Below are 57,450 nucleotides of genomic sequence, written 5' to 3'. Positions count from 1 at the left end.
CCAAGGGCGTGGGCGCACTGTATGTGCGCCGCGCAGTGCAGCGGGAAGTGGCGCCCATCATTCATGGTGGCGGTCACGAGCGCGGCCTGCGCTCCGGGACGCTGCCCACCCACCAGATCGTCGGCATGGGCGAGGCAGCAAAGCTGGCCGCGGAGAACCGCCTGGAGGAGTCCAGCCGAATAGCCGGGCTGCGCGACGCGCTCTGGGCCGGCATTGGAGATCTGCCGGGCGTCATTCGCAATGGCAGCGCGGACCGGGTGAGCCCGAATCATCTGAACGTGTGCTTTTCGGGAATCGACGGCGAGACGCTGTTGCTGTCCTTGCGGGACATAGCCGTTTCCACCGGCTCCGCCTGCACCTCGGCGAGCATGGAGCCCTCTTATGTGCTGAAAGCCATGGGGGTGAAGGCCGAGGACGCACTCAGCTCCCTGCGCATTTCCCTGGGGCGGTTCACCACCCGGGACGATGTTGAACGGGCTATCCAGTCCATCCGCACCACCGTATTTCAATTGAAAGCTGCTTGAATGAGTGAGCAGCTGAGGAAGTTTGCAGCAGTATGACTGAACAACTGGACAAGGCACTCAAGCGCGAATACGAGGCGGGCTTCATTTCCAACGTCGAGTCGGAAACCTTCGCACCCGGACTCGACGAGGATGTGATTCGCCGCATTTCCGCCATTAAGCAGGAACCGGAATGGATGCTGGAGTGGCGACTCAAGGCTTTCCGCATCTGGCAGCAGATGGAAGAGCCCAAGTGGGCCCACGTGGATTACCCGCCCATCGACTTTCAGGCGATCTCCTACCACTCCGCCCCCAAGTCCATGAAGGACAAGCCCAAATCCCTCGACGAGGTGGACCCGGAACTGCTGCGGACCTACGAAAAGCTCGGCATTCCTCTGGCGGAGCAGCAGATGCTCGCCGGGGTTGCGGTCGACGCCGTGTTTGACTCCGTCTCCGTGGTGACCACGTTTCGGGAGAAGCTGGCGGAAGCAGGGGTGATTTTCTGTCCCATTTCCGAAGCGATTCAGAAGTATCCCGACTTGGTACAGAAGTACCTCGGCAGCGTGGTTCCCCAGCGGGACAATTTTTACGCGGCTTTGAACAGCGCCGTTTTTACGGACGGTTCCTTCGTGTACATCCCCAAGGGCACCCGCTGCCCCATGGAGCTGTCCACCTACTTCCGCATCAACGAGCAGAACACCGGCCAGTTCGAGCGCACCCTTATCATCGCCGACGAAGGCAGCCACGTGAGCTACCTGGAAGGCTGCACGGCGCCCCAGCGCGACGAGAACCAGTTGCACGCCGCCGTGGTGGAGTTGGTGGCCCTGGATGATGCCGAGATCAAGTACTCCACCGTACAGAACTGGTATCCCGGCGACGAAGAAGGCCGCGGCGGCATTTATAACTTTGTGACCAAGCGGGGCGAGTGCCACCGCAACGCAAAGATTTCCTGGACCCAGGTGGAGACCGGTTCCGCCATTACCTGGAAATATCCCAGTTGCATCCTGCGCGGCGACAACAGCATCGGTGAGTTCTATTCCGTTGCGTTGACCCGCGGCAAGCAGCAGGCGGACACGGGCACGAAGATGATTCACATCGGCAAGAACACCCGCTCCACCATCATCTCCAAGGGTATCTCCGCCGGCCGCAGCAACAATGCCTACCGCGGACTGGTGCGCATGAATCCGGGTGCGTCCGGCGCGCGCAATTATACCCAGTGCGATTCGCTGCTGATCGGCGATCAGTGCGGCGCCCACACCTTCCCCTATGTGGAGAGCCGCAATCCCAGCGCCGTGGTGGAGCACGAAGCCACCACGTCCAAGGTCAGCGATGACCAGCTCTTCCTCTGTCGCCAGCGCGGCATCGACACGGAAAAAGCCGTGTCCATGATCGTCAACGGCTTCTGCAAGCAGGTGTTCAAGGAGCTGCCCATGGAGTTTGCGGTGGAAGCCGGCAAACTGCTCGAAATCAGTCTCGAAGGTTCAGTGGGCTAAGGCCTGCCGAATCTTCCCCGGAATCAATTGAAATAAGGTTTCCTATGTTGTCCATTGAAAATCTGGTCGCCGGCGTCGAAGGTAATACCATTCTCAAGGGCCTGAATCTTCAGGTGAAGCCCGGCGAGGTTCACGCCATCATGGGGCCCAACGGCTCCGGCAAAAGCACCATGGGCTACGTGCTGTCCGGTCGCGACGGCTACGCGGTGGAAAGTGGTTCGGTGACCCTCGATGGCAAGAACCTGTTGGACATGGAGCCCGAAGAGCGGGCTCATGCCGGGTTGTTTCTGGCCTTCCAGTATCCGGTGGAGATTCCCGGAGTCAGCAACCTGGAGTTTCTCAAGGCAGCGGTGGACGCGAAGCACAATGCCACCGGGCAGGAGCCCCTGACCTCCGCGGAGTTTCTGAAGATGGCGCGGGAGGCCTGTAAGAAGGTCAATCTGCCGGTGGAGTTTCTGAAACGCGGCGTTAATGAAGGCTTTTCCGGCGGTGAGAAGAAGCGCAACGAGATTCTGCAGATGCTGCTTCTCAAACCGGCCCTGTGCATTCTCGACGAGACGGACTCGGGCCTGGACATCGATGCGCTGAAAATCGTGGCGGACGGAGTAAACAGCCAGCGTTCTCCTGAGCGCAGTTTCATCGTGGTGACCCACTACCAGCGCCTGCTGGACTTTATCAAGCCGGACTATGTGCACGTGCTCTCGGAAGGGCAGATCGTCCGCAGTGGCGACGCCTCCCTGGCGCACGAACTGGAAGCCCAGGGCTACGCCTGGCTCGCGGAACGCAAGACGCCCGAAGACGAGGCCGAGGAGCACCGCGCATGAGTCAGTGGCTGGATACGGCACTCGCCCGCGCCGAGCAGGTGCAGGACTGGCTGAGCCCTCTGCGCCAGGAGTCCCTTGCCTTGCTGCGGCAGACCCAATGGCCTTCGCGAAAAACCGAGGCCTGGCGCTATACGCCATTGGCGGCTTTGGAGCGCGCGGAGCTGTCTTCCGAGGCGGCGACAACGGCGGTTTCGGTGGAGGCCGTGCCGGACCTGGACAGCATCGATCTGATCTTTGCCGACGGTCGCCTGGTGGCGGACACCAGCAGCGACTTGCCCGAGGGGCTTCGGGTCGTGGACCTGCAGGAGCTTAACGGGGCCGCCCAGGACGAAGCGCGCCAGCTCTTTGGCCGGATCAAACCCAGGCATCACATCTTCGGATTGGTGAACGACGTTCTGGCCCGTGACGGTTTGCTGATCGAAGTGGCTGCCGGGGCGAAGATCGAAAAACCCTTGCGCATTGTTCACCAGCTCAGCGAGGGGGCGGATGCCCACCTGCGCATCCTGGTGCGGCTGGGCGAGGGTTCCTCGGCGACCGTGGTGGAGCAGCTTGCGGGCAATGCGCAGAGCTTCAATACCAGCGTGGCGGAATACCTGCTCGAAGCGGGCGCAAAGCTGGAACACTATCGCTTCGCCCTCCAGACCGGCAGCGCCATGAGTGTGGGCGGCAGCCACTTCAGTCTGCAGGAACGCAGCGAATTGAATAGCACTGTGGTGGGTTTTGGCAGCAGTCTTTCCCGCCTGGACACGGACATCAATCACGCGGGTGAACATGCTTTTGCCAAATTAAACGCGATTTACCTGCTCGATGGCGATGAGCTGTTCGATCTTCACAGCACGGTGGAGCATTCGGTGCCCCACGGAACCACGGAAGAAAAGGTCCGCGGCATTGTTGGCGACCGGGCCCGCGCGGTATTCAACGGCCGGATTCACATTCATCGCTACGCGCAGAAGACGGTCGCCGAGCTGAACAACCGCAACCTGCTGCTCTCGGACAAGGCGACGGTCAACACCAAGCCGGAGCTGGAAATTTATGCGGACGACGTGCGCTGTGCTCACGGGGCCACGGTGGCGGAAATCGACAAGCGGGCTTTGTACTACATGCAGAGCCGCGGCATTGAGCGCAAGCAGGCCCAGGTCATGCTCAACTTCGGCTTTATCAACGAACTGGTTGAAGAGATGCCGAACCGGGCGCTGGCTGAATGGCTGCGTCCGCAATTGCGCGAGCGTTTTGCAAAGATGAAGGTGGAATAGAGCACTGTGAAGGCTGAGACAAACATCAAGCCAGCATTCGATGTGCAGGCAATCCGCGCCGAGTTTCCGATTCTGTCCCGGGAAATCGACGGCAAGCCGCTGGTTTATCTGGACAACGCGGCCACCACTCAGAAGCCGCGCTGTGTTGTGGAGGCCATCAGCGACTTCTATTACACCTGTAATTCCAATGTGCACCGCGGCGCGCACCGGCTCGCGGACGAGGCAACCCAGCGTTACGAAGCGGCGCGGGATACGGTGGCCACGTTCATCAATGCCAATACCCGACGGGAGGTGGTCTGGACCAGTGGCACCACGGAGTCCATCAATATCGTGGCTCACGGTGCGGCGGAGTTGCTGGAGCCGGGCGACGAGGTGCTGGTCACGGAGATGGAGCACCACGCGAATCTGGTGACCTGGCAGCAGGCCTGCAAACGCTCCGGGGCCATGCTGGTGGTTGCGCCGATCAACGAGCTGGGCGAACTTGAACTTCACGCCTGGGAGACTTTGCTGAGCGAGCGCACCCGCATCGTGGCGCTGCCCCATGTGTCGAACGCATTGGGGACGATCAATCCGATTCAGGACCTGTGCCGCAAGGCGCGGGCGGTTGACGCTCTGGTGCTGATCGACGGTGCCCAGGGTATCGCTCACGAGCGTGTGGATGTTCAGGCGCTGGACTGCGATTTTTATGCGTTCTCGGGCCACAAGTTGTTTGGTCCCACGGGTGTGGGTGTGCTCTGGGGGCGGGAAGAGGTTTTGGCCCGCTGGCCGATCTGGCAAACGGGCGGGGAGATGATTGCGTCGGTCAGTTATCAGGAGTCCACTTGGGCGGAGTTGCCGGGGCGTTTTGAGGCCGGTACGCCGAATATTGCTGATGCCATTGGTATGGGCAGGGCGATTGAGTGGTTCAGTGCGCTGGATCTGGATGCTGTGTTCGCTCATGAGCGGGCGTTGATTCGCAGTGCGACGGAGCAGGCGGAGGCGCTGGATGGCTTGCGCATTGTGGGGAACGCCCGGGAGAAGATTGCGGTTTTGAGTTTTGTGATGGCGGAGGGGCACCCGGCGGATGTTGGGTTTCTGCTCGATCGCCAGGGTATTGCGATTCGCACGGGGCATCATTGCGCCGAGCCGCTGATGGGCCGCCTGGCAGTGCCGGGGACGGCGCGGGCTTCGTTTGCTTTGTATAACACCTTGGAAGAGGTGGATGCGTTGTTTGCGGGGTTGCGGAAAGTGAAGACTTTGCTGGCTTAGGTTCTGTTGGCTTAGGTGTTTGCGGTGTTGGTTCGGCGTTCTGGTTGGGTGCTGGTGTTGGTTGGGTGCCAGGCAGGATTCCGGTCCTTGCGGCCGGGACACGCATGAACCCATCCATGGGGCTCTTCACGGACATCCTGTCCGTCAAGGTCCCGGCCACAAGGACCGGAACCCTGCAGAGAGCGTGATGCCACTTGTAAGGCGAAGTTGGTTTCGAGGCGACTGGCTAGAGTATCGCACGATGCGAGTTTGAGAGTGGGGCTGGCTGTTTCGAAACCCTGGCGTCAGGGATGACGCGAGGGAGCTACATGGATGTATTCACTGCGTTTTCGAAACAGCCAGCGCCGCTCTCGAACGGATTAAGAACGCTCACTCCCGGGCGTCCCTGTTCGTCAAGGTCCCGGCCACAAGGACCGGAATCCTGCGGCGAGCACAGTGCCGGCTGTAAGGCGGCAAAACACATTAACTTGGTCGTGAATTGTTTACGACGAGGAGGAAGGATGACAGTAGCGACATTTGATCCAGGCGCGGCCGCTGTGTCCATCAGCGAGGCGGCGTTGCGTCATTTCGAGAGCAAGTTGGCTGCGGATGGCCGCTATAAACTGCTGCGTTTGAGTACGGCGCCGAGCGGGTGTTCGGGGTATTCCTATGTGCTGGATATGGTGGATGCGCCTGCTGAGGGCGATGAGTTGGTTGAGGCCAGCGAGCAGGTGAAGCTTGCCATTGATCCCAAGGCCGTCGATATCTTGCGCGGTACGGAGATCGATCTGGTGGTGGAAGGGGTGAATCGGGTGGTGAAGTTCAAGAACCCGAATGTAGTCGCGGAGTGCGGCTGTGGTGAGAGCTTCAGCGTCGTTTGAGCCCTGCAAGCCAGCCCGGTGAACCAAAGTAGGTTGGGTTAGCGAAGCGTAACCCAACAGGCGGTCGGCAGGCCGACATTTACGAGATTGTTTATGCAGCAGAGTATGGTGGTCACACAGCGGGAGTGTCCCGCGCGCCGGGTGCCTTCGGGTGAGCCTGTGGTGATTCCGGCGGGGCAGTTTATTCGGGTGAATCAGGCCCTGGGTGGCAATTATACGGTGACGTGGCAGGGCAATATGTTGCGTATCGACGGTACGGACGCGGATGCCATTGGCCAGGAGCCGGAACGGTTGGAGTTTGCCGACAGCGGGGAGGGCCGGATCGAGGAGGATCAGGTCTGGCAGGCGCTGGATACGATTTACGATCCGGAGATTCCCATCAGTATTGTTTCGCTGGGTCTGGTCTATGAGGTGAAGGTGGATCAGGATCGGCGCGAGGTGCAGGTGACGATGACGCTCACGGCTCCGGGCTGCGGCATGGGGCCGGTGTTGGTGGGGGATGTGGAATACCGGGTGGGCAAGGTGCCCAATGTGGATGCGGTGAAGGTTGAGCTGGTGTTCGACCCGCCCTGGTCCCGTGAGATGATGAGCGAAGAAGCTCAACTGGAAGCAGGTTTGTTTTTTTAATGAGTTTACCGAGCCCCGAAGACATTGTTGAAGATCTGTCCTTTTTTGATGATTGGGAGGATCGCTACAAGTACATCATTGATCTGGGCAGGGCCCTGCCGGCGATGGATGAGTCGCTGCATACCCCCGAGCGGCTGGTGAAGGGCTGTCAGAGCAATGTGTGGATCGAGGTGGAGAAGGCCGGGGACGGGCGCCTGCACTTTGAGGTGGATAGCGATGCGGTGATTGTGCAGGGGTTGCTGGCGGTGGTGATGGCGGCATATCAGGATCGCAGCCCCGCCGAGATTCTCGACTTCGATATCGAAAGCTATTTTCGCCAACTGGACCTGGAGCGGCACCTCAGCCCCACCCGGGGCAATGGTCTGCGGGCCATGGTTGCCCGGGTGCAGGACATTGCCCGCGCGGCCCATCAATAAGCCGGCGGCGACGAGCAGGACGCAAGTCTCTGTAAAGTCAGACATTTTGGCTCTGCTGGCGCTGGATCCGAAGTTGCCCCTGACCGCCCAAGTCTATAGAATCGGCGGGCTTTATCTGGCCGACGCTGCAAATCCGGAATCGGTTTGCAATTTCCACTGGCGACGGCTCAAAATCCCTTTTGTATCAACCGCTTGGCCGCGACGGCCGGGGCAGTTGTCAATTCCCTGTAATTCGGAGTCTCTCAATGGCGAAAGAACGCACGCTCTCCATCATTAAACCCGATGCTGTTGCCAAGAATGTTATCGGCAAGATCTACACTCGTTTTGAGGATGCCGGCTTGACCATCGTCGCGGCCAAAATGCAGCAGCTGAGCCAGGAACAGGCTGAAGGGTTCTACGCCGAGCACAAGGAGCGCCCCTTCTTCAAGGATCTGGTGTCATTCATGACTTCCGGTCCCGTGGTTGTCCAGGTGCTGGAAGGCGAGAACGCCATCGCCCTCAACCGCGAGCTGATGGGCGCCACCAACCCTCAGGAAGCGGCCCCCGGCACTATTCGCGCGGATTTCGCCTCCTCCATCGATGCGAACGCAGTTCACGGCTCTGACAGCGCGGCTTCCGCCGAGCGAGAGATTGCCTACTTTTTCCAGGCCAACGAGATCTGCTCACGCTAAGATAGGTGCAGGCCACCACTTATAAAGTTGTAACACCATGACGACAGCACCCGAAATTACGGCAGACCTGATCGCCCGCGAAGCGCCGGTCGGGGAACGTGCCAACCTGCTGGGCATGTCGCAGCGCCAGCTCGAAGAGTTTTTCCTCGGCATCGGGGAGAAGCGTTTTCGCGCGGCGCAGGTGTTGAAGTGGATCCATCAGGCAGGTGTGATCGATTTTGCCGCTATGACCAATATCAGCAAGTCCCTGCGGGACAAGCTGAGCGAGGTGGCGGAGATCACTCTGCCTGAAGTCCAGCGCGAGTGGGATTCGGAGGATGGTACGCGCAAGTTCCTGTTGCGGGTCACCGGCGGCAGCGCCGTGGAAAGCGTATTCATTCCGGATGGGGAGCGCGGCACCTTGTGCGTTTCCTCCCAGGTGGGCTGCTCCCTGGACTGCAGTTTTTGCGCGACGGGCAAGCAGGGTTTCCAGCGGGATCTGACCGCGGCTGAAATCATTGCCCAGGTCTGGCTGGCTGCCCGCTCGCTGGGCCAGTTCGACGGTGAGCGCAAGCGCCGCGTCACCAATGTGGTATTGATGGGCATGGGCGAGCCCCTGCTCAACTTCGATAATGTCGTCACTGCCATGAACGTCATGATGGACGACAATGCCTATGGTATTTCCAAGCGCCGGGTGACCTTGAGCACCTCCGGCGTGGTGCCGCAATTGGACCGGCTCAATGAATTCACGGATGCGTGCCTGGCCATCTCCCTGCACGCGCCGAACGACGAGCTCCGTAACAAGCTCGTGCCGATCAATAAAAAGTACCCGATTGCCCGGTTGCTGGCCTCAGCCAAGCGCTACATCGAGAATGTGCCGGACAATCACCGCAAGATTACCATCGAGTACACTCTGATCGACGGGGTGAACGACCGTCCCGAGCACGCCCGCGAGCTGGCCGCGCTGCTGCGGGACATTCCGGTGAAGATCAACCTGATTCCGTTCAATCCCTTCTCTCTGTCGGATTACAAACGAGTCAAACCGGCGGCCCTGAAGCAGTTTCAGGATATCCTGATCAAGCAGGGTTATACCGCCACGGTGCGAACCACCCGGGGTGACGACATTGCCGCCGCGTGTGGCCAGTTGGCCGGCGAGGTGAACGACAGAACCCGCCGCAGTCAGCGCTACCTGCAAAAGCGCAGCGCCACTGAAGCCGGACAGAAACAAAGCATGGAAGCTGGCGTCCAAATTAGCGGCCCGGAGGAGAACGGGAACCCCGGACCAATACTCGCCCGCTCGAGAGGCTGATTGCCCCGAGCTCCGGCGACGGAGTCAGAACAAAATGTCAGCTCTAGCAAGCCAGTTCACCACCATGAAAAAACTGATCGTCCTGTTGTTCATTTTCAGCCTCAGCGGTTGCGTAACCACCATGGAAGGCTCCGCCCAGGCGGATCTGGACAGCGCCCTGGAAACCTACGTACAACTGGGTATGGGCTACCTGCGGGCCGGCAATCGGGATTCAGCGCGCCTGAATTTCAACAAGGCACTGGACATCGACAGTGGCTCCCCAGGCGCTCACGATGGCATGGCTCTGCTGTATCAGCTCGAGGCAATGGATGACTTGGCGGAGAAGCACTTTCGGAAGGCGATCCGTTCGGACCGGAATTTTTCCCGCGCGCGCAACAATTACGGCTCCTTCCTCTACGAGAAGGGGCGATATGAGGATGCCTATGAGCAGTTCGAACGGGCTGCAAGTAACCTCAGTTACAACCGCCGCCCCATTGCGCTCGTAAATCAGGGCCGCACAGCGCTCAAGCTGGGTGAGGTGGAGCGCGCTGAGTCCGTGTTTCTCCACGCGCTGGCGCTGGACCCGAAGCGAACCAGCGCCATGGTCGAGCTTGCGGACATCTACTTCAAGCAGGAAAACTATCCCGAAGCGAAGAAGTACATCGACATGTACGGGCAGAACACGCGGCATTCCCCGCGCACCCTGTGGCTGGGCATTCGCTTGGAGCGCATCTTCGGCAACAAGGACCAGGAAGCCAGTTACGCCCTGGCCCTGAAAAACCTCCATCCGTACTCGCAGGAATACCTGCAGTACAAACAGTCACTTTCCCGCTAACCTCGATGGCAGTGTGATCGACGTGGTGAATGAACCCAACTCTCAAGACAACCCGATGAATGAGTCGACCGCTGATCAGCAGGGCGCCGCAGACGTGACGGCGCCCCTGGCCAGCCCGGGGCGGCTGCTCAAGGAGGCCCGTGAGAAGGCCGGTACGCCGATCGCGGATCTGGCCCGCGAGCTGAATATGGCGCAAGCCAAGCTCAGGGCGCTTGAGAACGACGAATACGACACGCTCCCCTCAGACGTGTTCATCCAGGGCTACCTGCGCCGCTACGCCAAGCTTCTGAATCTGGACGAGGAGCCGGTGGTCGCGCTCTTCTATCAGCGGCGCCAGCAACAAACAGCCAGCAGCGCTGAGACCGAGCAGCGGGAAAGCCGGCCGATGCCCGTACCCCGCTGGCTGATTCCCGCCGCGCTTGTTGCTTTGGTTGTGCTGGTGTTGGTGCTGATTTTTGCGAACATGGGGGGCGAAGACGATAGCGGCCCCGTGACCGAGGCACCGAACCAGCCAGAGTTGGAACAGTCGACGGAGTTGGAACAGTCAGAGTCGGCGCCTGAGCCAGCAACGCGATCGAAATCGCCGGCGGAAGATCTGTCAGCGGGTGAGCCCGAAATTCCCGTTGCGGAACCCGCTGAGCCGCCCAGCCGGTCCACTGCCGAGGCGACCCCGGACTTTGAGCAACCCACCGGGAGCGCTCCCAGCCCCGCTCCGGCACCCGAAACAGTCGAGCCGCAGGAGTCTTCCGAACCCGAAGCACCGGTTGCAGCGGCCAGTGAGGGAACACTTTCGTTTGTTTTCTCCGACGATTGCTGGGTGGAGGTTCGCGATGCGAACGGCAGCGTCCTGCACGCGGACCTGGCGGAGGCCGGCGAATCCCTGGATTTGGAAGGGCAGGCTCCATTTTCCGTTATGCTGGGTAATTCCCGGGCCGCAAGCTTGCTCTACAACGGCGAGCCCTTCCCGGTACCCGTGCGCAGCGGCGCCCGTACTTCCCGGTTTCAGGTCGGCGAATAGCCTGGTTCATCAAAAACTGTTTGGTTCAGCGATAACCGTTTGGAAAATCTTGTATGCATGATCAACAGCCCATAACGCGCCGCCAGTCCCGCCAGATCATGGTGGGAAATGTGGCCGTGGGTGGCGGCGCGCCCATCAGCGTGCAGAGCATGACCAACACGGAGACCACGGATGTAGCGGCCACCGTGGCCCAGATCAAGCGGATCCAGGATGCGGGTGCTGACATCGTGCGCGTCTCGGTGCCCAGCATGGAGGCGGCGGAAGCGTTCGGTGAAATTCGCGGCCAGTGCGACATCCCGCTGGTGGCGGACATCCATTTTGATCACAAGATCGCGCTGCGGGTGGCGGACCTGGGGGTGGATTGCCTGCGTATCAACCCCGGCAATATCGGCAAGGAAGAAAAGATTCGCGCCGTGATCGACAAGGCCCGGGACAAGAACATCCCGTTGCGCATCGGCGTCAATGCGGGCTCTCTCGAACGGGATCTGCAGCGCAAGTACGGCGAACCCACGCCGGAGGCCCTGGTGGAATCGGCGCTGCGCCACGTGGATATTCTCGACCGGCTCGATTTTCAGGACTTCAAGGTCAGCGTGAAGGCCTCCGACATTTTCATGGCCGTGGCCGCCTATCGACAACTGGCCCGGGAAATCGAGCAACCCCTGCATCTGGGAATTACGGAAGCGGGTGGACTGCGCTCGGGCACGGTGAAATCGGCTATCGGTCTCGGCGCGCTGCTGATGGAAGGCATTGGGGATACGGTTCGAATCAGCCTGGCGGCGGACCCGGTCGAAGAGGTCAAGGTCGCCTGGGACATGCTCAAGAGCCTGAAGCTGCGCAGCAAGGGCATCAACTTCATTGCCTGCCCCAGTTGTTCCCGTCAGAACTTCGACGTGATCAAGACCATGAACGAACTGGAAAACCGCCTGGACGACATCACCACACCCATGGATGTGGCCGTCATCGGCTGCATCGTAAACGGACCGGGCGAGGCCAAGGTGGCGGACATCGGACTCACCGGCGGAACCCCCAACAGCATGATTTTTGTGGACGGCGAGACCAACAAGCGCATTGCCAGCACGGAGGTCCTCGAGGAGTTCGAAGCGGCGATTCGGGAAAAAGCCCGGGTGAAACAGCAGGAGCTGGATCGCCTCATCGCCAAGAGCGAATAACACGCGCCGCCTCACGATAATTCGATTAACAGACCAGGAAGATTCTTTTGAGCAAGATCCAGTCCCTGCGGGGGATGAATGATTGTCTACCCGAGGAAACCCCCGTCTGGCAGTACCTGGAAGTGACGGCTGCGGGTGTATTCCAGCGCTACGGCTATCGCGAGATCCGTTTTCCCCTGCTGGAGAGCACCGAACTGTTCAAGCGCTCCATCGGTGAAGTGACCGACATCGTCGAGAAGGAGATGTACACCTTCACGGATTTGAGCGAGGAGAAAAAAAGCATCACTCTGCGCCCCGAAGGCACGGCCAGTTGCGTGCGCGCCTGCGAGCAGAACGGCCTGCTGTACAATCAGGTTCAGAAGCTCTGGTACGGCGGCCCCATGTTCCGCTACGAAAAGCCCCAGAAGGGTCGCTTGCGGCAGTTTCATCAGATGGGGCTGGAAGCCTTCGGGATGGCGGGCCCGGACATCGACGCGGAGCTGATTCTGCTCACGGCCAGACTGTGGCGGGAACTGGGTATCGACGACGTGGTGACCCTGCAGATCAACTCGCTCGGCACACCAGAGTCCCGGGCCGCCTACCGCGAGAACCTGGTGCGCTTTCTGGAAGGGGCGATGGATGACCTGGACGCGGACAGCCAGCGCCGGGTGCACAGCAATCCCCTGCGGGTGCTGGACAGCAAGGTGCCCGCCACCCAGGCACTGTTGGCGGACGCACCGAACATTCTCGATTCCCTTGATGAAGAGTCGCGCCAGCATTTCGAAGACCTGAAGCAACTTCTGGACAGTGCGGGCATTCCCTATGAGGTGAATCCGCGGCTGGTCCGGGGGCTGGATTACTACAACCGGACCGTGTTCGAATGGGTCACCACAGCCCTGGGTGCCCAGGGCACCGTCTGTGCCGGCGGTCGTTACGATGGCCTGGTGGAGCAACTGGGCGGCAAACCGACCCCCGCCGTGGGTTTTGCCATGGGTCTGGAGCGGCTCGTACTTCTGTTGCAGGAGCGCCAACAGGTGCCCGTGTCGACCGCGCAGCAGGTGGACGTATACGTAGTCGCGGATCAGAGTCTGGCGGCCGCGGCGCTCAACCTGGCGGAGCAATTGCGCAGCGGCCTGCCGCGCCTGCGCGTGCAGGCCCACTGCGGCGGCGGCTCGTTCAAGAGCCAGATGAAAAAGGCGGACAAGAGCGGGGCAGCAGTGGCCTGCCTGCTCGGAGAAGATGAAGTGAAGTCCTCGACAGTGAGTCTCAAATACCTGCGGGAAGACCGTCCCCAGCAGACTCTCGGGCTCGAGGAACTGATGGCGCAACTGCGGAGCGACTTTCCCGCCCGTGCGGCCAAAACCCAATAACAGCGATATCGACTAGGAGTGAGACACGGTGGCTCAACATCTGACTGAAGAAGAACAAATAGAGACCCTCAAACGCTGGTGGGCTGACAACGGCCGATCCATTGTGATCGGCGTCGTGGTGGCGCTGGTGGGCTATTTCGGTTGGCAGGGCTGGCAATCCCAGCAGCAGCAGGCTCGTGAGTCCGCGTCCATGCTCTACGAAGATCTGACCCAGGTGGTCGCCGGCCAGCCGGGCGCGAACCTCGGCGAGCAGGACCGCGAACGGGCAGAAAGTATTGCCGAGGAACTGAAAGCCGACTACAGCGGCCTGCTTTACGCCAGCAACGGGGCCATGCTGATGGCGCGGGTTGCGGTGGAGGCCGGCGATCTGGATGGGGCCGAACAACACCTGAGCTGGGTGGTTGAGCAGAACCACAGCGAGGAGATCGCCTTGCTGGGCCGTTTGCGCCTGGCCCAGGTTCTCTACGGCAAGGGCGATTACGAGCAGGCCCTGGCGACTCTGGACATTCAACAGCCCGGCGCCTTCGCTTCGGCCTATGCGGAATTGCGCGGCGACGTGCTGGTGGCACAGGAGCAGCCCGCAGAGGCCGTGACCGCCTATCAGCAGGCGCTGGAGGAGCTTCTGCCTGCCCAGTCGAACCGCCGTGAAACGATTCAAATGAAAATGGACGACCTGCAGGTTGCGGGTGGTACGCCGGCGGCCGAAAACAACACCGGAGCCGAAAGCTCATGACTTTCCCACGTGTAATCGCCGGCGGGACGCTCGTGCTTGCCGCGCTTTTTCTGGGCGCCTGCAGCTCGACACCCGAGGAGCTGGAGCCGATGGAGCTCCAGAGCTTTGAGGCCCAGGCCAGTCTGAAGGAAATCTGGTCTGCTCGTGTGGGCAAAGGACAGGACGAGCGTTACACCCTCCTGACGCCAGCAGTGGAAGGGGAGCGGATTTTCGCCTCGGACATCCGTGGCGATGTTCAGGCCTTTGATCGCCTGACGGGCGAGCGCCTCTGGCGCACCCGGCTGGACGAACCGGTGTCCGGCGGTGTGGGCGTGAGTTCAGATCTGGTGCTGGTCGGCACCTACAACGCCGAAGTGATTGCCCTGGACGCGGAAGACGGCAGCGAACGCTGGCGCAGCGAAGTGGCCAGTGAGGTCCTCAGCCAGCCCCAGGGGAACGGACGCATTGTCGTGGCGCAAAGCTTTAACGGCCGGGTGACAGCGCTGGATCAGGCGACGGGCGAGGAGTTGTGGGTCTACGAATCCACCATGCCCCTGTTGACGATTCGCGGCAACGCAACGCCACTGGTAGTGGCCAATACGGTCTACGCCGGGTTTGCGAACGGCAAAGTGGTTGCCTTGCAGGCGGATGACGGGCTGCTGATCTGGGAGCAGCGGGTGGCCATTCCCCAGGGCCGCAGTGAGCTGGAGCGAATGGTGGACGTGGATGCATCTCCTCTGCTGGTGGGCAACATCCTCTTTGTGGCCAGCTACCAGGGCGAATTGCTGGCCCTGAGCCGCGCTACCGGACGCCCTTTGTGGACCCAGCCGGCGTCCACCTTCAACGACCTGAGCTCCGGCGGCGGCAACGTATACCTGGTCACGGCAAACAGCCGTATCGAAGCCTATGACGTCCGCAACGGCCAGCAAGCCTGGACCAACGAAGAACTGCTGCGCCGGAAAGTTACCGCTCCCATGGCCGTCAGCGGCTATGTGGCAGTGGGGGACGAAGAAGGCGGCTACCTGCACCTGCTGGATCAGAATGGGGGCGGAATCGTCGCCCGCCGGCGGATCGACAGCGCCGGCCTGCGCTCCCCCATGTTCGCAGTGGGCGACGTGCTGTATGTTTACAGCAATGGTGGCGACCTGGTGGCCCTTCAAGCCGAGGCCCGGTGAACGAAGCAGTCCGTGCTCCAGAGCCCGTTTTTGCAGTTCCCTTCCCTGGCCGCTCCCTGCAAACGCCTCGCGCGTTGTGCGGGGACGGTCGCTACCCGCGCCGATATCGGTGCGGCATTTCCAAGTCTGGCAGCATCCGCTGCCCTGAAGGTATGAACCTATGTTGCCCGTGATCGCTCTGGTGGGGCGCCCCAATGTGGGCAAATCCACGCTGTTCAATCGGCTCACCCGCAGCCGGGACGCCATCGTGGCGGATTTTGCCGGGCTCACCCGCGACCGCAAGTACGGCGAAGGCGAGGCCGAGGGCCGCCGCTTCATCGTGGTGGATACCGGCGGTATCAGCGGGGACGAGGAGGGCATCGACGAGTTGATGGCAGGTCAGTCTCTGCTGGCGATCGAAGAAGCCGATGCGGTGTTATTCCTGGTCGATTCCCGCGATGGTCTGACCGCCGCCGACCAGGCCATTGCCAGTCACCTGCGCAGCACCAATCGCAACACCTTCCTGGTGGCCAACAAGATCGACGGTCTCAACCACGACGTGGCCATCGCCCCCTTCTTTGAACTGGGCCTTGGGGAAGTGCATCCGATTACCGCCAGCCACGGGCGTGGCGTAAGGGCCCTGATGAGCCGCGTGGTCGAAGGGTTGCCGGAAGCGGTAGAGGAGCCGGCCTCCGAGGACGGTGCCCGGGGCATCAAGATCGCCGTGGTGGGTCGCCCGAATGTGGGCAAATCCACCCTGGTCAACCGCATGCTGGGCGAGGAGCGGGTGGTGGTGTTCGATATGCCGGGCACCACGCGGGACAGCATCTACATCGACTACGAGCGACACGGCAAGCCCTACACTCTGATCGATACCGCGGGCGTGCGCCGGCGCAAAAACATCAAACTCACGGTGGAAAAGTTTTCCATCGTGAAAACCCTGCAGGCGATCCAGGATGCCAACGTGGTGATTCTGCTCATCGACGCCAGCGAGGGCCTGGTCGACCAGGACCTGCACCTGATGGGCAACGTGGTGGATGCCGGCCGCGCCCTGGTAGTAGCCGTCAACAAATGGGACGGCCTGGATGAGGATCAGAAAAACGCGGTTCGGCGGGAACTGGATCGCCGCCTGCGCTTCGTGCAGTTTGCGGACGTGCACTTCATTTCCGCCTTGCACGGCACCGGTGTCGGCCACCTCTACAAATCCGTGGAGAAGGCCTACCAGTCCGCCACCAACAAGTTCAGCACCAACTTTCTCACCCGCATCCTTGAAGGCGCTGTCGCCGATCACGCGCCACCGATGGTGCGCGGTCGCCGGATCAAACTGCGCTACGCGCACACGGGCGGACACAATCCGCCAATCGTGGTGATCCATGGCAACCAGACTGAAGAAGTGCCGGCCCATTACGTGCGCTACCTGGAGAAAACGTTCCGAACCGCGCTTCAGTTGCACGGAACTCCGCTCAAGATTCAGTTCAAGAGCTCCGACAACCCATATGCTGGTCGCAAGAACAAGCTCACAGAGCGACAGCAGGCCCGGAAGCGTCGCCTCATGTCTCACGTCAAAAAAATGGAAAAGAAAAAGAAGCGCCGCTAGCTGATGTAAAACTCTTTTATCAAAGGGCCATCAGCAGAAGGTGTTCGGTCGTGGCCGGCGTGCATTGTTGTGTCTCCTCACAATGTAGCTTGTGCCAGTCTTTATAAAAGATACAAGGGCCGCCAAACGGGCCCTCGAAAGGCATGCTTTGCCCCTGTGCCGAGCGCATCGACCGCGCTGTCGCCAATCGGCTCACTCCCGGTGAGCAACCACTCAGAACGGGCTGAGATGGAGCTTTGGCCTGGCCTTTGCTCTTCCCCCCGACGCCCGCATTTTGCACGGCTGCGCAATCAGGAGCGGGTATCGCCTGGCGGCCGGATCCACGCAACTAACGGGACCAACAGGAGGAGAATGCCAACCATGCGCACCCATTCAGCGCGTAAGAACCCGCAAAGACGAACCGTCAAGCTGTTCCAGTATGGCCAGATCGAGTATCGATCCGGCGCCGGCCGGGTGAGTGGAAGTTTTGAAATGACCGCCTTCCCGCCCCCTGTGGGGTCCGAGCGGGCGATTCCCTTCGAGCGCGTTGTCGCTCCGCACCCGAACGCTCCCGCAGCAAAAACAAGCTCCCGCTGAGTCTCAATCCCCGCTGTTTCGCATTTCATTACGACTCCAGTCTGGCCCAGGGACGGGGCCGACGGAGTCAGTCCCGTCTCGAGTCTTCGAACAGCCTGCCAGGTGTTTTGCATCGGCACTCGGGCGGATTCGCTCGGTCGTTTGCGACCCAGATTTGTTTTGAACTGCTCGTGTTCCCGCCCGGATTCACTTGCTCCTGGTACAGATTCTGCTCGTCGCTGCTAGGTCATCCGTTTTGCCGCGGGGCTGTCTTCCGTTCTCACGAAACGAACCGAACCGAATGCACGCAGCGAATCTGTTTAAACCGGGCCACAATTGCTGGCGGCGTAGTCACGCGGAGTACGCGTCGGTTCTGGTGGATTGCGAGAACTTCTACCGGGCGATTCACAACGCGATCAGCAAGGCTCGCCACAGCATCTTTATCGCTGGCTGGGACATCGATAGTCGGATCCGATTGTTGCGGGGCGAGGAAGAACTTCGTTCTCCCTGGCCCTCGGTGATCAGTGAACTGCTGGCGAAGAAGGCTGAAGACAACCCCGATCTCAATGTCTACCTGCTCCGCTGGGACTCCTCGCTTGCCTTCTTCAGCAAGCGCGAGCTGATGCTCAAACAGGTATGGGATCAGAAAACCCCCGACAACGTGCACTGTTGGCTGGACGACAGCATCCCCATGGGCGGCTGCCAGCACCAGAAGATCATTGTGGTTGATGACGAGGTCGCGTTCAGCGGCGGAATGGATATCGCCGTGCAGCGCTGGGATACCCGGCACCATCGGGTGCTGGAAACGGAGCGCGAGGACGAGAACGGAATCTACACGCCCCTGCATGATGTACAGTCCGTGGTGGCCGGTCCCGTGGTGGAACACTTTGCGGAACTGGTTCGCTGGCGGTGGAACCGGGTTGCGGACATCCCGGCGGTGCCGATTCGCGAACTGAAGCGGGACGACCTTGCTGCGCCGCCTCCCACCTGGCCAAAAGCCTTTCCTCCCCTATTCAGGAAGATCCCCTGTGCGATCGCCCGGACCATCCCGTTCATGGACGACGCGGAACCCTCCCAGGAAGTGCGCCACATGCTCCTGGATCTGATCGCGCGGGCTGAAAGATTCATTTATCTCGAGAATCAGTTTGCCAGCCGCCAGGAAATTGCCGAAGCCCTGAACGCACGGTTGCGGGCCTGCAAGGGGCTGCGCGTGCTGGTGGTGAGCAGTTACCGTCCCAAGGGCACAGTGGAGTGCGAAGCCTACTGGGCAAGCCGCATCGACTTTAAAAATATACTGGAGCAGGGCGTCGAGAAGCACCGGGTGCAAATGCTCTACTCCAGTGCGCACGACCAGGAAGGAAACTTCGGGCACAAGCGAATCCACTCGAAGGTGACCGTCGTCGATGACCAGTACCTCATTGTGGGGTCCGCAAACCTGAGCAACCGTTCCATGACCCTGGATACCGAGTGCGATCTGGTGTTCGCCGCGGGCAATGAGATTCAGCAACGACAGATCGCGCACGTGCGCAATGACCTGATTGGTGAGCATTGCGGCCGTTCTGACCAGGCGGTGGAAAGAATTCTGCGCGGGCGCAAGGGACTGATCAAGCTCACCAAGCCCGCAGGCAAGTACGCCTATCGACTCAAGGAAGTTGAGGATGAGCTTTTTACCGACCAGTCCTGGCAGATGGTCATGCAACCGTTTTCCGATCCGGAAGAGCCCATGGTGCCTCCCCTGCCACTTCTGAACGGAAGGCACGTGTCGGTGGGAAATCCCCGACGCAAGACGGTGATGATTGGCACGGTTGTGGCGATCAGCGCGGTAATCCTGGGCCTGGTGTACCTGATCAATGAGCTCTTTCCGGGAATGGACGCAGACAGCGTCCACGCATTCCTGGAGAAGAGTCGCGGAACCTGGTGGGGGCTGCCGGCCGTGTGCCTGGTCTACGTGATCGGCGGCATCACCTTTTTCCCCGTGACGGTTCTGTCACTGGCGGTGGCCGCGATCTTCGGCCCTGTTTGGGGCCCCCTGTACGGAATTTGCGGTGCACTCTTGAGCGCTGCTCTGTTGTTCGGGGTGGGCCACATGTTGGGAGTGAGAGGGCTGCGCAGATTCGGCGGCGGCAAGGTACAGGTGATCGACGAAAAATTCCGGCGCAGCGGCATCATTGGGGTTGCCGCCCTGCGGCTGTTGCCGATTGCGCCCTACAGCCTGGTGAACCTGGTGGCCGGCATCTCGTCGATCGGGCTTTTGCAATTCATGGGCGGGACCTTTCTTGGCATGTTTCCCACCATGATTGCGAAAGGCCTGGTGGGCGATTCGCTGGTGCAGGTTTTCATCAATCCGACGCCCTTGAGTATTACTTACCTGGTCGCAGGCATCTCTGTGTGGGTGGGCGTCGCGGTTATTTCCCAGAAACTTGTAAACCGTTATCAGCGCCGAAGATCGGGATGAGCCTGCGTATCGTCAGTTACAACATTCACAGTGGTGTGGGTGTGGATGGCCGCCACTGTTACGAGCGGATCGGACGCTTCCTGATGGAACGCAAGGTGGACCTCGCATTACTCCAGGAGATGGACACGCGACCACACGGGAGGGACGCGAAGGAATACATTGCCGCCCTATGTGGAAGCCACTTTCGCGAGTTGATTCCTTCACCCGCCGTGTATGAGGGACACGGCTGGTATGGCAACGCCGTTCTCACCCGCTTCCCTGTCATGTTCAGCCAGACCATCGACGTCAGCCACTTCGGTCGACAGCCCCGTAACATCCAGGAGGTCATACTGCAGACCGGACGCGGGCTGCTGCACGTTCTGAACACCCACAAGGGGCTCAAGCGCATTGAGCGTCGGGAGCAGTTCGGCAAGCTTGGCGCACATTTGCAGCAGCCGAGCGCGATTCCCACGGTTGTCGGGGGCGACTTCAATGAGTGGCAACTGTTTTCTGCCCGGCTGCGCAAACTGGACCAATTGCTCGAGCCGCAATCCATGGGCGCCACTTTTCCAACCCGCTGGCCGGTGTTCCGGCTGGATCGGTTCTGGACGCGTCCAGCGGGAATGGTGAAGTCCGCGCGCGTTTTGAAAACACCCGAAACCCGGATTTATTCCGATCATTACCCCATCGAAATGACCCTCGAACTGCCGCAGAGCACTGAAGTTGCGGGTTGAGAATGGCCGGAAAAATGTACAAGGCGCTTAAAACTCTTACAGAACAGGGCGACCTGGTTGCGGCTGAATGTTGGGCTGGACGCGGAGATCCGCTGCTTGTCAAGGGATTGAGCGTCAGGCGCATTGACTTGGCGCACTTTTTGAAAGGAAAACGGCACGAGGGGTTCGCAAGCATACAGTCCGATGTCGTGTTGTGGATGTGGAAACCCAAAACTGATCCGAATACCGAGATCAGGAGATGGCTGTCAGGTAACGGATTACCGGTGCCCAGAGGAATACAAATGAACATTTTTGAACTGATCCGCGTCGACCACCGCTATCTGCGTGAGCTGCTGGATGGAATTAGCGCAACGAAGGGTGACTCGGTCGATCGACGAAAGTTGTTCGCGCAATTGCTGGACGCGATGAAGACCCACACTCTCGCGGAGGAGCAGTCCCTGTACTCTGCGCTGATGGGTTGGCCGGAACTCACTGAGCAATGTCGACAGTTTGTGATCGAGCATGCAGAGGCGGATGAACTGCTGCAGGATCTCGAGTATGAGGACATGGGCCACCCGGCCTGGAAGATCAAGTTTTACCGCCTTCGCCACCTGATGGAAAAGCACATGGAAGAAGAGGAGCAACTCATGCTGCCCCGGGCGGAAAACCTGGTGAGCCGCTCCCAGGCGGATTACCTGAGCGGGATTTATTCGTCGCGCAAACGCGGCTATGAGCAGGTTGCCTGATTCGGCGCTCGCAGCTGTTTAACGATAGCGATACACCTTCGACCAAACACTCTCCCATGCACGGGGGCAGAAGCGGGCCCCCGGTTCTGTTATCCTTCCTGACCTTCCAAGGCCACCATTCTGCAAGCCATCTTGACTATACTGCGCGAACTCTTCGGTTGGGCCCAGCATAACGAACATATCATTGCCTGGCTGGCTGGCTCTTCAGCCCTGGTGATGGTTGTGTCGCTGATGTTGATTCCCTGGGCGGTACTGCGCATCCCATCGGATTATTTTTTACGCACCGGGCGACGCTCGTGGTTTGCCGGCAATCCCGTGCTGGTTGCGGTTGTCGGAGTTTTCCGCAACGTGCTGGGTGTGCTGCTGATGCTCACGGGGGTTGCGCTACTGGTGCTGCCGGGGCAGGGTTTGCTTACGATCTTTCTGGGTATTGTGATTGCGGATTTTCCCGGCAAGCACCGTCTGATGAACTGGCTGGTTGCCCATCCCGGTATTCACCGCCCGATGAACTGGTGGCGCGGTCGCGCGGGGCGCGAAGCGATCCAATTGCCGCCGCGGTCGCAAGCGGATTGAGGAATGTTGGCTCGTGGATGCGGGGTTACGGCTGCGCCTAACCCAACCCACGGTCAATTGCCGGGCCTGTTGTGGTGCCAGAAGGGTTGGCCGATTGTGGGGGTGCTGGGGCTGGCGGTCTGGCGCTTGACCATCAGACCTGCTTCGAAGGCCTTGCGCCCCGAGTCAATGGCCGCTGCGAAGGCTTCCGCCATCAGCGGCGGGTTCTGGGCCCTGGCCACGGCGGTGTTGAGCAGGACTCCATCAAAACCCATTTCCATGGCTTCGCAGGCTTGTGATGGTGCACCGATGCCCGCGTCCACAATCAATGGCACGTCCGGAAGGCGCTTGCGCAAGGTGTTGAGGTTGAGTTTGTTGACCAGCCCCTGGCCGGTGCCGATGGGGGCTCCCCAAGGCATCAGAACTTCACAGCCCACGTCCAGCAAGCGCTGGCAGAGGATCAAATCATCGGTGCAGTAGGGCAGCACTTTGAAGCCTCGTTTGATCAACTCCTCCGCCGCCTGGAGCAGACCGAATGGGTCCGGCTGCAGGTTGTAATCGTCCCCGATCACTTCGAGCTTTACCCAGGGGGTTTCGAACAGCTCCCGGGACATTTCCGCCGTCGTAACGGCCTCGTTGACGGAGCGGCATCCCGCGGTGTTCGGCAACAGTTTGCAGCCCGTGTCCCGAATCGCCTGCCAGAAACTGTCGCCGCCTTTTTCACCGGGCGATTGTCTGCGCAGGCCCAGAGTGACGATTTCGCATTGGGAGGCGGCGATGGCGTCCAGCATGGACTGGACCGAAGGGTAGAGGGCAGTGCCCAGCAGAAAGCGCGAACTGAAGGTTTCGCCGTAGAGAGTAAAGTCAGTGCTCATCAGCCACCTCCCACGGGGGCGACAACATCCACCCGGTCGCCATCGTTGAGGGTGACCGCTTCATAGTTGGATCGGGGGACAAACTCGCCATTCACGGCCACTGCGCATTTGTTGCAGTCGTAGTTCCAATGCGCCATCGCGGCGGCAAGTCGCGGTTCGGGTACGTCCACCCATTCATCGTTCAAACTGATCTTAAGCATTTATTTCCCCTCGGAACGGCTGTCGCTCTCCCGCCAGGTCTGCCCAGAACGGTCCCTGTTCGCCGGCCTCGATATACCGGGTGGTGTGCTCCACAATCGTGGGTGCGAGCAGGTATCCATGTCGATACAGGCCATTGATGCTGAGACATTTGCCAGTGGCCCGGATACGGGGCAGGTTGTCCCGGTAGGCGGGTCGCAGATTGGTGTCGGTTTCGATAACGCGCGCTTCGGCTAGCATCGGGTTGATGGTATAGAGCGCGCTGGCGAGTTCCAGAGTCGATTGCAGACTGATCGCGGAGCGATCCTCACTTTCGATTTCCGTCGCGCCAATGATAAAACGGTGATCCGGTTTCGGCACTACGTAGAGCTTGTAGCGCGGATGCATCAGGCGCACGGCGTGGTTCAGGCTGAACTCCCGGGTCTGCACCCACATCACTTCGCCCCTCACACCACGAAGTTCCGGTTCCGCCTCTTTGCGGCCCATGCCCCGACAGTCGATGATCCAGTCGAAGGTGTCGCTGTTGTATCCAGCGGCGATCAGCTCGCCGTTTTCCAGGTGAGCCGGACAGTGCTGCTCGCACCGGGCACCCAGTTTGCGGATTTCGCGCAGCAGTTCCTGCAGCAATCGGCGATTGTCCAGGTGTGCCTCCTGGGGCAGGTAAAGACCTTCCGGGAAATGAGCGAGCTGTGGCTCGCGGCTGCGCAATTCCGCGGAGGAGAGCCACTGGCTCGTATCCCCGGCAGTCAATTTGTAGTGGAGGTCCTGCCGGAATTGCTGCAGCTCCGCAGCGTCCTGGGGATGGGCGACCACAATGCTGCCGGTGGCCGAGTATTGGATGGGCGATGCCGCCGAACGGTTGAGGGTCTCCAGCCAGCGGGGCCACAGTTGCAGCGACTCCAGACCCATGTGGTAGATCAACGGTTCGGCGCTGACCACTTCGCTGAGGGGCGAAATCATGGCCGCCGCTGTATGGGCAGCGGCCCGGGGGTGGTCCAGATCCCCTGCCTCCAACAGGGTGATCCGGTGGCCCTGGCGCAGCAATCGCCAGCTTAGCAGCCGCCCCAGCAAGCCGGCGCCCACAACGGCAATGGCAAGCTGGCCCCTGGGTGATTCAGAATCGGGAGAAACCATGGAGTTCACGCCAGACCCGAAACGGAAGGGGAGTGCTGGCGATGGGCGACAGAGTGGGGAGTTACGGGTACAGCATTCATCTTGTTTCCTACGCAGGTCTCAACCTGATCAGGTTCGACGGGTTCAGCAGGTGCTGATCTCAGCCTGGGAAGCTGCCTGCAAGCAGTTCCCCGCCGGGACGCTCCTTTTTTTGCGTGGGAAAGCATCGCGTGTGCAAGCATCGCGTGTGAAAGAAGCCTCCGGGCCTGGCACCCCGACAAGAGTTCAAGCAGTCTACTGGCTGCATTGGGCGCCCGCAAGCGGGAGGGTCGGCTCACTTTTTCCGGAAGGTGGCATCCAGATTATCGTAGTCGCGATTGACCGCTTCAACCCGGGACAGCACTTCGCCTTTTGCCAGTTTGAGAGTGAAGGATGTGCCCACCTGAACCTGGCTGCTGCCGCGGAGAATGCGACCCTCTTCATCGAGCGCCAGGCTGTAGCCGCGACCGATGGTCTTGAGCGGGCTCATGGTCTCCAGCAACTCAACCGCTTGCGCCAGACGCCGCGTGCGGGCGTCCAGTTGCTGTTGAACCGAGTAGGACAGGTAGCGCTGGAACTGCTCCAGGCGCCGACTGTAATCGGCGATCTTTTCCATGGGGATGCAGCGCTTGTGGCGAACGGCCAAATGCTCGAATTGAGTTCGCTTGGCGAGCAGTTGGTGGCGCATGGTGCCCCATAGTCGCATTTCCAGGTTGTCCAGTTGCTGGGCCCGGTTCTGCAGTCGATCACCCGGATGGCGGAGCCGGGCTGCGGAGGCTTTCAGGCTGGCGCGGGCCTGCTCGATCTTGCGCAGCATGGCTTGTTGCAGCAGCACCTCGTAGCGCGCAAAGCCGCGCAGCCACTCACCTGCGTCGGGGCTCAGGAGTTCCGCCGCGGCGGAGGGCGTCGGAGCCCGCGCGTCGGCCACAAAGTCCGCAATGGTGAAGTCCACCTCGTGCCCCACACCGCACACCACCGGCACCGCACTGGCGTGAATGGCGCGGGCCACGATCTCTTCATTGAAAGGCCAGAGATCCTCCAGCGAGCCGCCGCCGCGGGCGAGAAGAATCACGTCGAATTCCCCCAGTTCGTTGGCGAGCCGCAGCGCCCGTTCGATCTGCCGTGCCGCTCCTTCGCCCTGAACGGCCACCGGCAGGAGAGTGACGGGAATGCCGGGAAAGCGGCGCTTGAGGACCGTGAGAATGTCGTGAATGGCGGCCCCGGTGGGGGAGGTGATGACAGCAATGTGGCGCGGCAGGCGGGGCGGGGTCTTCTTGTGTTCCGGGTCGAAGAGCCCTTCGTTACCCAGTTTGTTCTTGAGTGCCTCGAAGGCCCGCTGCAGGACTCCGAATCCGGCTTCTTCCATGTGTTCGACGATGAGCTGGTAGTCGCCCCGGCCTTCGTACAGGCTCACGCGCCCCCGGACCACAACGTGCTTACCCAGAGCGGGCTTGAAGCTTACCTGGTTGTTGCGGCTGCGGAACATGGCGCAGCGGACCTGGGCGTCCTTGTCCTTGAGCGTGAAATACCAGTGCCCCGAGGAAGGAGCGGCGAAGTTGGATATCTCCCCTTCCACCCAGAGCAGAGACAGGTGGGTTTCCAGCAGCTGCCGCGCTTTGCGGTTCAGCTGGCTGATGGTGAGAATTTCGCGCTTGGGGGTCTGGGTGAACAGGTCGTCAGTCATCGCGCCATTTTAGGCGAAGCACCCGGTGGATCACAGGGCTGACGAGAGTCAGGTCGGAAAATGGTTGGAGGCGCTCCGAACATCCGTGTTCGGTAGCGAATCACCGCGACCAGCGGGCGTCAGTGGTCGTGTGCCAGCCGCTCGGCCGCCTGCAGCTCTTCCGCCAGGCGCTTGCTTTCTTCGGCGCGCGCTGAAGAGAACCGGGCGATCAGCAGGTACAGTGAGGGGGTCAGATACAGGGTAAACAGGGCCGCCATACCCAGGCCACCGAAGATCACCCAGCCGATGGCCTCGCGTGCTTCCGCACCGGCGCCATCGCTCAGAATCAGGGGCAGGCCGCCGAGGATGGTGGAAATCATCGTCATGGCAACCGGGCGCAGACGAACGCTGGCGCCGGTCTTGATGGCTTCCAGCACCTCATAGCCCCGGTCGCGAAGCTGGTCCGCGAATTCCACCAGCAGGATTCCGTTCTTCGCCATCAGGCCGATCAACATCACCAGACCAATCTGGGAGTAGATGTTGACGGAGGTCCCGCTCAGGAACAGGGCGAATACCGCCGCCGCAATCCCGAATGGAATGATGAGGGTTACCACCAGAGCACTGGTGAAGCCTTCAAATTGCGCGCACAGCACCAGGAAGACCACCAACAGGGCGATGCCGTAGGTAATGGCCACTTCGCTGGAGGTTTCCTGCAGAGTGGCCGCCTCCCCCAGAAGCAGCATGGAGACGTTGCCCGGGAGGGTTTCCGCGGCGATCCGACGCAGATCGTCCACCGCCGATTGCAGGGGGTATCCCGGCCGGACTTCCACATCCACTTCGATGGCGCGGCGCTGGGCTTCCCGGTCCAACTGTGCCGCCACACCTTCTTCGGTCACCGTAACCACGCTGGACAGGGGCACGAGATTGCCATTGTCCGCAGTGACGTAAAGGTTCACCAGGTCCGTGGGATCGTTGATCTTGCCCGTGGTGGATTCGAGCAGGATGGGCACTGCTTCGTCGTTTACATTCAGGTCCACAATCTCGTCGCCGGCGATCATCGCCCGCAGTGTCGCGGAGATGGTATCCAGATCCACGCCCAGGTCCGCCGCCCGCCGCCGATCGATCTCCACGGAAAGTTGCGGCTGGGTCGGGTTGTAGGAGATGTCGGGGCGGGACAGCGCGCCGCCTTCCTCTTCGATGGCACGGGTAAACACCTTGGCCGCCTCGAAGATCTCGTTGTACTCATTCCCTAACAGTGCCACCTGAACACTGCCGGTGCCGCCGCCGCGCAGGTTGAGGCTGTTGCCACTGCCTACGTTGACCCTGGCCCCGGGAATCTGCTCGAGGGGTTCGCGCAGCGCCATCATGATGTCCTGCTGACTGCGATTGCGATCGCCCCAGTCCGCCAGCGGCGCGACGATGCGGGCCTGATTCGGGTCATAGGTGCCGACGATGGTGAACATGGAGGCGATCTCGCCGCTCTCCACCAGGGGCTGAAGAATCCGCTCCATTTTGTCCGCCTGGCGCTCCATATAGCCCAGACCAACCCCGTCCGGGCCGCCGGCGTTCACGTAGATGATCCCGCGGTCTTCCGGTGGCAACAGTTCCTGGGTGAGCATCTGGAAAGCCGAGGCCGCTCCCAGGGCGATCAGAAGGCCCGCGCCAAGAGTGAGGAGCGGATGGCGCAGGGTCGCCCCCACGGAGCGTTCATAAAAGAGGCGCAGGCTGGATCCCAGGCGGACCAGGCCGCGATTCAGCCGATTGCCTTCGGCCTGATCGGGCAGGCGGGAGGCCATGGCCGGAACCAGGGACAGGGCCACGAAACTGGAGATGCCCACGGCCACCGCCAGGACGAAACCGAATTCCCGGAACAGTCGCCCAGCGGTGCTGGGCAGGAAGGCAATGGGCACGAACACAGAGATCAGCACCACACTGGTGGTCACCACCGCGAAAAACACCTGGCGGGTGCCGAGCACGGCGCCGGCCCGGGGCCCGAGCCCCTGGCCGCGGCGGCGCTGGATGTTTTCCAGTACCACAATGGCGTCGTCCACCACCAGCCCGGTGGCCAGAACCAGCGCCAGCAAGGTGAGGATGTTGACCGAGAACCCGAACAGCCAGATGGCCGCGAGGGTGCCGATGAGCGCCACGGGAATGGCCACACTGGGTACCAGAGTGGCTCGCAGGGAGCCCATGAACAGCCAGATGGTGCCGATCACGATGCCTACGGTCAGCAGCAGGCTGACCACCACCTCCTCAACGGAGCGGCGGATGAAGTCTGCATCGTCGTTGGTGACGCGCAGTTCGATGTTGCCGAAGCGCTCGTTCAGGCGGTCCACGGCGGCGCGCACGTCGTCGGAGATCTGAATGGTGTTGGAACGGGCCTGGCGGACAACCCCAAGCCCAATGACCTGACGACCGTCCAGGCGGGTGTAGTTGTAGGCGTCTTCCGGCCCGAAGAAGACGTTGGCAACGTCTCCGACCCTGAGGGTGCCGCGAACGATGATGTTGGCGACCTGGTCGGCGGTCACCGTGGATGCGTCAGCGCGGACGATCAGCTCCTGGTCTTCCGACCGGAAGCTGCCGGCGGGCACGTCAAAAGCCGCCTGGCGCAATGCGGCCGCCACTTCGCTGACGGAGATCCCGTAGCTGGTCAGCCGCAGTGGGTCCACGACCACTCGCAACTGGCGCGCACGGGCGCCATAGATGTTGACGTCCGCCACCCCTTCAACGGAGATCAGTTCGGGGATGATGTCCTTCTCGGCGAGTTGGGACATCTCCTCGGCCAGCAACTCGTCGCTCATCATCGCGATGTTCACGATGGGAGAGGAATCGGCGTCTGCCTTGAGAATGATGACCTCTTCCACACGATCCGGCAGGCGGCGTTCCACCCGACTCACCGCTTCTCGCACGTCGGAGGCCGCAGTGTCCAGATCCATTCCAGGCTGGAACTCGATGCGAACCCGGGCGCTGTTTTCCTCCGAGGAGGTGCTGATGTCCTTGACGCCGGAGACCCGCGCCACGGCGCCTTCCAGAATGCCGGCGACTTCCGAATCCATGGTTTCGGGAGAGGCCCCCGGGTATTCAGCGCGCACCATCACGATGGGGCGGTCCACGTCCGGGAGTTCGCGCACCTCCACGGCGAGCAGAGCCGCGATACCGGCCAGGGCGATCAAGAGGTTAACCACCAGGACCAGAACCGGGCGTCGGATACTGAGGCTGGGAAGGTCGGAGGCGAGTTCGCCTTCCTGCTCGTCGCCGCCGCTGTTGAGGATTTCCGCTTCGGTGACCAGTTTCTCGTCGCCGCTGCCGTGTTTCTTGTCCTCAGTCATCAGCCGGGACCCTTCTGCATGTTACGGGACAGGGTCGCCCCCACATCACCGCCCGGGGGAGCCAGTTCCGGCTTTACTTCAATGCCGGGGCGCATGCGCTGGATGCCTTCGACCACGATAAGGTCGCCGCGGGCCAGCGGCCCGTCCAGCAGGACGACACCCTGTTGGCGCTGAATGACATTGACCGGTACGCGGCGGCCCTCTTTTCCGACCACGGACCATACATAGGCACCATCGGCGCCCCACTGGACCGAAATTTCCGGCACGACAAGATAGTTGTCTCCCAGAACCTCCAGGGCCACCCGGAAGCTCTGCCCCGGTCGCAGCCGGTCGCCCTCGTTGTCCACCCGGGCGCGGGCGACAAAGGTGCGGCTGGTGGGGTCCACACGGCTGTCAATGTCCACAATGCTGCCGTAGGCGCTGGGCTGGCGGCTGTTCCAGGTGGAAATGGCCACCTGGTCGCCGCTGCGCAGGGTGCCCACCAGCATTTCCGGAAGTTCGAAGCTGACCAATAGGGCGCTGCGGTTGTCCAGGGTGGTGATTGCGGTGGACGGCTGAATACGGTCGCCCGGGTCTACGTCAGTGATACCCACGTAGCCGTCAAACGGAGCCTCGATGGAGCGGTCGTCCAGGGCGATGCGGGCCTGGTCCAGCTCAATGCGGGCTTCTTCCAGGGCGGTGTGGGCGGCATCCAGCGTAGTGGGAAGTGTGGCACCGCTCTGGGCGGAACGCTTGTATCGCTCATACAGGCGCTCGGCATCTGCGACCCGGACTTCCGCCAGTTGGACGGCCAGGCGCTCGTTGCGTTCGTCCATCTCCACCAGGACATCACCCTTACTGACGGCCTGACCGGGTTCGAAGTTGACCGCGACCACTTCGCCGGAGGTGACCGGATACAGAGTGACAGACTGGACGGCGCGGGACGTACCCACGGCCTCCACGCGCGTGCGTTGTGGGGTTTCCTCCACTGCGGCGACAATCACACGCAACGGCCCCTGGCTTCCGCCATTTGTCTGCTGGGTTTTACCGTCGTCCGAACACGCTGCAAGCAATGTTGCGGTTGCAACAAGCAGGGCGGTGGGAATTAAAAACCGGGGTCTTTTCATCAGAGACGAATCTTCTTCTTTATATGGAGGTAAAATTCACTGCCTGGAACAACCGTGCCGGGTTCCGGGAACAGCTTGACCGCGCCATGTTCTTTGTTCACGTGTGACCAATGTGCCATGCAGTGGCGCAAGCCTATCTGGAATCGCCGGGTTCATCCAATCAAGAAAAGTCAACAGGATGCCCGCGACGCCTTCCACCAATGGAGCGCCAGGCGATGCGTGTTGGACCTGCGCTACAAGGGTAGTTCATGGGTTACGTACCTGCATATGTTAATAAATGTTTAGCCCGGCGTCCCGCCGCTTGATGGATACCGGCGTCCCGCCGCTTGATGGATAATAGGGACTGCGGGTCCCGAGCAGAGCACCGGCACTGATTACAGACACCCTAAAATTCAGATGGAGGAGATCGGTATGCGAAATTCAGTTCCACAAATTTGCCGTTGGGTATTCCTGTTGATTGCAACAGCGATGTTGAGCGGAGTCGCACACGCCACGGAGGATCGCAACGAGCTGCAATCGGAGTTTCTGATGGATTTTGTCATCGATACCACCGAGCCCCAGCAGGTCGGCAGTCGCCGCGTCGTGCCCATTACGGGGGGTTACTTCGAGGGTCCGGGGCTGAAAGGAACGGTATTGAATGTGGGGGCCGACTGGATCAAGGCGCGCCCCGATGGCACCAGTGAACTGGACGTGCGGGTAACTCTGGAAACGGAAGACGGGGCCCTGATCTACATGTCCTATGCAGGAATTCTCAGCCGCACTGACGAGAGTCTTTACTGGCGAGTGCTGCCCCGTTTCGAGACTGCCTCCGAGAAGTATGCCTACCTCAATAACCTGCTGGCTGTGGGCATTGGCAAACGCGTTGACGGAAAAACCGGCTACAGCATCTATCGTATTCTGTAGCCGGTTCTTCGCCCTGCGGAATCAGTCCCCGCGGGGCAGTGTATCGCCCTGGCCCTCGTTGTGCGGGCAGGCTGCTGAGGGGCTTCTTCAACGGTCTGCCAGTTCCTGCTGCTCACGGGCCAGTTGCGTGAAATACTTTCTCGCTGCCGCGTTGACCCGCGGAGCCAGTACGAGCGTTGAGGTCATGGTCGGTATGGCCATGACCGCATACAGGCCCACGATAAGCCCATTCACCGTGTTCATGGACGCCATGGATCCGAGCACAATCAATATAAGATAAGCCGGGGTGTACCAGTGCTGCCGCTCGGCGCCCAGCAGAAAGCCGAGGCAGGTGGCGCCGTAATACCAGAAGCTGACAATGGTGCTGAAGCTCAGCAAAGCGACCATGACCAACAGGATGTATATACCACTGCCGGGCAGAACCTGAGCCATGGCCCGGGCGGTCAGGGATACGCCCTCCGCATCGCCGCCGTTGTCCCACACTCCGGTGAGCAGGATGATCAGGGCCGTGCAGGTACAGACGACCAGTGTGTCGACGATGGGGCCGACCATGGCCACAACCCCTTCCCGAATGGGCTCGTCTGTGCGCGCCGTACCGTGGGCCATGGACTCTGTGCCGATGCCCGCTTCGTTGGAGAAAGCCCCCCGGCGCACGCCCACCATGATCACCGAACCCACCGCTCCGCCGGCCACCGCGTTGCCGGTAAAAGCGTCCTCCACAATCAGGGCCAGCGCCGCCGGTATGTCGCTCGCGTAGCGAATCAGCACATAAGCGGTGACCGCCAGATACAACAGGACCATGGCAGGCACCAGTCGTACCGTAATCTTGCCGATCCGCTGTATCTGGCCCGCGATGACCAGTCCCGTCAGGGCCGCGACGGCAGCGCTGGTGAGAAGATCCGACCAGAGGTGCTCTTCGGCAGTGGCCCAGCCGTTGGGGATGACCACCACGTTCCGCAGCAACTCCACCAGTTGATTGGCCTGGAAGAGGGGCAGGGTGCCCACCATGCCGGCCACGGCAAACAGCCAGGCCAGGGGGTACCAGCGCGGGCCCAGTGCTTCGCGGATCACGTACATGGGGCCACCTCGGATGACACCCGCCGAGTCCGTGCCCCGATACATGACGGCGAGCGAAGCCGTGTAGAACTTGGTGGCCACACCGATCACTGCGGTGACCCACATCCAGAACACGGCGCCTGGCCCCCCGGCACTGATCGCAATGGCTACCCCGGCGATGTTGCCGAGCCCGAGGGTTCCGGACAAAGCGGTGGACAGCGCCTGAGAGTGGGGGACCTGACCCGGGTCATTGGGGTCGTTGTACTTGCCCCGCAGCAAGTCGAAGGCGTGGGGCAGGTGACGGTAGGGTCGCGCCCCGGAATAGACAAGCAGATACAAACCGCCGCCCACGATGAGCACGACCAGCGGCGTGCTCCACATGAAGTCGGCGAAGGCGTTGAGGGCGGCTTCCAGATTATTGAGAAATGGCATCGTTATTCTTAAGTTGAGTGAAGGGTGGTGAGGCTGAGGTGGAGCACAGCCGCATCAGTCTACGGCTTTTGTTTTCCGCGTCAAACGGGCCCGGGGTGGCTGCTGTCGATTGACCCTGTCTTCGCCTTTGCCCTAGAATGAGCCTGCGCCGATTTGAGTCAGCTTGCGGGCGCGTTAAAAATGCCGCTAAAGAGATGATGGCCTTCCGGAAACCTACTTTAGCGGCACGATGTTCAGAGCCGAGAGAGTGGGTTTTTTTACGCCCTTCCTCCGCCTCCCGGTTACTTCAGTCGTCTTCTACTGCAAGGAAAACAAGGCATGCCCATTCGCTTACCCGGAAATCTACCCGCCGCCGATGTGCTCCAGCGGGAGAATGTTTTCGTGATGTCCGACCAGCAGGCCCAGCATCAGGACATTCGTCCCCTGAAGATTCTGCTGCTCAATCTCATGCCCAAGAAGATCGAGACGGAGATCCATCTGATTCGCATGCTCTCGAACACACCCCTGCAGGTGGACCTCGAGCTCATGCGCATTCACGACAAGCCCTCGAAGAACACATCCATCGAGCACATGGAAACCTTTTATAAGGAATTTGAGGGAGTCAAAGACCGCAAATTCGACGGCCTGATCATTACCGGCGCGCCTCTTGGCGCAATCCCGTTTGAAGAGGTGATCTTCTGGGAAGAGTTGAAAACGGTCATGGACTGGAGCCGCACCCACGTGACCTCCACCCTGTTCCTGTGCTGGGCGGTGCAGGCGGCCATGTACCACCACTACGGCATCATGAAACGGGTTCTGGACAAGAAGGTGTCCGGGGTCTTCGCTCATCATCTGGTGAAGCCCCACTCGCCCATCGTGCGCGGCTTTGATGATGTGTTCGATGCGCCTCATTCGCGCTATGCGGAGATCAGCATGGAAGCCATCGCGTCCCGCCCCGAACTGGAAGTGGTGGCCGCCTCGGAGGAGGTGGGCGCCTTTCTGGTCGCGCGCAAGGACGGACGCCAGGTGTTCGTGATCGGTCACTCGGAATACGAGCCGAACTGCCTCAAGGACGAATATGAGCGGGATATGAAGGCGGGGTTGAATCCCTCGATTCCGGAAAACTATTTCCCGAACGACGATCCGACCCAGCAGCCCACCGTTACCTGGAAGAGCCACGGCAACCTGCTGTTCAACAACTGGCTGAACTACTACGTTTACCAGCTCACGCCCTTCGACATGGAAAAGATTGGCGGGGAATGGTAACCGGTGGCTGGCAGTGCTCGCTCTGTCAGCCCGGTGAACCACCGCTTGCGCGCAGCAGGTTGAGAAATTCCCGGCGGGTTTTAGGTCCGTAGGTCTTGTAATGGGGTCTGGGATCATTCAGGTAATTCTGTCGTTCCAGGGCCACCCGGTCGTTGCCGGCCCGTTGCAGAACTTCCTCCATAGTGATGTTGTAAGGCTTCATTGCGTTGAGCCCAAAGACCTTGGCCCGCAGTTCTGGTGTTATCTCCGGGTAACCGAACTGTTCACGCAGTTGCTCGCCGATCTGAAAAGTCCGGAAGGCCTGAATCTGATCCTGGGGTGAGCCATACCAGATGGAATCGGTTCCCCAGAGCACATTATCCTCGCCGATATACTTGAACAGCTTGCCCAGACCATGGGCCGCGGAGTCCGGGTCGCGCAGCAGATAGCGCCAGGTGCTCCCGAGCTCCGCGTAGACATTGCTGTTGGTGCCCAGTTCGTTGTCCACCACCGTCTTGATCAGCGAGTCGATACCCTCGTTTCGCTCGGGCCGGAACTCCCGTTCCGGCTGGCCCGGCACAAAGCCCGAGTGATACACAAGGAAGTTCACGTCCGGGAAGCGCTTGGCCACTACGCCGATATCATCGCACAGGGAGTGCTCGTAGGATTCCTGCCCGAACGGCAGGCCCTTGTGGATGCAGATATTCCTGATGCCGAGGCTGCGGGCCTTTTCAATAAAGGCGATGCCCACGTCGTCATGTAAAAAGAAGCCTTTGCCGTCGGGGCCCCATTGGGTGTAAGTCTTCCAGGCGGAGATCCGGTAGCGCTCGGCCAGTTCGTCCATGCCTTCCAGGTCGCCGTCCTGGTTTGGATTCACGCGCCCGTGCACCATCAGACGGTGGGTGCCGTCCATCCGTTCCACGATGGCCTGGGTCTCCGCAGCCTCCTCGATGGTCAGGGGTTCGGCATCCCGGCGGGACGGCACGAAAGACAGCACGATCATGTCCGTATCGCTGTCGAGGAACACATCCTTGATGAATTCCTGGCTGCCCAGGCATTGCAGATAGCTCCGGTCCCCCGGCTCGTCGCCCAGCGCGCAGCCCGCCTTGGGCATTTGCCGCAATGGCCGCGCGGAGGCGGGCAGGTTTTTCAGCCAGGCACCCTGAGGATTTACGAAGTGGCCCTGGACGTCGAAAATGAATTCGCGACCGCCGAGTTGCTCCGCAGCCAGTTGCGGGTCCACCGCGGCATCATCAGCCAGTTCGAACCGACCGCCGATGGCACCGGCCTGGGCCTGCACACGATTGAAGGTCAGTAGGGTACTGGCGGCCGCGCAGGCCGAAACCAGAAACTTCCGTCGATCCATGCCCGCGCGCCTGGCGTCCCGTCCAATGGCTTCCCTGGCCAGGCTGTTGGCCTGCCGGTTCAGCGGTGACAGAGGGATGGGGGCAAACTCCCCGTTGGAGGTACTGTCCACCTTGATCGGCAGACGATGCTCGAACTCGCTCATGGTCGACTCCTCGGAAGCACGTCCTCCAGACGCTACAACCGGCTTCGGGAGGGGTCAAGGAGGGAGCCGCGCTCCCCGCGCCAATATGTTGCGAGGTCCGTTCGGTTCATGGCTCGACCCCCAAATTGCGGACATAAAAAAGCCCGGCCGGGGCCGGGCTTTTTTTCGATCGGACGAGAGGATCAGTCTCCGAACGCGCGTATCAGCGTATTCAGGGTTTCCTTCGCGTCACCGAAGATCATGCGCGTGTTCTCCTTGAAGAACAGCGGATTGTCCACGCCGGCGAAGCCGGAAGCCATGGAGCGCTTGAGCACGAACACGGTACGCGCCTTGTCCACGTTGATCACCGGCATGCCGTAAATGGGGCTGCCTTCCATCTCGCGTGCGGCCGGGTTTACCACGTCGTTGGCACCGATCACGATGGCCACGTCGTAGGTTTCCATGCGCGGGTTGACCTGGTCCATTTCCAGCAGCAGGTCGTAGGACACGTCCGCTTCGGCCAGCAGCACGTTCATGTGCCCGGGCATGCGGCCGGCGACCGGATGGATGCCGTAGTGAACCTCGGCTCCGTTGTCCTCGAGCAGCTCCTGCAGTTCCTTCACCGCGTGCTGGGCCTGGGCCACAGCCATGCCGTAGCCGGGTACGACCAGAACGCTGGTGGCGGCTTCCAGCACGTAGTACGCGTCATCCGCGGACAGGGGTTTGACCTCGCCTTCGATTTTCTCGGCAGACTTGCTGACCTTGCCGAAGCCGGAGAAGAGCACGTTGGTCAGGGAGCGGTTCATGGCCTTGCACATGATCTGCGTGAGGATGATACCGCTCGCGCCCACCAGTGACCCGGCTACGATGAGAATGTTGTTCTCGATGGCAAAGCCCGCAGCCGCCGCGGCAACACCGGAGTAGCTGTTCAGCAGGGAGATGACCACCGGCATGTCCGCGCCACCAATGGGCAGAACGGCCAGAATACCCAGGGCCGCAGCCAGGCCAATGGCCAGGTAGAGCCAGGTGGGATCGGCCGGTTCCATCACAAACAGCACACCGCACACCAGGATGGCGATCAGGATGGCGGCATTGACGAAGCGCTGGCCCACGAACTGCACCGGGCGGCCGGTGACTTTCTCACTCAGTTTGCCCCAGGCGAGAATGGAACCGGTAAAGGTCACGCCGCCGATGAGGATGGACAGGAAGATGGTGATCAGCACGAAGTTGCTGAGGCCTGTTTCCACCGCGGCCCAGCCCACCAGCAAACTGGCGAGACCACCGAAGCCGTTGAACAGGGCCACCATTTCCGGCATGGCCGTCATGGCCACCAGACGTGCAGCCAGGGCACCAATCACGGCCCCCACCAGGAAGCCGACAATGATCCAGGAGAAGTCCACGATGCCACCGGCGAGCAGGGTAACCACCACGGCCACCAGCATGCCCAGGGAGGACAGCATGTTGCCCTTGCGAGCGGTTCCGGGATGTCCCAGCAGCTTGAGGCCGAAGATAAAAAGAACCGTGGCGACGACGTATGAAGAGTTAACGAGAATATCCATTACTTACCACCACTTTCTTTTTTCTTGAACATGGCCAGCATGCGGTCGGTCACCATATAGCCGCCCACCACGTTGATGGTGGCGAAGGCAACCGCTGCGGTTCCCAGGTACTTGGCGAGGGTGGGCTCGACGTTGCCGCCGGCGGCAACCAGAGCACCCACCAGAGTGATCCCGGAAATGGCGTTGGCCCCGGACATGAGGGGAGTGTGCAGAGTAGCCGGCACTTTGCGGATCAGCTCGAAACCCACGAAGATGGCCAGCACAAGGACGAAGACCTGATAGACGATTTCCATTGTTACGCTCCTTGGTAATGCTTGCTGATCACTTCGTTGACGATCTTGCCGTCGTGGGTGATGACCGCACCCTGCAGAATGTCGTCTTCAAAGTTGAGGGTGAACGCCTTCTTCTCCTCGTCCCAGTAATCGGCGATGAGGTTGAAGAGGTTGCTCGCGTACATTTCGGTGGCGTCGGTAGAAACCTGGCTGGGCCAGTTGCCGCTGCCGATCACAGTCACGCCGTCGATCTCAACGTCTTCTCCGGGCACGGAGCCCTCCACGTTGCCGCCGGTTTCCGCAGCCATGTCCACGATCACACTGCCAGGCTTCATGCCCGCGATCATGTCCTTGCTGACCAGCACCGGAGGCTTGCGCCCGAAAACCTGGGCGGTAGTGATGACGATGTCGGACTGGGCGATCTCGTCCTTCTGTCCCTGCTTCTGCTTCTCGATCTGTTCCGGGGTGAGCTGGGTGGCGTAGCCGTCTTTGGTCTGGCCGGTTTCACCCAGGTCGATGTGCAGGAATTTACCGCCCAGCGATTCCACCTGTTCGGCAACGACGGTGCGCGTATCAAAGGCGGTGACCTTCGCGCCCAGGCGCTTGGCGGTCGCGACGGCCTGCAGGCCCGCCACCCCGGCGCCGATGATGAAGACCCGCGCGGGCTTCAGTGTGCCGGCCGGGGTCATCATCATGGGAAGAATTCGGTTCAGACGCTCGGCCGCCAGGATCACCATGACGTAGCCCGCCAGGTTGGCCTGGGAGCTCAGCGCGTCCATTTTCTGGGAACGAGTGGTGCGGGGAATCATCTCCATGCTCAGGGCAGTGATGTTCTTCTCCCGGAATGCGTCCACCAGCGACTGCTCGTTGAAGGGGTCGAGGAAACTGATGTGAATGGAGCCGGACTTGAGCGCAGCGACTTCTTCGATGGCCGGCTTCTGGATGCGCAGCACAATGTCGCCATTGCCGAGCAGGGCCGTGCGGTCGGCAACGATCTCGCCGCCTGCGTCAACAAAGTCCTGGTCGGCGTAGCCGCAGTTCATGCCTACGCCGGCTTCCAATTGCACGGTAGCGCCGAGGCGTACCAGTTTCTTCACAACAGCTGGCGAGAGCGGTGCCCGCTTTTCACCCGCACGTTGTTCCTTGGGTATTGCAATCACTGTCATAGTCAGTCACACAGGTTTTATGAGCCTTGGCTATCCTGAAGTGTGTAGGGCGTCCAGCTTGCAAACCGGGGCTTGCAAAGTTATTGCGGGAAAACGGGAAAAACACAGGCGATGTGCCTACTACCTGTTTACAGATGCAAGGTGCTTCGCTGACTTGACGGGTTGTTGAGCAATCCCGCCAGCCAAAAGCCGCAGCCTTGCAGTGACTCCCTCGAAGCGGTGTCTGGACGTCTGAACCTCAGGGTTGAATCTCGATGCTTTCCGCTCAGCTCTGAACACCTGTCTCCCATCTCGGATGGGGGTGGTTTCCAGAGTGCTGCAGGGCCATCTCGATGTCTAGCGTCTGGTCTCCGATCAGATTCAAGCATGCCCGCGGGCACACTTATTTTTGGTGATACCCGGCCTCGAGGACCAGGCTTGTGCTCTCCAAGCATGGTTCACAACTGCCACGCAAACAAAGATTTCCTCTTGCAAAACAAAGGGATACGCTTGTTCTGCGGGTGTGAACCAGTGCGCTATCTTAAAAAATACCCATGAGCTAGGCAAATAACCTATAGCTATGGTCGCTATCGCAAGTCCTTATGACTCGCGGGAAAACAATAACCGGGGGCTATGACGAAGGGTTTTCCGAGGCCGCGTCCCCAACGCCAGCCGGCGCAGCGATGCATTCTCCGCGAGAGTCAGAACGTTGCAGCGCAGTGAAAAAGAAGGGAGCCCCTACATGGAAATCACCCGCAAATGGTGACATGATTATCGGCTAAGCAGAATCGTTCCGAGTGATAGGTGATTATGGCTAGCTCCTTCTGGTCCCGATATAAAGAAGCTCTCAATGTAAAAAAAGACCTGCGGGATGTGTTCATTCGTCCCCACGACCGCTACGCCACTCTGGATGGCGTGCGGGCCATTACGGTGTTGCTCATGGTGCTGTTCCACGTGCTTTTTGGCGTCGTGGTGCTGCTCAAGGACAACTTCGATTACATCGATCGCTTCATCGCCGAGTTTCCCCGATACCTGGGGTGGATGTGGCAGTCCCAGGGTTCGGATCCGCTCTTTGTTCTGTGCGGCCTGCTGGTGAGTTACACCCTGTTCCGGGAATACGAGAAGACCTCGGGCATTCAGTTCATGCGCTTCTACAAACGACGCCTGATGCGCATCATGCCGGTGTTCATTGTCGCCCTGCTTCTTTATCTGCCCACGGACAAGGACAACATTGGCCACCTCTGGTCGAATCTGATCTTCATGAGCAACTACATCCCCGGCGAGCGCCACGTCATTCCCGTGGGTTGGTCGCTGGATGTGCAGCTTCACTTCTACTTTCTGCTGCCCTTTCTGATTCTGGTGATGTACAGCATCCCCTGGCGCATCACCTTCCTCACCACGCTGGTGCTGGCCAGCTTCGCTTGGCGTTACTATATTGTGGCGCGCAATCCGGAGATCTACGAAAGCCCGTTCTATCAGATCATTTATGACAGCGAGTACGGCTCCCTGCTGGCCAACCAGCTCTATTACGATCTGGACGTGCGGATCGGTGCCTTCTTCCTGGGTATGCTGGTGGCCTACCTGCACCACTACCATGGCAAGCAGATCAAGGAATTCCTCAGCCGGCACATGGTGCTGAACACCGTGCTGGTCCTCGCGGGACTGGGGATGATTGTCGCGTCTATATCCCTGCCGATCGAGAACCGCTTCGCGGACTTCTACGACACCTTTGACCCCCAGTTCAATCTGCTCTTCCTGGCCTTTGATCGCTACGTGTATTCGGTGGGGCTTTCCATCGTGGTATTGCTGGCCCTGTGCCCGGTGGGCATCAGCCGCTGGGTGGACTGGGTCCTGTCCTGGAAGATCTGGCATCCCGTGGCGCAGCTGATCTTTCCCATCTACCTGTTCCACTTCATCTTTATTGTGATTGGCGCGGTGATCGCGCTGTGGACCACGGATCGCGAATCGATTACCGCAGTGACGACCTACCAGGTGTTCCTGATTTTTGCCATCACGGTCGTGCTTACCATGGCGTTTTCGGCGCTGGTGCATGTCTACGTGGAGAAGCCCTTCCTGACCATGCGGGAGCGGGACGGCGTGCGGGATCACTCCGCCATACCCAACACCATCCCCACCAACCACGGTGGAGCACCCGCCGTTGAAAAAGCTCGGGTCTGAGCAGGAGGCGAGGGGTGGACGAAAGCGAGCTGGCCAAATTCCGCGAGTACTTCATCTCGCGCCTTAACGCCGCTCGCGAGAACCACGTGGCTGCCCTGGGGCTCAAATGCAGTTTCATTGAACCCGGCCGGGCGGGCATGTACATGGACTGGCAGGAAGAACTGGCCGTGAGCGGGACCAGCGGCATTGTGGCCGGGGGGGCGATGACGGCCCTGCTGGACAGTTGCTGTGCTTTGGCGGCGGCCACATCGGGCGAGGAAATCGCCTTTTCTCCCACCCTCGATCTGCGCATGGACCACATGGGGCTGCCAGACCCCCGCAAGCGTCTGAACGCCGAAGCGGAGGCGTATCGGGTCACCTCCTCGGTTATCTTCACGAGCGGCATCATCTTCCACGATGACCCCGAACGTCCCATCGTCCGGGGGCTGTTCAATTTCACGCCCATCAGTCAGAGAGTGGCGGACACCGGCACGGCTCCTTCCGGGGAGGGCCAGTCATGAGCGGCTCACCGGATTTTCAGGAGGTGTTCCGCCGGGCCCGGGAACAAAACCAGGCCCAGCTGTTGGTGGATGCCATCCCCTATGCCGGCTTCCTGGGCATACGGGCCCTGGAGGAGGACGGCGAACTGATCTTCCACCTGCCGCCGCGCCAGTTGAACGTGGGCAATCCGGTCCTGCCTGCTCTGCACGGCGGCGCGGTGGCGGGGTTTCTGGAGATGTCCGCGGTGGTCTGCCTGCTCATGTCCATCGATCCCGACAAGCTCCAGGGCCCTGTGCGCATACCGAAGCTGGTGGATTTCTCCGTGGATTATGTGCGTGCCTGCCGCCTGACCGACAGCTATGCGGCCTGCGAGGTGGTGCGGCAGGGGCGAAAGCTGGCCAACGTGGCAGTCCGCATCTGGCAGGATGATCGCAGTGTTACCACGGCAACCGCGCGCTCCCACTACCTGCTGGTCTGAATCTTCCCTCAGTAACCTTCGCCTGCCGGGTTGAATTCCCCGGTTGCGTCCCCATTTCTGACACTCTCTTTTTCAGCCCGCCCACGGAGCCTCCGTCGGACGGGGACGTTATACAGACTGCCAGATACCAGTTTCAGGAGCGCAACCATGTCCGCAGAAGCACTGAAGGAAACCCGGGGTTTCGAAACGGAAGCCAAGCAACTGCTGCATTTGATGATTCACTCCCTGTACTCAAACCGGGAGATTTTCCTCCGCGAGCTCATTTCCAACGCCTCCGATGCGGCGGACAAGCTGCGCTTTGAAGCCTTGTCCAAAAACGAGCTGTTCGAGGACGATCCGGAGCTGCGCATCCGGGTGGATTTCGACAAGGACGCCAAAACCATCACCGTCAGTGACAACGGCATCGGCATGTCCCGGGACGACGTCATCAAACACCTGGGCACCATCGCCAAATCCGGCACCGCCGAATTCCTGCAAAACCTTACCGGGGATCAGAAGAAGGATTCCAGGCTGATTGGCCAGTTTGGTGTAGGGTTTTATTCCGCATTCATCGTGGCCGACAAGGTGGAAGTGTTCAGCCGCCGCGCGGGCCTCGCACATTCCGAAGGGGTGCGCTGGGAAAGCCTGGGCGAAGCAGAGTTTACTGTCGAGAACATCGAGCGCCCGGAACGGGGCACCACCGTAGTCCTGCATTTGAAGCAAGACGCCCTGGAGTTTGCCGACCGCTGGCGTTTGCGCACCATCATCAAGAAGTATTCCGATCACATCTCTCTGCCCATCGAAATGCGCAAGGAGGCAGAGCCCGAAAGCGCCGAATCCGAAGACAAGGAAAAGCAGGAGGAGCAAGCGCGCCCCGAGTGGGAGACCGTCAACACCGCCACCGCCCTCTGGACTCGCGCGCGCAGCGACATCAAGGACGAGGAGTATCAGGAGTTCTACAAGCACATTTCCCACGATTTCAGCGAGCCGCTCACCTGGAGCCACAACCGGGTGGAGGGCAAGCTCGATTACACCAGCCTGCTCTACATCCCCCAGCGTGCGCCGTTCGATCTCTACAACCGCGATGGCGCCCGCGGCCTGAAGCTTTACGTGCAGCGCACCTTCATCATGGACGATGCCGAGCAGTTCCTGCCGCTCTATCTGCGGTTTGTAAAAGGTGTGGTGGATTCCAATGATCTGTCCCTGAACGTTTCGCGGGAGATTCTGCAAAAGGACCCGAACATCGAGGCCATGCGCAGCGCCCTGACCAAGCGGGTTCTGGACATGCTGGAAAAGCTCGCCAAGAAGGATTCGGAAAAGTACGCCACCTTCTGGAAGGAGTTTGGCCAGGTCCTCAAGGAAGGCCCGGCGGAAGACTTCTCCAACAAGGAAAAGGTCGCCAAGCTGCTGCGCTTCTCCACAACCCACACGGACAAGGCGGAGCAGGATCAGTCCCTGGACGACTACGTCGGCCGCATGAAAGACGGACAGAACAAGATCTACTACGTGGTGGCGGAAAACTTCGCCACCGCGAAAAACAGCCCCCACCTGGAAGTCTTCCGCAAGAAGGGCATCGAAGTGCTGCTCATGTACGATCGCGTGGATGAGTGGCTGGTCAACAGCCTCATGGAGTACGACGGGAAGTCCTTCCAGGACGTGGCCAAGGGTGCGCTCGATCTGGGCGATCTGGACTCCGAGGAAGAAAAGAAAAAGCAGGAAGAGGTCAGCAAAGAACTGGAGGGCCTGTTGGAGCGCACCAAAAAGGTTCTGGAAGACCAGGTGGAAGAGGTTCGCCTTACCCACCGGCTCACCGATTCGCCGGCCTGTCTGGTGGTCGGAGAATACGACATGGGCGCCCAGATGCGTCGCATCATGGAAGCTGCGGGGCAGACTGTGCCATCCAGCAAGCCCAGCCTTGAACTGAACCCGGAGCACCCGCTGGTGAAGAAGCTCGATCAGGAGCCTGATGAGGACCGGTTCGCGGACCTCACCCGCATTCTGTTCGATCAGGCCCACCTGGCGGAAGGCGGAGCCCTCGAAGACCCGGGCAGTTATGTGCAGCGCCTGAACAAGCTGTTGCTGGAACTCTCCCACTAGCCCGTCGCTGCTTCGCCGTCCGGACATGGATGTCCGGCGCGTGTCCGCGAATCGGCGGCGGGGCTCGACGGTTCAGTGTGTTCAAACCCCCGGCGCAGGTGTATCGAGGATCAGCTCAACTTGTAATTGCGCCTTAAGCTCACATAGACTCTCTTTTCTTGGGGCTATAGCGGCTCTTTTCCGTAACAGACTTATGCAGTAGGGCGCTTGCGCCGAGAGGAAAGTTATGGCGTCTGGGGACAGAATCACCGTTTTGGGCGGCGGCAGTTTCGGCACCGCCGTTGCCAACATCATCGCCACCAACGGCCATCCCGCTTTTTTGTGGATGCGCAACGGGGAGCGGGCCGCGCGTTGCCAACGCGAGCGCCAAAATGCCGACTACCTGCCGGGATATACCTTCAGTCCCAACCTCACTGTCACCTCCGATTTTGACGAAGCGCTGCGCGCAAGCAATATCGTGTTCATCAGTGTGCCCAGTGGAGCCTTTCGGGAGGTGGCCCGTCGTGCCGCCCCCCTGTTGCAGGAAGGCGCCATGGTGATCAGTACCACCAAGGGCATCGAAGCCCAGGGCTTCACCCTGATGAGTCAGATTCTGCAGCAGGAGCTTCCAGGTGTACCCATCGGAGTACTCAGCGGCCCCAACTTCGCCAAGGAGATTGTGCAGCGCCAGTTGACGGGCACGGTGATCGCCAGTGAAGAGCCGGCTGTTCTTGCCAAGATTCCCGCCATTCTCAGTTCCGACACCTTCCGGGTTTACACCAACGAGGACCTCTACGGGGTGGAGCTCGGGGGCGCTCTCAAAAACATGTACGCCATCATGGCCGGTATGGCCGCGGCCCTCGGGGTGGGACACAACAGCACCGCCATGTTGCTGACCCGCAGCCTGGCGGAGATGGGCCGCTTTGCCACCCGCCTGGGGGCCGACCCCATGACCTTCCTCGGCCTCTCTGGCGTGGGTGATTTGATTCTGACCTGTACCTCCGACCTCAGCCGCAACTATCGCCTCGGCTATGCCGTCGGCAAGGGGGAGAGCGTGGAAGCGGCCATGGCCGAGATCGGCCAGGCCGTGGAAGGGGTGAATACCGTCAAACTGGTCAAGCAGAAGGCCGAGGAATTATCGGTCTACATGCCTTTGGTGTGCGGGCTCTACGCCGTGCTCTTCGAGGGCAAGGCCATCGCCGATGTCATGCGACAGCTGATGCTTGGAGAGCAGAACAAGGACGTGGAGTACACCAGGGCCGCTGCGCGCGTCTGATCCCAACCTGATTCCTACAAAGAATAAATCGAATTATGAAACTGTTTGTACTTAGGCACGGACAGGCGGAAACCTTCGCCCCCAGTGATGCCGCCCGGGAATTGACCGAGGCGGGACGGCGCGAAGTGCGTCAGGTTTTAAGCAAGAGCTCGGAGGAACTGGCCGGCGTGAGCCAGATGTGGGTCAGCCCATTGGTGCGGGCCCAACAGACCGCCGACCTGGTGGGCGAGGTGACTGGAGCCGTTGCCCGGGAGACCAGCGAGGTGCTCCTGCCCGAATCAACGCCCACCGATGTTGTGGATCGACTACTGATCGACCTGGATCAGGACGGCGACTACCTTCTCGTGGGTCATCAGCCGCTGCTGGGGGAACTGGTCAGCGGCCTTTGCGGAAAGGCCAACGGCTACTATCCCATGGACACCGGTGCGCTGGCCCGCATCGAGCTTGATTGTCCCGCCCTGGGTTGCGGTGAGTTGATCTGGCTGCGGTAGCGCGGCGATGCGGTTTTGAAGGGCGGCTCACGGGCCGGCCAAACGAGGACAGAGATGGATTCAGTGACAGCAGTGGGCAACAGCCGCAACATCCAGTTTGAATTGCAGGACCTTGTGCTGGCGGGGCAGGAGTGGGGAATGCCGGGCGGCCTGCCGATTCTGGCGCTGCACGGCTGGCTGGACAACGCCGCAAGCTTCGATGTGCTGGCACCCCAACTGGACGATGTACACCTGGTGGCACTCGACTGTGCCGGACACGGCCTCAGCGACCACCGGGCCACCTACAATATCTGGGAAGACGTGGGTGAGCTGTTCGAGGTCGCGGATCAGCTGGGCTGGCAGCAGTTCGCATTGCTGGGCCACTCCCGGGGAGCCGCAATCTGTACCCTGGCGGCGGGCACCTTTCCAGAACGGATCAGCCATCTGGCGCTCCTCGACGGGCTCCTCCCCACCCTGACGCCCGCAGAGGAGGCGCCCCAGCAACTCGCGCGCTCCATCATTGACCGCCGGCGACACCGCCAGCGCGGCTTCGCCCTCTACCCGGACCCGGACAGCGCTGTCCTGGTGCGCCAGCGCAGCGAAATCCCCTTGAGCGAATCGGCCGCGCGCCTGCTGGTCCGGCGGGGCCTCAAGGAAGTCGACGGGGGCTACACCTGGCGCAACGATCCGCAACTCAAGGCCGCTTCCGGGTTCAGACTGACAGAAGATCATGCGGATGCTTTCGTGCAGCGGGTGACTGCACCTATTCATCTGACCCTGGCGGAGGAGGGGATTCCCCGCTTGAGCGCCCGCTTCGAACAGTTGGTGGCCCGCTATCCGCAGGTACAGGTGGATCGGCTGCCCGGCGGCCATCACCTGCACATGGAGCGCGAATCGGCGGCCCGCCTGGCACCGGTTCTGAACCGCTTTTTTCATCATCGATAACGGCTGATCATGCTTCGTACCGGACGATCACAATCTTCGCGTTTGCCCAAGTCCTGGCTGGCGATACTTTTGGCGGCGCTCTTCCCGATGGCCGGTTTCGGGGCTGTCTCCCAGGAGGCCCTCAATGAACTGCTCACCCCCTATCTGCGCTCCCAGGTGGTGGATAGCTCCGATGGGGGAGTGGTCGACTATCGCCTCGCCACTGGAGCCACCCAGAAAGTGAGCGGCCGCTGGGCCCCGGAGGAAGAACTGCGCCGGGCCGGGGAATTGAGCCGCGTCACCCTGCAGATTCCGAGCGGTCACGACGCGGAGGAGATCTACCGCTACTACCGCCAGCGTCTGGCCGCCCTGGATGCCCGCGCTCTGTACCTGTGCAGCGAGCGCAACTGCGGCAGCAGCAACAGCTGGGCGAACGATGTATTCCAGATCAAACAGCTCTACGGCCTCGACCAGGATCAGTACTACGGCATCTTCGAGGCCGTGGATCAGGAGGACCAGCTCAATTACGTGGTGATCTACACAGTTCGGCGCGGCAACGGGCGAGTGTATGCGCACCTGGAATTGCTGCGCACCGAGCAGGAATCCGCTCTGGGGGTGGCCCCCAATCCGGGGGCGATTGCCGAACAATTGCGGGACCGTGGCTATTACGCGGTCTCGGGGCTGCGTCTGCAGGGTGGGCGGCTGGAGTTTCAGCCCGAGCACATGGCAGCACTGGCCCAGGCCCTGCGCCGGGATCGTCTGCTAAGTGTGCGGGTGGTGGGCCACGATTACGCCCGGGGGTCGCTGGACGAGCAGATGGAACGCTCACGAGGCCACGCCCGCCGACTGGTCGAGCGCCTCGTGGAAGAAGGAGTCCCCGAAGATCGTCTGGAAGTGCACGGTGTGGGCAGTCTGGTTCCGCCCCGCAGCAGCGAAGGCAAGCGGGATCAGAGTTTCAGAGTGGAGCTGGTGGTGCGCTAACCTTACCGATTGATCAGCGACAGGAATTCCGTACGGGTGCTGGGGTTGCTGCGGAAGGCACCCAGCATGGCGGAGGTGGTCATCAGTGAGTTTTGCTTTTCCACGCCGCGCATCATCATGCACATATGTTTTGCTTCGATGATCACGCCCACACCCAGCGCGCCGGTGACCTCTTCGATGGTGTTGGCGATCTGAATGGTGAGCTGCTCCTGGATCTGCAGGCGGCGTGCGAACATGTCCACGATGCGGGCAATCTTGGACAGACCGAGCACCTTGCCGGTGGGGATGTAGGCCACGTGAGCCTTGCCGATGAACGGCAGCAGATGGTGTTCACAGAGGGAATAGAGTTCAATGTCCCGCACCAGCACCATTTCGCTGGAGTCGGAGGGAAACAGCGCCCCGTTGACGATTTCCTCCACCGTCTGGCCGTAGCCGCGGGTCAGAAATTTCATGGCCTCTTCGGCGCGGGCGGGGGTATCTTTCAGTCCGGGGCGGGTAACATCCTCGCCGATGGCCTGGATGATGCGGGCGTAGTCTTCTTTCATCGTCGATCTCTGAGAATCAGCCGTGGCGACCCACGGCGCAAGCAGGCGCAACCCTACGACAAGTTTTCGTGGCCGTAAAGGCCTTTTCCAGTATCACCGGGAACGATCGCACTCATGGCAACCACATACACCTGGCCCAGCGCCCCCTGCACTGTGCAAGAGGCCCTGGGATGCGCGGAATACAACTTCCAGCAAGCAAACCTTTACTTCGGCCACGGCACCGACAACGCCTGGGACGAGGCAGTCGCCCTGGCCCTTCATGGTCTCGGCCTTTCCTGGATGGATGAAAGCTGGGACCGGGAGGCCATATTGCAGCGGCCCCTGGATCAGGCTGAGCTCTCCAGGCTTGTGGAACTGTTCGAGCGCCGCATCGACGAGCGCATTCCCGCCGCCTACATCACCGGGTCCGCCGTTTTCGCCGGGCTGGAATTTCGGGTCACGGAGGACGTTCTGGTGCCGCGTTCGCCCGTTGCCGAGCTGATCGAAAACCACTACGCCCCCTGGGTTCAGGAGGCGCCGGACAAGGTTCTGGATCTGTGTACCGGCTCCGGCTGTATCGGCATTGCCACGGCCCTGGCCTTTCCGGAGGCTCTGGTGGACCTCAGCGATATTTCTCGCGCGGCCCATACCGTCGCGGAACACAACCTGCTGGCCTACGGGCTGCAAGACCGGGTGCGGGCGGTGGAAGGGGACCTGTTCTCCGCAGTGGAAGGGGAGCAGTACGACCTGATCGTCTGCAACCCGCCCTACGTGGACGCAGAGGACCTGGCCGCCATGCCCGCGGAATACCAGGCGGAGCCGGAAATCGCCCTGGGCTCCGGGCCGGACGGCCTGGACTTCTGTCGTCGCCTGCTACGGGAGGCGCCGGACTTCCTGAGCGAGAGAGGTTGCCTGATCGTGGAAGTGGGCAACAGCTGGGAGGCTCTCGAGGCGGCCTATCCCCGGGTTCCGTTCACCTGGCTGGAGTTTGCCCGGGGCGGTCACGGGGTATTTGTGCTGACCGCCGAGGAACTCCAGCGGCACTTCCGCTGAGCCTCAGGGACCGCTCAGTTCCCGCGGTGGCCAAAATGCTATAATCCGCCCCCTTTTGCCGCCGGGCGGGCGATTGCCAGCGGGCCGGCAGCGTACATACTCAGTCATTCAGCAGACATCCGGGAAGCACGATTATGGCCGGCAACACCATTGGCAAACTGTTCACCGTGACCACCTTCGGCGAAAGCCACGGGCCGGCCCTCGGCTGCATTGTGGATGGCTGCCCTCCCGGGCTCGCCCTGACGGAAGCGGACATCCAGGGGGATCTGGACCGGCGCAGGCCAGGCCAGTCCCGCTACACCACCCAGCGCCGGGAAGCGGATGAAGTAAAAATCCTCTCGGGCGTCTTCGAAGGCCGGACCACCGGCACGCCCATCGGGCTGCTGATCGAGAACACCGACCAGCGCTCCAAGGATTACAGCGATATCAAGGACACCTTCCGCCCCGCCCATGCGGACTATACCTACCAGCACAAATACGGCGTGCGGGATTACCGGGGCGGCGGCCGCTCCTCGGCGCGGGAAACCGCCATGCGTGTGGCGGCGGGGGCAATTGCCAAGAAATACCTGCGCGAGCACCTGGGGGTGGAGGTGAGGGGTTACCTGTCTCAACTGGGCCCCATCAAAGTGGACACGGTGGACTGGGCCGAGGTACACAACAACCCTTTCTTCTGCCCCGATGCGGACAAGGTGGAAGCCATGCAGGACTTCATGGCGGCACTCTCCAAAGAGGGGAACTCCATTGGAGCCAGAATCACCGTGGTCGCCACCGGCATGCCGCCGGGCCTGGGCGAGCCGGTTTTCGATCGCCTGGATGCCGACCTGGCTCATGCACTCATGAGTATCAATGCCGTCAAAGGCGTGGAGATCGGTGCAGGTTTCGCCAGCATCGAACAGAAGGGCACCGAGCACCGGGATGAAATTACCCCCGAGGGCTTTGCCAGCAATAACGCCGGCGGTGTTCTGGGGGGCATCTCATCGGGACAGGACCTGGTGGCCAGCATCGCCCTCAAGCCCACCTCCAGTATTCGCCTCCCGGGCCAAAGCATCGGTATAGATGGACAGGCGCGCGAAGTGGTTACCAAGGGCCGTCACGATCCCTGCGTCGGAATTCGCGCGACTCCCATCGCCGAGGCCATGACAGCCATCGTGCTGCTGGACCACTACCTCCGCCACCGGGGGCAAAATGCGGATGTGAACAGCGGCATACCCCGTATTCCTTCCGAGCTGAACAGGTAAACCGGCCCATGCAGGATCTGACACTGACCATTGTTCAGGAATCCCTGCTCTGGCAGCAGCCCCAGGCCAACCGCGACCGTTTTGAAAAGCTGCTGGAGAAGGAAGCCCAGGGCAGCGACCTGATCGTCCTCCCGGAAATGTTCACCACGGGCTTCGACCTCAGCTCCACCGCCCAGGCCGAACCCATGACGGGGCCGACCGTTCAATGGCTGAAGGCGCAAGCGGCGAAACTGAACGCGGACATCACCGGCAGTGTAATGATCGAAGAGGGCGGCAGGTACTTCAACCGGCTGCTGTGGGCCAGACCCGACGGAACCCTGCACAGCTACGACAAGCGCCACCTGTTCAGCTTCGGCGGGGAGGACAAACTCTACACGGCGGGCAACCGGCGGCTGGTGGTGGACTGCAAGGGCTGGCGTTGCTGCCCGCTGGTCTGCTACGACCTGCGCTTCCCGGTCTGGAGCCGCAATCGCAACGACTACGACCTGCTGCTCTACGTGGCCAATTGGCCCAAGGTGCGCATCAACCACTGGTCGAGCCTGCTGGTGGCCCGCGCCATCGAGAACATGAGCTACGTGGCCGGCGTCAACCGGATTGGAGACGACGGCAAGGGGACCGCCCACAACGGCCAAAGTGTGGTGTTGAGCCCGAAAGGCAAGCCCATGGTGGAACCCGGAACCCGGGCGGGATGCTACACCGTCACCCTCGATCACGCGCAACTGCAGCGCTACCGGAACAAATTCCGCGCGCTGGATGATGCGGATGATTTTGTGATTCGCTGAAGGGTGGGTGCGAAAAGTTGTTGGGTTACGGCCTTGCGGCCTAACCCAACCTACGGTGCGGAGTTGCGGGTAGGTTGGGTTAGCGAAGCGTAACCCAACAAGCAAACAACCCGTGCTACCGGAAAACTGTTGGGTTACGGCCTTGCGGCCTAACCCAACCTACGGTGTAGAGTTACGGGTAGGTTGGGTTAGCGGAGCGTAACCCAATAAATACCACGTGCTACCGGAAGGTTGTTGGGTTACGGCCTTGCGGCCTAACCCAACCTACGGTGTGGAGTTACGGGTAGGTTGGGTTAGCGAAGCGTAACCCAACAAATACCACGTGCTACCGGAAGGTTGTTGGGTTACGGCCCTTGACTAACCCAACCTACGGTGAGGAGTTACGGGTAGGTTGGGTTAGCGAAGCGTAACCCAACAGCTACGCCGCGAATCAGAAGTGCAGATAAATGGAAGCGAAGGCGCCTTCCAGATCCAGGTCCGCATCCAGGTCGCTCACGTCGTCCAGCTGCACGGAGAAGTTGCGAACGCCCACCTCGACACCGAAATCCAGCACCAGACCATCGGACATATAACCCACGGCTGCTTGCAGATCACTCATATCGCTGTCGTCGTAGCGGGTGAAGTTGCCGCCCGCGCTTACGTAAAAGCCGGTCAGCGGCAGATTGAACTGGGCTTTGCCGTAAACCATGGGAACCGTCTCATCCAGAGTCTGGTCACTGGAAGCGCCGGTCGTCTCGCTGCGGAATCGAACCTCGCCGTCGAACTTGCGGAAGGTCAAACCCAGATCCAGGTTCACCCAGTTGTCCAGCAGTTCGTAGTAGAGGGTCGCATCCAGATGGCTGAAGTCCAGGTCCGAGGCGATTGTCTCGCCAGCCGTATAGGTCTGCCCATCCAGATCAAAAGTCCGGCTGATGGAACTCAGCTCCGACATGGACATATCCGTGTTCTGGAGGCGGATGTTGGGAATCAGCGGAATCGGATGCTCCAGTGCAACGTAGTAGAACTCGTTGTCCTGTTCGTCCAGCCCGAAATCCTCCAGGTTGGCGCCCAGCCGATCCACGTCGCCCACCTCACCGGAGAGATCCGTTTGCCAGACACCGCCGCCCGCGTAAATGCCGAGGATGGTGTCGCTGAATGCCAGAGGCGAAGCGCTAAGCAGGCCGGCCAGGCAAAGGGGTTTAACTAGCTTGTTCATGGATCCCTCTCTTGCGTTTTCAGAGTGTCTTATTTGCCAGATGTGAAAAATCAGGTCTGTGAAGCAGACCGCCCCAAAAGAGGCAGTTGGCGCGCAATTTACCAAAATAGCTGAGCTTTGTGGGTTAAGCCAGCCAAATCGTCCAACAAATGTGACGGGGTCACCGGTTATTCAGCGCTGTTAATCCGGCCCGTCAATCAGCTCAAGAAAGCGGCGGGCCGCATTACTCCGGCTTCTCTCTTTATGCAGGATGCAGCCCAGAGTCCGGGCGAGCTGAATGCCGTCCACGGGCAGCACCCGCAGCTGTTCGTCGATCAGAGTCTCCGGCAATACGCTCCAGCCCAGCTCGATGGACACCATCATCTTGATCGTCTCCAGGAAATTACTTGCCAATTTGGTGGTCAGCGGCAGCCGGCGGGCCTCAAAGAGCTGGTTTACGATCTGCGCCGTATAGGTGTGAGCCTCCGGCAGTATCGCCGGGTAGTCGCAGAGCTCACCCAGAGTCAGCGAAGTGCGCCGGGCGAGGGGGTGACTTGGCGACGCAACAAAGCGCAGCGGATCGTCCCAGATGATCCGCGACTCGATCGAGGGCGGCGGATTGGGGGACAGGGTCACAACGGCCAGATCCAGCCGGCCGCTCTGCACTTCTGCGTAGGCCTTCTCGGAGTCCAGAAAACTCAGCTGTAAATCCACATCCGGATACTGCCGAACGTATTGGCTCAAGACAGGCGGCAGCCGGTGCAGCCCCACATGATGGCTGGTCCCCAGGTTAAGCTCCCCGCCCACCTGGCCGGACAAGTCGTTCAGGTGTTGCCGGGCCTCTCGCACCGTTTGCAGAATGCGATGAGCACTGGGCAGGAGCACCCGCCCGGCTTCCGTCAGCCGCACCTGCCGCCCCACGCGGTCAAAAAGCCGCGCGGACAACTGCTCCTCAAGGGCCGCCACCCGCTTGCTGATGGCCGGCTGAGTGAGGTGCAGCGCCTCAGCGGCGATGGAGAACGAGCCGCTTTCGGCAACCCGTACGAAGGCCAGAAGGTTCTGAGTTTCCATGCAAATTTCCGCAGATCATGGGGAGCGCGTCGGCGCGTTGATCTTTTATGGGAGCACCCTAGCGAATTCCAAAAAGGAATGCAAAATATTAAAAATATGAATTTGTGTTATTCATCCGTATCGCCTATCTTCTCAACTCCCAAACAAAGAACCGGAACAGGTGCGACATGGCAGGTAAAACCCTCTACGACAAACTCTGGGACGCCCACTTGGTGAAGCAGCGGGACGACGGCTCCGCGCTGCTCTACATCGACCGGCACATCATTCACGAAGTCACCTCCCCCCAGGCGTTTGAAGGGCTGCGCCTGGCCGGCCGCAAACCCTGGCGGGTGGACGCCAACATCGCCACGCCGGACCACAACGTACCCACCACCGCCGCGGAGCGGCAGGCGGGTGTGGAAGGGATTGCCGATCCCATCTCCCGGATCCAGGTGCAAACCCTGGACGATAACTGCACCGAGTTCGGGATTCAGGAATTCACCATCAATGATCGCCGGCAGGGGATCGTCCATGTGGTCGGCCCCGAAACAGGCGCCTGCCTGCCGGGCATGACCATTGTTTGCGGCGACTCCCACACCGCCACCAACGGCGCGTTGGGCGCACTGGCCCACGGCATCGGCACCTCCGAGGTGGAGCACGTGCTGGCAACCCAGTGCCTCGTCACCAAGAAGATGAAGAACATGCTCGTGAAAGTGGACGGCAAACTGCCCCTGGGTGTGACCGCCAAAGACGTGGTGCTCGCCATCATCGGCAAGATCGGCACCGCCGGCGGCACCGGCCACGCCATCGAATTTGCAGGGGAAGTCTTTCGGAACATGTCCATGGAAGGCCGCATGACCGTTTGCAACATGGCCATTGAGGCGGGCGCACGCGCCGGCATGGTGGCCGTGGATGAGAAGACCATCGACTACGTACAAGGGCGCACGCTTGCCCCTACCGGGGAAGCATGGGAGCGCGCTGTAGAAGACTGGAAGAACCTCCACAGCGACCCGGACGCGCACTTCGACTCCGTCGTGGAAATGCGGGGCGAAGACATCGAGCCCCAAGTCAGTTGGGGAACCTCTCCGGAGATGGTTGTACCGGTTAATGGCCGCGTGCCCAACCCCAACGATGAGCCGGACCCGACCCGCAAGGAGAGCATCAAGAGCGCACTGGCCTACATGGATTTGCGGGCGGGGCAGGCCATCGGCGACATTCCCGTGGACGTGGTCTTCATCGGCTCCTGCACAAACTCCCGCATCGAAGACATCCGCGAAGCGGCCGAAGTCGTCAAAGGCCGGCAAAAAGCACCGTCCATCAAGCGGGCCATGATCGTCCCCGGTTCCGGCGCAGTGAAAGCCCAGGCCGAACAGGAAGGCCTGCATGAAGTGTTCACGGCCGCCGGTATCGAATGGCGTGAACCCGGTTGCTCCATGTGCCTCGCCATGAACGCGGACAAACTGGAGCCCGGCGAGCGCTGCGCCTCCACATCAAACCGCAACTTTGAAGGGCGCCAGGGCTACGGTGGCAGAACCCACCTGGTCAGCCCGGCCATGGCAGCGGCCGCAGCCGTTACCGGACACTTTGTTGACGTGCGCACTCTCGATTAAGGAAAAGACAATGAAAAGCTTTACCACACTCACCGGCATTGTCGCTCCCATGGATCGCCCCAATGTGGATACGGATCTGATCATCCCGAAACAATTTCTCAAATCCATCAAGCGCAGCGGCTTTGGTCCCAACCTGTTCGATGGCCTGCGCTACCTGGACGAAGGACAACCGGACGCGGACAACAGCGGCCGCCCGCTGAACCCCGAGTTCCCGCTGAACATGCCCCGCTACCAGGGCGCCCAGATCCTGCTCACCCGCAAGAACTTCGGCTGCGGCTCCAGCCGCGAGCACGCCCCCTGGGCGCTGGACGACTACGGCTTCCGCTGCGTGATCGCCCCCAGCTTCGCGGACATCTTCTACAACAACTGCTTCAAGAACGGCTTGCTCCCGGTCGTATTGACCGAGGCTCAAGTGGATCAACTCTTCGCCGAGCTTTACCCCAGCGAGGGCTACGAGCTCACCGTGGACCTGGAGCAGCAACAGGTAGTAACGCCCAGTGGCGATGTCTTTCACTTCGATGTAGACGACTTCCGCAAACACTGCCTGCTGAACGGATTGGACGATATCGGCCTCACCCTGCAGGACGCGGACACAATCAAAGCCTACGAAGAACGTCGTAAGCAGCAAGCCCCCTGGCTGTTTGCCCGCGCGTAACGAGCCCTACCCTTCAGGGCCGGAGTGGATGTATCCGTGCATCCGCTCCGGCTCACCCCTTCCGCTCACCCTTCCCGCCCTCCGGCAATCATCAGCGCAAACCCCTCCAACCTAAACGGGTGTGACCGTGCCGTTCAGCAGCACAGTGGCCGATCGACATCACTCCACCGTCTGCGCGTAAGATTGGTCTCTGGGTTCCGGCTTTCGTTCTCACGCCGTTTTTCATCGACACTTTGTCGAGTATTATCCGAAAGGCGATAAGTTATTGTTTTTTTTAAATATTTCTAAGCGTCTGTGCGCATGAGTATTACGGATGCGTTGATCTACGCTCATATTTACGGCCGAAATCCCTTGAAGAAACCCATCCAAGTCGTTGCCAGACAACAACTTTCAGTCCATCGGACGCCGCCCACTTGAGCGTGGATCAGCAACATGTAAATATGAGCGTTGCGCCAATGATTAAACTGTTATGAGTTTTTGGGATTAAAATGCTAACCGTAGAAAAAGATAAAAAAGCAGAGCAGGTGTTCATTCACGGTTCTCCTGAAAAACTCCGGTGGTTGGCTTCCCGTCTAGAGGCCATAGCAGTGGAAGCTGAAATATCTGGCCACTCACACGACCACTTCATGACCGAGGCATGGGGTGGCAATGAGTTATCGGGCGAAGTTCAGGGTGGCAAAGAGTCCCATGCATTAATCAATCACTTAATAGTCTATGGTTGGGGTAGTAGGTGATGGCAACTCATAACAAGGCGCACCAATTCGCCACCGCAAGCGGTGGCCGGACGCTCGCAAGCTCGCGCCGTTGTGCGCGGCGTTATGTTTGACGAGATCGCATGAAGAAATCTGGAATAATTGCCGGAACGCTAGTCGGAACCTTCTTGGTTTCTGCAATCGTAGAGGCGAGGTGGCCTTTGCTGGCCGAAGCCGCGCTCGTGACCCATGTGTTCGTAATTGCGTTCATGCTTTATTGGTGGGTTGGCCAGCACGCACTCGAGCAAGGCCTAACGTCCCCGCCAGCAGGGGCAAAGCTTTCGGCAGCGCTCATCGCCCCTATTGGACTTGCCTACTATTTCTATCGCGGCTACGGTTTCCAATCCGGTACCATCAAACTGATGTTGGCCATCGTGCTATTCGTCCTCTCTTCAGTGCTATACATGGTTCCATTCTATGTGGTTCAGTGGCTCCAAACATAACAAATAAGGATATGTTGCGCTTGCCGCAACATATCTGATTGTTGAACGAGCCCGGTGGTCCTTATTAAGTAAATAAATTGAATGCTGGCTGGTATCACAATGCCGCCCGCGGAAGGGCGGCGCGAACGCTGGGCGAGCGTGGACCTCGCCCGGAAGGCGATAAAAATTGATGCCAATGTCACATAGAGATGGTCACCCCTGTCGCTACAGCCTGTTCATCCTCGCGTACTTTGGCGTCCGTGCTATCGCCGGCTTTATCCCGGCCTGTTTTTGGGGTGGACGATACCGCTCACACGCATGGCGGCGCTGCAGTGCGGGCAAGGCCGGCTCACAGTTTTCTTAAGCGGTACGGCGGACGGCTGTATACGAAGCACCCACTGTAGAACGCGAAGCACAGCCTTCGCATTGCCATGCAAAAAGCCATAATCGCGCGCACGTCGAAACCCCTTGGGCAGACAGTGCTGCAAGAGCAGCCCGATAAACTGCTCACCGGTCACAGTGCGGGTTTTCCACCGATTGGTCTTGGCGTCGCGATAACGGAAGGTGACATTGCGGCCATCGTCAGAGAGGATGTTGGCGTTGCTGAGGACGCCGCGGTAGAGGTAGCGCGCGAGGTAACGCAGAGCTTCTGTGCCTTTGCCGACGCGGTTGCAGTGGGCGACCCATTTCCTGGGCGTGGGGCCGGGCGCGATGCCGGCCTCCGACAATGCCCGTAGGAAGGCGCCACGGAACGCTGCGGCCAGGGCGCGGCCGTTGAACAAATAACGTCCGCGAACTTTGCGCCACTGTCTGCGGGCTTTATGCACGACGCCACCCGGAACGACCATGTGCACGTGCGGATGGTAGTCCAGGCAGCGGGTGTGGGTGTGCAGCACCGAGCAAAACCCCAGTTCGCCACCCATGGACTTATCGTTTTGGGCAAAGGTCTTGA

At 60.6% G+C, this 57,450-nt stretch carries 54 protein-coding genes and 2 riboswitches (1 of these 56 only partly in view); of the genes, 39 read left to right on the top strand and 15 right to left on the bottom strand.

Features of this window, described 5'->3' with window-relative positions; genetic code table 11:
- The 22 genes from ACURWW_RS14820 to ACURWW_RS14715 form a co-directional block, all read left to right on the top strand.
- Positions 1-524, top strand: partial view of a cysteine desulfurase family protein gene (locus ACURWW_RS14820; protein ID WP_445617782.1) — the end only. The gene continues 637 nt to the left of window position 1, outside the view; only the last 524 of its 1,161 coding nucleotides appear in the window; its start codon lies beyond the left edge, outside the window; its stop codon occupies positions 522-524.
- Between the two features lie 32 nt (positions 525-556).
- Positions 557-1,993 carry a Fe-S cluster assembly protein SufB gene (gene sufB / locus ACURWW_RS14815; protein WP_445617781.1) on the top strand — a complete coding sequence of 479 codons (1,437 nt, stop codon included), beginning with the start codon at positions 557-559 and terminating at the stop codon, positions 1,991-1,993.
- Between the two features lie 44 nt (positions 1,994-2,037).
- On the top strand, positions 2,038-2,817 hold the full coding sequence (gene sufC / locus ACURWW_RS14810; protein WP_445617780.1) for a Fe-S cluster assembly ATPase SufC: 780 nt from the start codon (positions 2,038-2,040) through the stop codon (positions 2,815-2,817).
- Complete coding sequence (gene sufD, locus ACURWW_RS14805) at positions 2,814-4,070, top strand: Fe-S cluster assembly protein SufD (RefSeq protein ID WP_445617779.1); 1,257 nt, start codon at positions 2,814-2,816, stop codon at positions 4,068-4,070. Before sufC ends, sufD begins: the two co-directional genes overlap by 4 nt.
- Positions 4,071-4,076: 6 nt before the next feature.
- Complete coding sequence (locus ACURWW_RS14800; protein WP_445617778.1) at positions 4,077-5,318, top strand: aminotransferase class V-fold PLP-dependent enzyme; 1,242 nt, start codon at positions 4,077-4,079, stop codon at positions 5,316-5,318.
- Between the two features lie 500 nt (positions 5,319-5,818).
- A complete protein-coding gene (locus ACURWW_RS14795; protein WP_445617777.1) occupies positions 5,819-6,178 on the top strand; it encodes a HesB/IscA family protein in 360 nt (119 codons plus the stop codon).
- 93 nt (positions 6,179-6,271) lie between these two features.
- Positions 6,272-6,805 carry a putative Fe-S cluster assembly protein SufT gene (sufT, locus tag ACURWW_RS14790; RefSeq protein ID WP_445617776.1) on the top strand — a complete coding sequence of 178 codons (534 nt, stop codon included), beginning with the start codon at positions 6,272-6,274 and terminating at the stop codon, positions 6,803-6,805.
- On the top strand, positions 6,805-7,221 hold the full coding sequence (locus ACURWW_RS14785; protein WP_445617775.1) for a SufE family protein: 417 nt from the start codon (positions 6,805-6,807) through the stop codon (positions 7,219-7,221). The genes sufT and ACURWW_RS14785 overlap by 1 nt, the downstream gene beginning before the upstream one ends.
- 245 nt (positions 7,222-7,466) lie before the next feature.
- Complete coding sequence (gene ndk, locus ACURWW_RS14780; protein WP_445617774.1) at positions 7,467-7,892, top strand: nucleoside-diphosphate kinase; 426 nt, start codon at positions 7,467-7,469, stop codon at positions 7,890-7,892.
- 37 nt (positions 7,893-7,929) lie between these two features.
- A complete protein-coding gene (gene rlmN, locus ACURWW_RS14775) occupies positions 7,930-9,180 on the top strand; it encodes a 23S rRNA (adenine(2503)-C(2))-methyltransferase RlmN (RefSeq protein WP_445617773.1) in 1,251 nt (416 codons plus the stop codon).
- A gap of 34 nt (positions 9,181-9,214) precedes the next feature.
- Entirely contained in the window at positions 9,215-9,994 is a 780-nt protein-coding gene (gene pilW, locus ACURWW_RS14770; protein WP_445617772.1) for a type IV pilus biogenesis/stability protein PilW, read from the top strand.
- Positions 9,995-10,049: 55 nt separating this feature from the next.
- Positions 10,050-11,012: a RodZ domain-containing protein gene (locus ACURWW_RS14765; RefSeq protein ID WP_445617771.1), complete on the top strand. Its 963-nt coding sequence runs from the start codon at positions 10,050-10,052 to the stop codon at positions 11,010-11,012.
- Positions 11,013-11,065: 53 nt separating this feature from the next.
- Entirely contained in the window at positions 11,066-12,181 is a 1,116-nt protein-coding gene (gene ispG, locus ACURWW_RS14760) for a flavodoxin-dependent (E)-4-hydroxy-3-methylbut-2-enyl-diphosphate synthase (RefSeq protein ID WP_445617770.1), read from the top strand.
- 47 nt (positions 12,182-12,228) lie between these two features.
- Complete coding sequence (hisS, locus tag ACURWW_RS14755) at positions 12,229-13,530, top strand: histidine--tRNA ligase (RefSeq protein WP_445617769.1); 1,302 nt, start codon at positions 12,229-12,231, stop codon at positions 13,528-13,530.
- Between the two features lie 28 nt (positions 13,531-13,558).
- A complete protein-coding gene (locus ACURWW_RS14750) occupies positions 13,559-14,263 on the top strand; it encodes a YfgM family protein (protein ID WP_445617768.1) in 705 nt (234 codons plus the stop codon).
- Positions 14,260-15,417 (top strand): outer membrane protein assembly factor BamB, encoded by a 1,158-nt coding sequence (bamB, locus tag ACURWW_RS14745; RefSeq protein WP_445617767.1) that lies wholly within the window; start codon positions 14,260-14,262, stop codon positions 15,415-15,417. The genes ACURWW_RS14750 and bamB overlap by 4 nt, the downstream gene beginning before the upstream one ends.
- Before the next feature lie 160 nt (positions 15,418-15,577).
- The gene (gene der / locus ACURWW_RS14740; RefSeq protein WP_445617766.1) at positions 15,578-16,993 is read left to right on the top strand and encodes a ribosome biogenesis GTPase Der; all 1,416 of its coding nucleotides are present in this window, start codon (positions 15,578-15,580) and stop codon (positions 16,991-16,993) included.
- A 360-nt stretch (positions 16,994-17,353) separates the two neighbouring features.
- Positions 17,354-17,569: a hypothetical protein gene (locus tag ACURWW_RS14735; RefSeq protein WP_445617765.1), complete on the top strand. Its 216-nt coding sequence runs from the start codon at positions 17,354-17,356 to the stop codon at positions 17,567-17,569.
- 280 nt (positions 17,570-17,849) lie between these two features.
- Complete coding sequence (locus ACURWW_RS14730; protein WP_445617764.1) at positions 17,850-20,003, top strand: VTT domain-containing protein; 2,154 nt, start codon at positions 17,850-17,852, stop codon at positions 20,001-20,003.
- On the top strand, positions 20,000-20,716 hold the full coding sequence (locus tag ACURWW_RS14725; protein WP_445617763.1) for an endonuclease/exonuclease/phosphatase family protein: 717 nt from the start codon (positions 20,000-20,002) through the stop codon (positions 20,714-20,716). Before ACURWW_RS14730 ends, ACURWW_RS14725 begins: the two co-directional genes overlap by 4 nt.
- 281 nt (positions 20,717-20,997) lie before the next feature.
- Complete coding sequence (locus tag ACURWW_RS14720; protein WP_445617762.1) at positions 20,998-21,441, top strand: hemerythrin domain-containing protein; 444 nt, start codon at positions 20,998-21,000, stop codon at positions 21,439-21,441.
- A 132-nt stretch (positions 21,442-21,573) separates the two neighbouring features.
- Positions 21,574-22,014 (top strand): hypothetical protein, encoded by a 441-nt coding sequence (locus ACURWW_RS14715; protein WP_445617761.1) that lies wholly within the window; start codon positions 21,574-21,576, stop codon positions 22,012-22,014.
- A 53-nt stretch (positions 22,015-22,067) separates the two neighbouring features.
- Here the strand turns inward: ACURWW_RS14715 and ACURWW_RS14710 are convergent, their stop codons facing one another.
- The 6 genes from ACURWW_RS14710 to ACURWW_RS14685 form a co-directional block, all read right to left on the bottom strand.
- Positions 22,068-22,868 carry a thiazole synthase gene (locus tag ACURWW_RS14710; protein WP_445617760.1) on the bottom strand — a complete coding sequence of 267 codons (801 nt, stop codon included), beginning with the start codon at positions 22,866-22,868 and terminating at the stop codon, positions 22,068-22,070.
- Positions 22,868-23,068 (bottom strand): sulfur carrier protein ThiS, encoded by a 201-nt coding sequence (thiS, locus tag ACURWW_RS14705; RefSeq protein WP_445617759.1) that lies wholly within the window; start codon positions 23,066-23,068, stop codon positions 22,868-22,870. The genes ACURWW_RS14710 and thiS overlap by 1 nt, the downstream gene beginning before the upstream one ends.
- A complete protein-coding gene (gene thiO, locus ACURWW_RS14700) occupies positions 23,061-24,200 on the bottom strand; it encodes a glycine oxidase ThiO (RefSeq protein ID WP_445617758.1) in 1,140 nt (379 codons plus the stop codon). Before thiO ends, thiS begins: the two co-directional genes overlap by 8 nt.
- A gap of 68 nt (positions 24,201-24,268) precedes the next feature.
- Positions 24,269-24,383, bottom strand: a riboswitch (TPP riboswitch).
- A 130-nt stretch (positions 24,384-24,513) separates the two neighbouring features.
- On the bottom strand, positions 24,514-25,902 hold the full coding sequence (gene xseA, locus ACURWW_RS14695; RefSeq protein ID WP_445617757.1) for an exodeoxyribonuclease VII large subunit: 1,389 nt from the start codon (positions 25,900-25,902) through the stop codon (positions 24,514-24,516).
- Positions 25,903-26,021: 119 nt separating this feature from the next.
- Positions 26,022-29,210 carry an efflux RND transporter permease subunit gene (locus ACURWW_RS14690; RefSeq protein WP_445617756.1) on the bottom strand — a complete coding sequence of 1,063 codons (3,189 nt, stop codon included), beginning with the start codon at positions 29,208-29,210 and terminating at the stop codon, positions 26,022-26,024.
- The gene (locus ACURWW_RS14685; protein ID WP_445617755.1) at positions 29,210-30,316 is read right to left on the bottom strand and encodes an efflux RND transporter periplasmic adaptor subunit; all 1,107 of its coding nucleotides are present in this window, start codon (positions 30,314-30,316) and stop codon (positions 29,210-29,212) included. The genes ACURWW_RS14690 and ACURWW_RS14685 overlap by 1 nt, the downstream gene beginning before the upstream one ends.
- A gap of 411 nt (positions 30,317-30,727) precedes the next feature.
- Here ACURWW_RS14685 and ACURWW_RS14680 point away from each other — a divergent pair, with 411 nt between their 5' ends.
- Positions 30,728-31,219, top strand: a complete 492-nt coding sequence (locus ACURWW_RS14680; RefSeq protein ID WP_445617754.1) for a DUF3237 domain-containing protein — start codon at positions 30,728-30,730, stop codon at positions 31,217-31,219.
- A gap of 87 nt (positions 31,220-31,306) precedes the next feature.
- On the opposite strand, the gene ACURWW_RS14675 is transcribed toward ACURWW_RS14680, so the two are convergent.
- Complete coding sequence (locus tag ACURWW_RS14675) at positions 31,307-32,707, bottom strand: alanine/glycine:cation symporter family protein (protein ID WP_445617753.1); 1,401 nt, start codon at positions 32,705-32,707, stop codon at positions 31,307-31,309.
- A gap of 135 nt (positions 32,708-32,842) precedes the next feature.
- A riboswitch (SAM riboswitch) is annotated at positions 32,843-32,918 on the top strand.
- A gap of 107 nt (positions 32,919-33,025) precedes the next feature.
- Between ACURWW_RS14675 and metA the strand changes: the two genes are divergently transcribed.
- Positions 33,026-33,952 carry a homoserine O-acetyltransferase MetA gene (metA, locus tag ACURWW_RS14670; RefSeq protein ID WP_445617752.1) on the top strand — a complete coding sequence of 309 codons (927 nt, stop codon included), beginning with the start codon at positions 33,026-33,028 and terminating at the stop codon, positions 33,950-33,952.
- Positions 33,953-33,977: 25 nt separating this feature from the next.
- On the opposite strand, the gene ACURWW_RS14665 is transcribed toward metA, so the two are convergent.
- From ACURWW_RS14665 to ACURWW_RS14650, 4 genes are all read right to left on the bottom strand, one after another.
- Positions 33,978-35,441, bottom strand: coding sequence for an amidohydrolase family protein (locus tag ACURWW_RS14665; protein WP_445617751.1), 1,464 nt, complete (start codon positions 35,439-35,441; stop codon positions 33,978-33,980).
- 182 nt (positions 35,442-35,623) lie between these two features.
- Positions 35,624-36,979 carry an NAD(P)(+) transhydrogenase (Re/Si-specific) subunit beta gene (locus ACURWW_RS14660; protein ID WP_445617750.1) on the bottom strand — a complete coding sequence of 452 codons (1,356 nt, stop codon included), beginning with the start codon at positions 36,977-36,979 and terminating at the stop codon, positions 35,624-35,626.
- Positions 36,979-37,272, bottom strand: a complete 294-nt coding sequence (locus ACURWW_RS14655) for an NAD(P) transhydrogenase subunit alpha (RefSeq protein ID WP_445617749.1) — start codon at positions 37,270-37,272, stop codon at positions 36,979-36,981. Before ACURWW_RS14655 ends, ACURWW_RS14660 begins: the two co-directional genes overlap by 1 nt.
- Before the next feature lie 2 nt (positions 37,273-37,274).
- Positions 37,275-38,417, bottom strand: a complete 1,143-nt coding sequence (locus tag ACURWW_RS14650; RefSeq protein WP_445617748.1) for a Re/Si-specific NAD(P)(+) transhydrogenase subunit alpha — start codon at positions 38,415-38,417, stop codon at positions 37,275-37,277.
- A 789-nt stretch (positions 38,418-39,206) separates the two neighbouring features.
- On the opposite strand from ACURWW_RS14650, the gene ACURWW_RS14645 reads away from it, so the two are divergent.
- The 8 genes from ACURWW_RS14645 (at position 39,207) to ACURWW_RS14610 (ending at position 47,238) form a co-directional block, all read left to right on the top strand.
- Positions 39,207-40,574 carry an acyltransferase family protein gene (locus tag ACURWW_RS14645; RefSeq protein ID WP_445617747.1) on the top strand — a complete coding sequence of 456 codons (1,368 nt, stop codon included), beginning with the start codon at positions 39,207-39,209 and terminating at the stop codon, positions 40,572-40,574.
- Between the two features lie 14 nt (positions 40,575-40,588).
- Positions 40,589-41,074, top strand: coding sequence for a PaaI family thioesterase (locus ACURWW_RS14640; RefSeq protein WP_445617746.1), 486 nt, complete (start codon positions 40,589-40,591; stop codon positions 41,072-41,074).
- Positions 41,071-41,532: a PaaI family thioesterase gene (locus tag ACURWW_RS14635; protein ID WP_445617745.1), complete on the top strand. Its 462-nt coding sequence runs from the start codon at positions 41,071-41,073 to the stop codon at positions 41,530-41,532. The genes ACURWW_RS14640 and ACURWW_RS14635 overlap by 4 nt, the downstream gene beginning before the upstream one ends.
- Before the next feature lie 147 nt (positions 41,533-41,679).
- The gene (gene htpG / locus ACURWW_RS14630) at positions 41,680-43,608 is read left to right on the top strand and encodes a molecular chaperone HtpG (protein ID WP_445617744.1); all 1,929 of its coding nucleotides are present in this window, start codon (positions 41,680-41,682) and stop codon (positions 43,606-43,608) included.
- A 226-nt stretch (positions 43,609-43,834) separates the two neighbouring features.
- Positions 43,835-44,863 carry an NAD(P)H-dependent glycerol-3-phosphate dehydrogenase gene (locus ACURWW_RS14625; protein WP_445617743.1) on the top strand — a complete coding sequence of 343 codons (1,029 nt, stop codon included), beginning with the start codon at positions 43,835-43,837 and terminating at the stop codon, positions 44,861-44,863.
- A gap of 35 nt (positions 44,864-44,898) precedes the next feature.
- The gene (sixA, locus tag ACURWW_RS14620) at positions 44,899-45,354 is read left to right on the top strand and encodes a phosphohistidine phosphatase SixA (protein WP_445617742.1); all 456 of its coding nucleotides are present in this window, start codon (positions 44,899-44,901) and stop codon (positions 45,352-45,354) included.
- Between the two features lie 54 nt (positions 45,355-45,408).
- A complete protein-coding gene (locus tag ACURWW_RS14615) occupies positions 45,409-46,278 on the top strand; it encodes an alpha/beta fold hydrolase (RefSeq protein ID WP_445617741.1) in 870 nt (289 codons plus the stop codon).
- 69 nt (positions 46,279-46,347) lie between these two features.
- Complete coding sequence (locus ACURWW_RS14610) at positions 46,348-47,238, top strand: DUF4892 domain-containing protein (RefSeq protein ID WP_445617740.1); 891 nt, start codon at positions 46,348-46,350, stop codon at positions 47,236-47,238.
- Positions 47,239-47,240: 2 nt separating this feature from the next.
- On the opposite strand, the gene folE is transcribed toward ACURWW_RS14610, so the two are convergent.
- Positions 47,241-47,783 carry a GTP cyclohydrolase I FolE gene (folE, locus tag ACURWW_RS14605; RefSeq protein WP_445617739.1) on the bottom strand — a complete coding sequence of 181 codons (543 nt, stop codon included), beginning with the start codon at positions 47,781-47,783 and terminating at the stop codon, positions 47,241-47,243.
- A 114-nt stretch (positions 47,784-47,897) separates the two neighbouring features.
- Between folE and prmB the strand changes: the two genes are divergently transcribed.
- From prmB to ACURWW_RS14590, 3 genes are all read left to right on the top strand, one after another.
- On the top strand, positions 47,898-48,815 hold the full coding sequence (gene prmB / locus ACURWW_RS14600) for a 50S ribosomal protein L3 N(5)-glutamine methyltransferase (protein ID WP_445617738.1): 918 nt from the start codon (positions 47,898-47,900) through the stop codon (positions 48,813-48,815).
- A gap of 134 nt (positions 48,816-48,949) precedes the next feature.
- Entirely contained in the window at positions 48,950-50,053 is a 1,104-nt protein-coding gene (gene aroC / locus ACURWW_RS14595) for a chorismate synthase (RefSeq protein ID WP_445617737.1), read from the top strand.
- Between the two features lie 8 nt (positions 50,054-50,061).
- Positions 50,062-50,835 (top strand): amidohydrolase, encoded by a 774-nt coding sequence (locus tag ACURWW_RS14590; protein ID WP_445617736.1) that lies wholly within the window; start codon positions 50,062-50,064, stop codon positions 50,833-50,835.
- 430 nt (positions 50,836-51,265) lie between these two features.
- Here the strand turns inward: ACURWW_RS14590 and ACURWW_RS14585 are convergent, their stop codons facing one another.
- A complete protein-coding gene (locus ACURWW_RS14585) occupies positions 51,266-52,030 on the bottom strand; it encodes a TIGR04219 family outer membrane beta-barrel protein (RefSeq protein WP_445617735.1) in 765 nt (254 codons plus the stop codon).
- Positions 52,031-52,210: 180 nt separating this feature from the next.
- Entirely contained in the window at positions 52,211-53,080 is an 870-nt protein-coding gene (locus ACURWW_RS14580) for a LysR family transcriptional regulator (RefSeq protein WP_445617734.1), read from the bottom strand.
- Between the two features lie 167 nt (positions 53,081-53,247).
- Here ACURWW_RS14580 and leuC point away from each other — a divergent pair, with 167 nt between their 5' ends.
- From leuC to ACURWW_RS14560, 4 genes are all read left to right on the top strand, one after another.
- Positions 53,248-54,669: a 3-isopropylmalate dehydratase large subunit gene (gene leuC, locus ACURWW_RS14575; protein WP_445617733.1), complete on the top strand. Its 1,422-nt coding sequence runs from the start codon at positions 53,248-53,250 to the stop codon at positions 54,667-54,669.
- Between the two features lie 10 nt (positions 54,670-54,679).
- Positions 54,680-55,324, top strand: a complete 645-nt coding sequence (gene leuD / locus ACURWW_RS14570) for a 3-isopropylmalate dehydratase small subunit (RefSeq protein WP_445617732.1) — start codon at positions 54,680-54,682, stop codon at positions 55,322-55,324.
- 488 nt (positions 55,325-55,812) lie between these two features.
- Positions 55,813-56,058 carry an Imm32 family immunity protein gene (locus tag ACURWW_RS14565; protein ID WP_458618506.1) on the top strand — a complete coding sequence of 82 codons (246 nt, stop codon included), beginning with the start codon at positions 55,813-55,815 and terminating at the stop codon, positions 56,056-56,058.
- A 101-nt stretch (positions 56,059-56,159) separates the two neighbouring features.
- The gene (locus ACURWW_RS14560; protein WP_445618391.1) at positions 56,160-56,519 is read left to right on the top strand and encodes a hypothetical protein; all 360 of its coding nucleotides are present in this window, start codon (positions 56,160-56,162) and stop codon (positions 56,517-56,519) included.
- A gap of 254 nt (positions 56,520-56,773) precedes the next feature.
- On the opposite strand, the gene ACURWW_RS14555 is transcribed toward ACURWW_RS14560, so the two are convergent.
- Positions 56,774-57,450: IS91 family transposase (locus tag ACURWW_RS14555; protein ID WP_458618505.1), on the bottom strand; the 677-nt coding region annotated here is incomplete at its 5' end.

The organism is Gilvimarinus sp. F26214L (assembly GCF_054401055.1).
The sequence above is the reverse complement of the archived record's forward strand: the minus strand, read 5'-3'. Positions and strand labels throughout refer to the sequence as shown.

Coding starts and splice junctions, on each gene's coding strand:
- ACURWW_RS14785 (WP_445617775.1), top strand. CDS start 6,805: ATGAGTTTACCGAGCCCCGAAGACATTGTTGAAGATCTGTCCTTTTTT.
- thiO (WP_445617758.1), bottom strand. CDS start 24,200: ATGGTTTCTCCCGATTCTGAATCACCCAGGGGCCAGCTTGCCATTGCC.
- ACURWW_RS14650 (WP_445617748.1), bottom strand. CDS start 38,417: ATGACAGTGATTGCAATACCCAAGGAACAACGTGCGGGTGAAAAGCGG.
- ACURWW_RS14585 (WP_445617735.1), bottom strand. CDS start 52,030: ATGAACAAGCTAGTTAAACCCCTTTGCCTGGCCGGCCTGCTTAGCGCT.
- ACURWW_RS14560 (WP_445618391.1), top strand. CDS start 56,160: ATGAAGAAATCTGGAATAATTGCCGGAACGCTAGTCGGAACCTTCTTG.
- folE (WP_445617739.1), bottom strand. CDS start 47,783: ATGAAAGAAGACTACGCCCGCATCATCCAGGCCATCGGCGAGGATGTT.
- bamB (WP_445617767.1), top strand. CDS start 14,260: ATGACTTTCCCACGTGTAATCGCCGGCGGGACGCTCGTGCTTGCCGCG.
- ACURWW_RS14730 (WP_445617764.1), top strand. CDS start 17,850: ATGCACGCAGCGAATCTGTTTAAACCGGGCCACAATTGCTGGCGGCGT.
- sufC (WP_445617780.1), top strand. CDS start 2,038: ATGTTGTCCATTGAAAATCTGGTCGCCGGCGTCGAAGGTAATACCATT.
- ACURWW_RS14565 (WP_458618506.1), top strand. CDS start 55,813: ATGCTAACCGTAGAAAAAGATAAAAAAGCAGAGCAGGTGTTCATTCAC.
- ACURWW_RS14615 (WP_445617741.1), top strand. CDS start 45,409: ATGGATTCAGTGACAGCAGTGGGCAACAGCCGCAACATCCAGTTTGAA.
- ACURWW_RS14660 (WP_445617750.1), bottom strand. CDS start 36,979: ATGGATATTCTCGTTAACTCTTCATACGTCGTCGCCACGGTTCTTTTT.
- ACURWW_RS14655 (WP_445617749.1), bottom strand. CDS start 37,272: ATGGAAATCGTCTATCAGGTCTTCGTCCTTGTGCTGGCCATCTTCGTG.
- ACURWW_RS14675 (WP_445617753.1), bottom strand. CDS start 32,707: ATGCCATTTCTCAATAATCTGGAAGCCGCCCTCAACGCCTTCGCCGAC.
- htpG (WP_445617744.1), top strand. CDS start 41,680: ATGTCCGCAGAAGCACTGAAGGAAACCCGGGGTTTCGAAACGGAAGCC.
- pilW (WP_445617772.1), top strand. CDS start 9,215: ATGTCAGCTCTAGCAAGCCAGTTCACCACCATGAAAAAACTGATCGTC.
- ACURWW_RS14665 (WP_445617751.1), bottom strand. CDS start 35,441: ATGAGCGAGTTCGAGCATCGTCTGCCGATCAAGGTGGACAGTACCTCC.
- ACURWW_RS14690 (WP_445617756.1), bottom strand. CDS start 29,210: ATGACTGAGGACAAGAAACACGGCAGCGGCGACGAGAAACTGGTCACC.
- rlmN (WP_445617773.1), top strand. CDS start 7,930: ATGACGACAGCACCCGAAATTACGGCAGACCTGATCGCCCGCGAAGCG.
- ACURWW_RS14710 (WP_445617760.1), bottom strand. CDS start 22,868: ATGAGCACTGACTTTACTCTCTACGGCGAAACCTTCAGTTCGCGCTTT.
- ACURWW_RS14725 (WP_445617763.1), top strand. CDS start 20,000: ATGAGCCTGCGTATCGTCAGTTACAACATTCACAGTGGTGTGGGTGTG.
- ACURWW_RS14635 (WP_445617745.1), top strand. CDS start 41,071: ATGAGCGGCTCACCGGATTTTCAGGAGGTGTTCCGCCGGGCCCGGGAA.
- ACURWW_RS14735 (WP_445617765.1), top strand. CDS start 17,354: ATGCGCACCCATTCAGCGCGTAAGAACCCGCAAAGACGAACCGTCAAG.
- prmB (WP_445617738.1), top strand. CDS start 47,898: ATGGCAACCACATACACCTGGCCCAGCGCCCCCTGCACTGTGCAAGAG.
- ACURWW_RS14765 (WP_445617771.1), top strand. CDS start 10,050: ATGAATGAGTCGACCGCTGATCAGCAGGGCGCCGCAGACGTGACGGCG.
- ACURWW_RS14795 (WP_445617777.1), top strand. CDS start 5,819: ATGACAGTAGCGACATTTGATCCAGGCGCGGCCGCTGTGTCCATCAGC.
- ACURWW_RS14580 (WP_445617734.1), bottom strand. CDS start 53,080: ATGGAAACTCAGAACCTTCTGGCCTTCGTACGGGTTGCCGAAAGCGGC.
- sufT (WP_445617776.1), top strand. CDS start 6,272: ATGCAGCAGAGTATGGTGGTCACACAGCGGGAGTGTCCCGCGCGCCGG.
- ACURWW_RS14685 (WP_445617755.1), bottom strand. CDS start 30,316: ATGAAAAGACCCCGGTTTTTAATTCCCACCGCCCTGCTTGTTGCAACC.
- der (WP_445617766.1), top strand. CDS start 15,578: ATGTTGCCCGTGATCGCTCTGGTGGGGCGCCCCAATGTGGGCAAATCC.
- aroC (WP_445617737.1), top strand. CDS start 48,950: ATGGCCGGCAACACCATTGGCAAACTGTTCACCGTGACCACCTTCGGC.
- ACURWW_RS14720 (WP_445617762.1), top strand. CDS start 20,998: ATGAACATTTTTGAACTGATCCGCGTCGACCACCGCTATCTGCGTGAG.
- metA (WP_445617752.1), top strand. CDS start 33,026: ATGCCCATTCGCTTACCCGGAAATCTACCCGCCGCCGATGTGCTCCAG.
- thiS (WP_445617759.1), bottom strand. CDS start 23,068: ATGCTTAAGATCAGTTTGAACGATGAATGGGTGGACGTACCCGAACCG.
- sufD (WP_445617779.1), top strand. CDS start 2,814: ATGAGTCAGTGGCTGGATACGGCACTCGCCCGCGCCGAGCAGGTGCAG.
- ACURWW_RS14590 (WP_445617736.1), top strand. CDS start 50,062: ATGCAGGATCTGACACTGACCATTGTTCAGGAATCCCTGCTCTGGCAG.
- ACURWW_RS14680 (WP_445617754.1), top strand. CDS start 30,728: ATGCGAAATTCAGTTCCACAAATTTGCCGTTGGGTATTCCTGTTGATT.
- ndk (WP_445617774.1), top strand. CDS start 7,467: ATGGCGAAAGAACGCACGCTCTCCATCATTAAACCCGATGCTGTTGCC.
- sufB (WP_445617781.1), top strand. CDS start 557: ATGACTGAACAACTGGACAAGGCACTCAAGCGCGAATACGAGGCGGGC.
- sixA (WP_445617742.1), top strand. CDS start 44,899: ATGAAACTGTTTGTACTTAGGCACGGACAGGCGGAAACCTTCGCCCCC.
- ACURWW_RS14625 (WP_445617743.1), top strand. CDS start 43,835: ATGGCGTCTGGGGACAGAATCACCGTTTTGGGCGGCGGCAGTTTCGGC.
- leuC (WP_445617733.1), top strand. CDS start 53,248: ATGGCAGGTAAAACCCTCTACGACAAACTCTGGGACGCCCACTTGGTG.
- ispG (WP_445617770.1), top strand. CDS start 11,066: ATGCATGATCAACAGCCCATAACGCGCCGCCAGTCCCGCCAGATCATG.
- ACURWW_RS14645 (WP_445617747.1), top strand. CDS start 39,207: ATGGCTAGCTCCTTCTGGTCCCGATATAAAGAAGCTCTCAATGTAAAA.
- leuD (WP_445617732.1), top strand. CDS start 54,680: ATGAAAAGCTTTACCACACTCACCGGCATTGTCGCTCCCATGGATCGC.
- xseA (WP_445617757.1), bottom strand. CDS start 25,902: ATGACTGACGACCTGTTCACCCAGACCCCCAAGCGCGAAATTCTCACC.